50 protein-coding genes, 1 other RNA gene and 1 pseudogene (1 of these 52 running past the window's edge) are annotated in these 57,671 nt (G+C 35.7%); 20 read left to right on the top strand and 32 right to left on the bottom strand.

Annotated features, from left to right (window positions below; translation table 11 throughout):
* From FVQ77_04745 to FVQ77_04735, 3 genes are all read right to left on the bottom strand, one after another.
* On the bottom strand, positions 1–668 hold the 5' portion of the coding sequence (locus tag FVQ77_04745; protein MBW8049641.1) for a capsular biosynthesis protein. Its footprint begins 4 nt before the window's first position; the window shows 668 of its 672 coding nt (coding positions 1–668); its start codon is at positions 666–668; its stop codon lies beyond the left edge, outside the window.
* Positions 669–737: 69 nt separating this feature from the next.
* The gene (locus tag FVQ77_04740) at positions 738–3,248 is read right to left on the bottom strand and encodes a polysaccharide biosynthesis tyrosine autokinase (GenBank protein MBW8049640.1); all 2,511 of its coding nucleotides are present in this window, start codon (positions 3,246–3,248) and stop codon (positions 738–740) included.
* Between the two features lie 39 nt (positions 3,249–3,287).
* On the bottom strand, positions 3,288–4,076 hold the full coding sequence (locus FVQ77_04735) for a polysaccharide export protein EpsE (protein ID MBW8049639.1): 789 nt from the start codon (positions 4,074–4,076) through the stop codon (positions 3,288–3,290).
* A gap of 139 nt (positions 4,077–4,215) precedes the next feature.
* Between FVQ77_04735 and FVQ77_04730 the strand changes: the two genes are divergently transcribed.
* From FVQ77_04730 to FVQ77_04700, 7 genes are all read left to right on the top strand, one after another.
* The gene (locus tag FVQ77_04730; protein MBW8049638.1) at positions 4,216–5,004 is read left to right on the top strand and encodes a hypothetical protein; all 789 of its coding nucleotides are present in this window, start codon (positions 4,216–4,218) and stop codon (positions 5,002–5,004) included.
* A 139-nt stretch (positions 5,005–5,143) separates the two neighbouring features.
* On the top strand, positions 5,144–7,312 hold the full coding sequence (locus tag FVQ77_04725) for a S9 family peptidase (protein MBW8049637.1): 2,169 nt from the start codon (positions 5,144–5,146) through the stop codon (positions 7,310–7,312).
* 38 nt (positions 7,313–7,350) lie between these two features.
* Positions 7,351–7,605: a GIY-YIG nuclease family protein gene (locus FVQ77_04720; protein ID MBW8049636.1), complete on the top strand. Its 255-nt coding sequence runs from the start codon at positions 7,351–7,353 to the stop codon at positions 7,603–7,605.
* Between the two features lie 84 nt (positions 7,606–7,689).
* Positions 7,690–8,052 carry a hypothetical protein gene (locus FVQ77_04715; protein ID MBW8049635.1) on the top strand — a complete coding sequence of 121 codons (363 nt, stop codon included), beginning with the start codon at positions 7,690–7,692 and terminating at the stop codon, positions 8,050–8,052.
* Positions 8,049–10,226: a T9SS type A sorting domain-containing protein gene (locus FVQ77_04710; GenBank protein MBW8049634.1), complete on the top strand. Its 2,178-nt coding sequence runs from the start codon at positions 8,049–8,051 to the stop codon at positions 10,224–10,226. Before FVQ77_04715 ends, FVQ77_04710 begins: the two co-directional genes overlap by 4 nt.
* Positions 10,227–10,513: 287 nt before the next feature.
* Complete coding sequence (locus FVQ77_04705) at positions 10,514–10,732, top strand: DUF433 domain-containing protein (GenBank protein MBW8049633.1); 219 nt, start codon at positions 10,514–10,516, stop codon at positions 10,730–10,732.
* 3 nt (positions 10,733–10,735) lie between these two features.
* Positions 10,736–11,068: a hypothetical protein gene (locus FVQ77_04700; GenBank protein ID MBW8049632.1), complete on the top strand. Its 333-nt coding sequence runs from the start codon at positions 10,736–10,738 to the stop codon at positions 11,066–11,068.
* Positions 11,069–11,112: 44 nt separating this feature from the next.
* Here FVQ77_04700 and FVQ77_04695 read toward each other — a convergent pair whose 3' ends face one another.
* The 4 genes from FVQ77_04695 to FVQ77_04680 all read right to left on the bottom strand — a co-directional run bounded on the left by FVQ77_04695 (position 11,113) and on the right by FVQ77_04680 (position 14,200).
* On the bottom strand, positions 11,113–13,026 hold the full coding sequence (locus FVQ77_04695; GenBank protein ID MBW8049631.1) for a T9SS type A sorting domain-containing protein: 1,914 nt from the start codon (positions 13,024–13,026) through the stop codon (positions 11,113–11,115).
* A gap of 4 nt (positions 13,027–13,030) precedes the next feature.
* Positions 13,031–13,618 carry a hypothetical protein gene (locus FVQ77_04690; protein MBW8049630.1) on the bottom strand — a complete coding sequence of 196 codons (588 nt, stop codon included), beginning with the start codon at positions 13,616–13,618 and terminating at the stop codon, positions 13,031–13,033.
* Positions 13,615–13,836: a hypothetical protein gene (locus FVQ77_04685; protein ID MBW8049629.1), complete on the bottom strand. Its 222-nt coding sequence runs from the start codon at positions 13,834–13,836 to the stop codon at positions 13,615–13,617. The genes FVQ77_04690 and FVQ77_04685 overlap by 4 nt, the downstream gene beginning before the upstream one ends.
* A 127-nt stretch (positions 13,837–13,963) precedes the next feature.
* Positions 13,964–14,200: a hypothetical protein gene (locus tag FVQ77_04680; protein ID MBW8049628.1), complete on the bottom strand. Its 237-nt coding sequence runs from the start codon at positions 14,198–14,200 to the stop codon at positions 13,964–13,966.
* Between the two features lie 234 nt (positions 14,201–14,434).
* On the opposite strand from FVQ77_04680, the pseudogene FVQ77_04675 reads away from it, so the two are divergent.
* Both FVQ77_04675 and FVQ77_04670 read left to right on the top strand, forming a co-directional pair.
* Positions 14,435–14,575, top strand: a pseudogene (locus FVQ77_04675) (enoyl-ACP reductase).
* Positions 14,576–14,740: 165 nt separating this feature from the next.
* On the top strand, positions 14,741–14,923 hold the full coding sequence (locus tag FVQ77_04670; protein MBW8049627.1) for a hypothetical protein: 183 nt from the start codon (positions 14,741–14,743) through the stop codon (positions 14,921–14,923).
* Positions 14,924–15,153: 230 nt separating this feature from the next.
* Here the strand turns inward: FVQ77_04670 and FVQ77_04665 are convergent, their stop codons facing one another.
* Positions 15,154–15,378 (bottom strand): hypothetical protein, encoded by a 225-nt coding sequence (locus FVQ77_04665; GenBank protein MBW8049626.1) that lies wholly within the window; start codon positions 15,376–15,378, stop codon positions 15,154–15,156.
* A 162-nt stretch (positions 15,379–15,540) separates the two neighbouring features.
* Here FVQ77_04665 and FVQ77_04660 point away from each other — a divergent pair, with 162 nt between their 5' ends.
* A complete protein-coding gene (locus FVQ77_04660; protein MBW8049625.1) occupies positions 15,541–16,350 on the top strand; it encodes an SDR family oxidoreductase in 810 nt (269 codons plus the stop codon).
* 211 nt (positions 16,351–16,561) lie between these two features.
* Here the strand turns inward: FVQ77_04660 and FVQ77_04655 are convergent, their stop codons facing one another.
* The 6 genes from FVQ77_04655 to FVQ77_04630 all read right to left on the bottom strand — a co-directional run bounded on the left by FVQ77_04655 (position 16,562) and on the right by FVQ77_04630 (position 22,189).
* Positions 16,562–17,776: an aminotransferase class I/II-fold pyridoxal phosphate-dependent enzyme gene (locus tag FVQ77_04655; protein ID MBW8049624.1), complete on the bottom strand. Its 1,215-nt coding sequence runs from the start codon at positions 17,774–17,776 to the stop codon at positions 16,562–16,564.
* A gap of 83 nt (positions 17,777–17,859) precedes the next feature.
* On the bottom strand, positions 17,860–18,069 hold the full coding sequence (yidD, locus tag FVQ77_04650; GenBank protein MBW8049623.1) for a membrane protein insertion efficiency factor YidD: 210 nt from the start codon (positions 18,067–18,069) through the stop codon (positions 17,860–17,862).
* Positions 18,070–18,306: 237 nt separating this feature from the next.
* On the bottom strand, positions 18,307–19,062 hold the full coding sequence (locus FVQ77_04645) for a hypothetical protein (GenBank protein ID MBW8049622.1): 756 nt from the start codon (positions 19,060–19,062) through the stop codon (positions 18,307–18,309).
* A 185-nt stretch (positions 19,063–19,247) separates the two neighbouring features.
* A complete protein-coding gene (locus tag FVQ77_04640; GenBank protein MBW8049621.1) occupies positions 19,248–19,451 on the bottom strand; it encodes a hypothetical protein in 204 nt (67 codons plus the stop codon).
* A 232-nt stretch (positions 19,452–19,683) separates the two neighbouring features.
* A complete protein-coding gene (gene acs / locus FVQ77_04635) occupies positions 19,684–21,591 on the bottom strand; it encodes an acetate--CoA ligase (GenBank protein MBW8049620.1) in 1,908 nt (635 codons plus the stop codon).
* 145 nt (positions 21,592–21,736) lie between these two features.
* A complete protein-coding gene (locus FVQ77_04630; GenBank protein MBW8049619.1) occupies positions 21,737–22,189 on the bottom strand; it encodes a hypothetical protein in 453 nt (150 codons plus the stop codon).
* A 614-nt stretch (positions 22,190–22,803) separates the two neighbouring features.
* On the opposite strand from FVQ77_04630, the gene rnpB reads away from it, so the two are divergent.
* Positions 22,804–23,165: RNase P RNA component class A (gene rnpB / locus FVQ77_04625), an RNA gene on the top strand.
* 113 nt (positions 23,166–23,278) lie between these two features.
* A complete protein-coding gene (locus FVQ77_04620; protein MBW8049618.1) occupies positions 23,279–24,448 on the top strand; it encodes a sigma-54-dependent Fis family transcriptional regulator in 1,170 nt (389 codons plus the stop codon).
* Positions 24,449–25,027: 579 nt separating this feature from the next.
* Here FVQ77_04620 and FVQ77_04615 read toward each other — a convergent pair.
* Positions 25,028–26,050 (bottom strand): acyl transferase, encoded by a 1,023-nt coding sequence (locus FVQ77_04615; GenBank protein ID MBW8049617.1) that lies wholly within the window; start codon positions 26,048–26,050, stop codon positions 25,028–25,030.
* 76 nt (positions 26,051–26,126) lie between these two features.
* Here FVQ77_04615 and FVQ77_04610 point away from each other — a divergent pair, with 76 nt between their 5' ends.
* Positions 26,127–26,699: a hypothetical protein gene (locus tag FVQ77_04610; GenBank protein MBW8049616.1), complete on the top strand. Its 573-nt coding sequence runs from the start codon at positions 26,127–26,129 to the stop codon at positions 26,697–26,699.
* Between the two features lie 613 nt (positions 26,700–27,312).
* On the opposite strand, the gene FVQ77_04605 is transcribed toward FVQ77_04610, so the two are convergent.
* Positions 27,313–29,718, bottom strand: coding sequence for a transketolase (locus tag FVQ77_04605; protein MBW8049615.1), 2,406 nt, complete (start codon positions 29,716–29,718; stop codon positions 27,313–27,315).
* A gap of 247 nt (positions 29,719–29,965) precedes the next feature.
* Here FVQ77_04605 and FVQ77_04600 point away from each other — a divergent pair, with 247 nt between their 5' ends.
* Entirely contained in the window at positions 29,966–30,901 is a 936-nt protein-coding gene (locus FVQ77_04600) for a T9SS type A sorting domain-containing protein (GenBank protein MBW8049614.1), read from the top strand.
* 278 nt (positions 30,902–31,179) lie between these two features.
* Positions 31,180–33,465, top strand: coding sequence for a caspase family protein (locus FVQ77_04595; protein MBW8049613.1), 2,286 nt, complete (start codon positions 31,180–31,182; stop codon positions 33,463–33,465).
* 88 nt (positions 33,466–33,553) lie between these two features.
* On the opposite strand, the gene FVQ77_04590 is transcribed toward FVQ77_04595, so the two are convergent.
* From FVQ77_04590 to FVQ77_04580, 3 genes are all read right to left on the bottom strand, one after another.
* Positions 33,554–33,934, bottom strand: a complete 381-nt coding sequence (locus FVQ77_04590; GenBank protein ID MBW8049612.1) for a hypothetical protein — start codon at positions 33,932–33,934, stop codon at positions 33,554–33,556.
* 200 nt (positions 33,935–34,134) lie between these two features.
* Positions 34,135–34,899: a PorT family protein gene (locus tag FVQ77_04585; protein MBW8049611.1), complete on the bottom strand. Its 765-nt coding sequence runs from the start codon at positions 34,897–34,899 to the stop codon at positions 34,135–34,137.
* A 14-nt stretch (positions 34,900–34,913) separates the two neighbouring features.
* Positions 34,914–35,336: a DUF29 family protein gene (locus FVQ77_04580; GenBank protein MBW8049610.1), complete on the bottom strand. Its 423-nt coding sequence runs from the start codon at positions 35,334–35,336 to the stop codon at positions 34,914–34,916.
* Between the two features lie 384 nt (positions 35,337–35,720).
* Here FVQ77_04580 and FVQ77_04575 point away from each other — a divergent pair, with 384 nt between their 5' ends.
* Positions 35,721–36,800 (top strand): gliding motility lipoprotein GldB, encoded by a 1,080-nt coding sequence (locus FVQ77_04575; protein MBW8049609.1) that lies wholly within the window; start codon positions 35,721–35,723, stop codon positions 36,798–36,800.
* Between the two features lie 104 nt (positions 36,801–36,904).
* Here the strand turns inward: FVQ77_04575 and FVQ77_04570 are convergent, their stop codons facing one another.
* The 9 genes from FVQ77_04570 to FVQ77_04530 all read right to left on the bottom strand — a co-directional run bounded on the left by FVQ77_04570 (position 36,905) and on the right by FVQ77_04530 (position 47,975).
* Positions 36,905–38,188 (bottom strand): glycosyltransferase family 4 protein, encoded by a 1,284-nt coding sequence (locus FVQ77_04570; GenBank protein ID MBW8049608.1) that lies wholly within the window; start codon positions 38,186–38,188, stop codon positions 36,905–36,907.
* 3 nt (positions 38,189–38,191) lie between these two features.
* Positions 38,192–40,228, bottom strand: coding sequence for an asparagine synthase (glutamine-hydrolyzing) (gene asnB, locus FVQ77_04565; GenBank protein MBW8049607.1), 2,037 nt, complete (start codon positions 40,226–40,228; stop codon positions 38,192–38,194).
* A 124-nt stretch (positions 40,229–40,352) separates the two neighbouring features.
* On the bottom strand, positions 40,353–41,774 hold the full coding sequence (gene dnaA / locus FVQ77_04560; protein ID MBW8049606.1) for a chromosomal replication initiator protein DnaA: 1,422 nt from the start codon (positions 41,772–41,774) through the stop codon (positions 40,353–40,355).
* A gap of 273 nt (positions 41,775–42,047) precedes the next feature.
* Positions 42,048–43,049 carry a twin-arginine translocation signal domain-containing protein gene (locus FVQ77_04555; GenBank protein MBW8049605.1) on the bottom strand — a complete coding sequence of 334 codons (1,002 nt, stop codon included), beginning with the start codon at positions 43,047–43,049 and terminating at the stop codon, positions 42,048–42,050.
* Positions 43,050–43,068: 19 nt separating this feature from the next.
* Entirely contained in the window at positions 43,069–44,052 is a 984-nt protein-coding gene (locus FVQ77_04550; protein ID MBW8049604.1) for a UPF0365 family protein, read from the bottom strand.
* Between the two features lie 141 nt (positions 44,053–44,193).
* The gene (locus tag FVQ77_04545) at positions 44,194–44,667 is read right to left on the bottom strand and encodes a hypothetical protein (protein MBW8049603.1); all 474 of its coding nucleotides are present in this window, start codon (positions 44,665–44,667) and stop codon (positions 44,194–44,196) included.
* Between the two features lie 90 nt (positions 44,668–44,757).
* Positions 44,758–46,233 carry a proline--tRNA ligase gene (locus tag FVQ77_04540; protein ID MBW8049602.1) on the bottom strand — a complete coding sequence of 492 codons (1,476 nt, stop codon included), beginning with the start codon at positions 46,231–46,233 and terminating at the stop codon, positions 44,758–44,760.
* A 21-nt stretch (positions 46,234–46,254) separates the two neighbouring features.
* Positions 46,255–46,842, bottom strand: a complete 588-nt coding sequence (locus FVQ77_04535; GenBank protein ID MBW8049601.1) for an N-6 DNA methylase — start codon at positions 46,840–46,842, stop codon at positions 46,255–46,257.
* Positions 46,839–47,975, bottom strand: a complete 1,137-nt coding sequence (locus tag FVQ77_04530; GenBank protein ID MBW8049600.1) for a hypothetical protein — start codon at positions 47,973–47,975, stop codon at positions 46,839–46,841. The genes FVQ77_04535 and FVQ77_04530 overlap by 4 nt, the downstream gene beginning before the upstream one ends.
* A gap of 301 nt (positions 47,976–48,276) precedes the next feature.
* Between FVQ77_04530 and FVQ77_04525 the strand changes: the two genes are divergently transcribed.
* The 4 genes from FVQ77_04525 (at position 48,277) to FVQ77_04510 (ending at position 51,947) form a co-directional block, all read left to right on the top strand.
* Positions 48,277–49,626, top strand: a complete 1,350-nt coding sequence (locus FVQ77_04525; GenBank protein MBW8049599.1) for a hypothetical protein — start codon at positions 48,277–48,279, stop codon at positions 49,624–49,626.
* Positions 49,627–49,684: 58 nt separating this feature from the next.
* On the top strand, positions 49,685–49,891 hold the full coding sequence (locus FVQ77_04520; GenBank protein MBW8049598.1) for a type II toxin-antitoxin system HicB family antitoxin: 207 nt from the start codon (positions 49,685–49,687) through the stop codon (positions 49,889–49,891).
* A gap of 82 nt (positions 49,892–49,973) precedes the next feature.
* The gene (locus FVQ77_04515; protein ID MBW8049597.1) at positions 49,974–51,620 is read left to right on the top strand and encodes a hypothetical protein; all 1,647 of its coding nucleotides are present in this window, start codon (positions 49,974–49,976) and stop codon (positions 51,618–51,620) included.
* A 99-nt stretch (positions 51,621–51,719) separates the two neighbouring features.
* On the top strand, positions 51,720–51,947 hold the full coding sequence (locus tag FVQ77_04510; protein ID MBW8049596.1) for a hypothetical protein: 228 nt from the start codon (positions 51,720–51,722) through the stop codon (positions 51,945–51,947).
* Between the two features lie 265 nt (positions 51,948–52,212).
* Here FVQ77_04510 and FVQ77_04505 read toward each other — a convergent pair whose 3' ends face one another.
* Genes FVQ77_04505 through FVQ77_04490 form a run of 4 tightly spaced genes read right to left on the bottom strand, consistent with a single transcriptional unit; the run spans position 52,213 to position 57,582 of the window.
* On the bottom strand, positions 52,213–53,142 hold the full coding sequence (locus FVQ77_04505; GenBank protein MBW8049595.1) for a hypothetical protein: 930 nt from the start codon (positions 53,140–53,142) through the stop codon (positions 52,213–52,215).
* Between the two features lie 6 nt (positions 53,143–53,148).
* Positions 53,149–55,209 (bottom strand): hypothetical protein, encoded by a 2,061-nt coding sequence (locus FVQ77_04500; protein ID MBW8049594.1) that lies wholly within the window; start codon positions 55,207–55,209, stop codon positions 53,149–53,151.
* 4 nt (positions 55,210–55,213) lie between these two features.
* Entirely contained in the window at positions 55,214–56,209 is a 996-nt protein-coding gene (locus tag FVQ77_04495; GenBank protein ID MBW8049593.1) for a hypothetical protein, read from the bottom strand.
* A gap of 14 nt (positions 56,210–56,223) precedes the next feature.
* Positions 56,224–57,582 carry a site-specific DNA-methyltransferase gene (locus FVQ77_04490; GenBank protein ID MBW8049592.1) on the bottom strand — a complete coding sequence of 453 codons (1,359 nt, stop codon included), beginning with the start codon at positions 57,580–57,582 and terminating at the stop codon, positions 56,224–56,226.
* Between the last annotated feature and the right edge of the window lie 89 nt (positions 57,583–57,671).

Below are 57,671 nucleotides of genomic sequence, written 5' to 3'. Positions count from 1 at the left end.
AGTCTATTATTCATTAAATCAAGTCCCAACACCTTTCTGTAATACTTCGTTTTCATAGCATTTTTGAGCAGCGCTGCTTGTTTAGTAGAATGAAGATCAGAGCCCACAAAGCGTATCATATTGTTATCGATCAATTTATGAGCGATCTTTTTTGCCATCTTTGAATAATATCCCGATAAAGAAATGGTATTTAACTGGAACAATACTTCCTGCTCATAAAGGTTTTTATATTTTTGAAAGTCAGAATAAAGGTAGGTATATCTTTCGGGGTGGCCTATTATGGGTTTATATCCGGCAGATCTCATAAGGAAAATGGCTTCGTTAAGCATGACGGGTTCATTCAGGTAAGACGTTTCAAAAAGCAGGTAATTATCACCAAAAGTCAGCAGTTTTTCTTCATTTTTTAATTTTTGGATAAACCATTCATCCAGGTAATATTCTGCTGCTTTTTCCAGTACAATGTCTATTTTTCTTTCTTTAATGATCTCTTTCAACTCATTAAGCTTTGATAATATTATTTCAGGGGTATTTTTGTAATAATCACCCATAATGTGAGGGGTGGTTATCAGCTTTTTGAAGCCCAAACCTATCAGCACTTTGATCATTTCAATAGATTCATCGGGATTACCGGAGCCGTCATCCAGGCCCGGCAAAATGTGTGAATGCATGTCAACTGATATGGGGGGGAGTGCGGGAGGAGGTTTCTTTAAAAAGTTAAATATATTAGGCATTTTTGGTTATTGGTTTGTTTTTGCAAACACTCTTTTTATCCACGGCAATTGTACATCGTTTTCATCTTCATAATATCCGTAGCCATAGCCATAACCATATCCGGCACCGTCATGATGTTCAAATGCATTTAAAATAATAGAGAGTTTTACGAACTCATTCCGGGTGACGAGCTTGCTAATAATTTTTTCAAAACCTTTTTTGGAATAGCCAGCCCTGACAATATAAATCGGAATATCTGCATTTTTCATAACCAATACGGCATCAGTGACCAATCCAACAGGGGGAGTATCAATAATAATTACATCGTATTGCTTAAATAAACTATTGATCATTTTATCGAACTGCGGCATCAATATTAATTCAGATGGATTGGGGGGTATCGGGCCAGCCGAAATGTAATCAAGTGATTTAACAGGGGTTCTTTGGATACAATCTTCAATGCTGTTTTTACCTATCAGAAAAGTGCTGATCCCGATTTTGTTTTCTCCCCCAAAGGTTTGATGGATTCTCGGTTTTCGCAAATCCAGGTCCAATATTAAAACCTTCGTATTTGATAGTGAAATTATTCCACCCAAATTGATTGCAATAAAAGTCTTCCCTTCCCCACTAATACTGGAAGTAATTGTAATCAATTTTTTCTTTTTATTTGGACATATAAACTCAAGATTGGTTCTGATGGATCGTAATGCTTCACTTATTGCTGATTTAGGATGGTCACTCACAAGCAGCGGGGATACAGAGATTTTTTTCTTGTCAAAAACAGGGACTATACCCAGTATAGGTGTTGGGGTTATCTTTTCTAATTCTTCGACCCCCGTAATGGTATTGTGCAGCATGTATTTGCCCGCGATAAGCGCTATGCATAAAAACATACCTATAGATATGCCTATCATGTATGCCATCATTACATTGGGTGAAATAGGAGTGTCAGAGATATTGGCAGGTGATAATATTACAAATTCAGGTATCGTCCCTGCCTTAGCTATTCCAAATTCCGCTCTTTTTTCCATTAAAAGGAGATAAAATTTCTCATACAGATCATAAAATCTTTTAATACGGGTATATGCAGTTTCTTTAGATGGAAGACTCAAAATTACTTTCTCCGTTGAACTGATCTTATTGTTATATTCTTCTATTTGTTCTTCCAGCATTTCTTTATTCAAGCCAATCTGCCTTATTAGATTTTTTTTAAGATTTTCGATCCGGATATCTTTTTTCTTAACAACGAAGGTATTTTCTTTATTTGAAGACAATAGCAGGTTTCTTTCTTCCTGCAGCTTGTTTAGTTCTTCTGTTAATTGTATTAACTTTGACCCTGAAGGCAGCGAAAGGGAAGGTATAAATTGGCTTAGGTCCTGATTTGATTTTATAATGTTTATCAAATCATGCAGCAACAAAGCCCGTATTTTTAACGCTAATCTTTGTTTTTCCAACTCTTCAATTTTCTCTACGAACTTTGAAAAAACCGTTTGGACATTTGCTGTTTTATTTTCTCTGAGAAACCGCTCTAATTCAAGTTCATATTTTTGCAGCTTTACTTCGGTTAAGACCAATTGATCATCTACAAAAGCAATGGTTTGCTCGCTTGCCTTATTCTTGTTTTCTATTGTTTGCTTTAAATAAACCGAATCAATAGCATTGACAAAATCCTGTGCTTTGACCCTGTTATAATCTTTCAATGATATTTTAATCGTATTGGCATTTACATTCAAAATTTGTACGGACAGGTTGTTTGCCATGTAATTCGTTAAAGCCGCTTTGCTGTTTACTCTAAAAAAATAACCACTATTATTACCATTTGTACCAATACCGATCCAGGTCAGAATATTTTTAATAAAAGAAGACACCAGACTTTTTCCCTTTTCCGCATCTCCTTCTGATAAAAAATCGGTTTTATATAATGTGAGAACAAAATCTTTGTTCTCAATTTTTTGAGCAAACTTATAGGTATTACTTACCGGTTTTTCACCAATGTAATATGTCAACCTAAATTCATCGTTATCTAAAATATCCACATCAAATTTTGTGCTGTAAAATGCCTGATTTTTTATTTCATGTTCTACTTTAAATGGAGCGTTTTTATATCTTTCATCATAGAGAAACCTGCCATAAGCATAATAGCTTACGTCATAATTGATATTATCAATTACCTGGTCATATATCAGTTTAGATTTAATAAGCTCAATCTCGCCTGACAGATTATTAAGTATTAAATTCCCCCAGGTTGATCCTTCAACTCCTTGTAAGCCTAAAACCCCTGCATCGTTTTTGATATTTAACTTCAAAATTGAAGATGATTCGTATAAAGGTTTTGTGTAACGAATGTACAGAAATGCAATAGTTAAGGGTAGAATAAGGATAATTGCTATCCAAACAATATTTTTTCGCAATATCAATAAGAGCTTATCAATATCTAAATCTCCTAAACGGTCACTACCATCGGCTTGCTGAACAAAGCCTGTTTGAGGCAAATTGTTGCCACCAGAAGGTGCATTATATTTGTAACTCTCTTCCATTTTTTAATGCGCAAGTTTATAATTTTAAGTATTATCTTACTATGGTTGTGATAAGGTTATAATAATTAATATCAGCGTAATAATATTTGTAACAACGGCTAATATAGGACTTATATCTCTAACAGATTCTATCAATACTTTACGCACAGGTTCTATATAAATGATATCATTGGGCTGTACATTCAGATTGGCTTGTTTCATGCCTTCAATCGTAGATAAGTCTATAAGATAAATATCAGGATCTTTTAAGTCTCCCCTTATTATACGGATATTCTGTACTTTGGATAAGTTATCGATACCTCCCGCTAAAGCTAATATCTCCAATAAATTCATGTTTTCATTTTCTAACGGGACAACCTGCCCTCCAATTGCTCCAAGTACGACCACTCGTCTATTTAACAATTTGGTAACACAAAATACATCTTCATAAAACTCCGAATATCTTCGCTCTAACAAACTATCTGCCTGGTTCAATGTCAGGCCATCTAACTTTATCTTACCAACCATTGGCAATTTCACAAATCCGTCATACTTTACCAAATACTTTTGTCTGTCTTCATAACTTTGAACGTTGCGGTTACCATCCCTGAATAATTCCATGTTGGGGTCTATGAGACTTTCGCCATAATTTGTGTAAACCCTTATACCCAGATAATCATCTTTTCTGATCACATAATTTCTTTCAGCTTTTTTTACAGCTCCTTTTAATTCAACAGCAAAAACGCTCTTTTCTGTTTTGAACATTATATTTTGTTTGTATCCCCGGCAGGAAATTAAACATAAGATAAACAAGGCATATATTGTATAGTAGTAAATTGTTTTGGGCATTATTTACGAATTAGAATTGATAATTAATGTTAGTTAATACCAATTAAAAGTTAAAGGTGATTTTAAAAAGGTTTTTATTTTTCTGCAAAGTTACAGATTTAGTTAATATTTTTTATAACTTTACTCAATGAATAAATTAATGACACCCCCCTCAAAAGCCTTGCTATTACTGACCATTTTCTGTATCGCCATGGGATTTTTTGAAGCCGCAGTGGTTGTCTACCTGCGAGAATTGTATTATCCCGAAGGCTTTCAGTTCCCTATAAAAATTATGACTCCCAATGTATTTGTTGTTGAACTGATAAGAGAGATCTCCACCATTGTAATGCTATGTATTATCGGTATCATTTGTGGGAAAAATTTTTATGAAAGATTAGCTTACTTTATTTATTGCTTCGCTGTGTGGGATATTTTATATTACGTGGGTTTAAAAGTTTTCCTGGATTGGCCACCATCGCTTCTGACCTGGGACATATTATTTCTCATTCCAATAGTATGGGTTGGTCCCGTTTTAGCACCCGTGATCTGTTCTGTAACAATGATTTTGTTAGCTGGATGCATAATTAGCGCAGAGCCCCACCATTTGGCAAGGCAGAACGCGGAGAATAAAACACAAAAAGATTATACAGTAAAAATTAATTTAACAGAGTGGGTATTGTTATTTTCAGGTTCGTTGATAATACTTTTTACTTTTATGTGGGATTATACTAAACTGCTTATAAAAGAAGGATTTACAACAAATTTCCAACAGGCAGTTGCACAATATGTTCCGACTGATTATAATTGGTATTTATTTGCTGTTGGGGAAATATTATTGCTTTTTGCTATTGCTTTATTTTGGAGAAGGACAATATTTTTAAAAAACAAGATTGAGTCCACTCTAATAAGTCCAAAAAATAAAAATGCCACCAAAACACCAAAGCACTAAATCCCACAAAACCCTGAAAATCAATTAGTTAATTTTTAGTGGGATTTTGTGTTTTTGTGCTTTTGTGGCAAAAAAGACTTTTTAGAGTGGACTCCTTAATAATATTGGAATACTGAAAAAATAATACTACTTTTGCGATATGAAAACTAAAAATCTCCTTTTCCTCGTTCTTATCTCATTTTCAACGACCTTTTGTACAATCAAAGAGTCAAGAGAAAATGTAAAACCGGTATATACCAAAACAGCAAAGATAGACCATGTAGACGATTACTTTGGTACAAAAGTAGCTGACCCTTACCGCTGGCTTGAAGTTTCAGACTCTTCGGCTGTAGCTGACTGGGTGAAAGCGCAAAATGAAGTAACCTTCAGCTATCTTGAAAAAATCCCTTACCGGCAAAAAATCAAAAATCGCCTCAAAGAATTGTGGAATTACCCCAGGTATTCTCCGCCCGTAAAAGCCGGAAACCATTATTTCTTTTTCAAAAATGATGGGCTTCAAAATCAATCCGTATTTTATATGCAGAAAGACCTGGATTCAGAGCCTGAAATGTTATTAGACCCCAACCTGTTATCGGAGGATGGCACGGTTTCGCTTACCAACACAAGCATTTCCAATGACGGGAAACTTTTAGGATACGGTATTGCAAAAGGCGGCTCAGACTGGAATGAGTTTTTTGTAATAGACATTGACTCTAAAAAACCGCTGGATGATCATTTAAAGTGGATCAAATTTTCAGATATCGCCTGGTACAAAGATGGATTCTTTTACAGCCGTTACGATGCTCCTAAAAAAGGAAAAGAGCTTGAATCTAAAAATGAATTTCATAAACTCTATTATCATAAAATTGGCACTTCCCAGGATAAAGACCTGTTAATTTATGAAGATAAGGAGCATCCTTTGCGTAATGTATATGCAAATACTACAGAAGACGAACGCTTCTTAATATTGTATATCTCCAAAGGCGCTTCTGAAAAAAATGCACTATATTTTATGGACTTGTTAAAAGATCCAAACCTCTCTGATCCGAGTAAGGGTATAACGCCCATTGTAGATAATTTTGAAAATCATTATTCTGTAATTGGAAATATTGATCAAAAGCTTATTGTAAAAACAAACTTGAATGCACCAAAATACCGTGTAATATTAATCAATACAAATCCTCCAAAACAGGAAAACTGGAAAGAATTAATTCCTGAGAATGAACTGGTTATACATAAGATCTCTTATGCAGGACAAAAGCTTTTTGTCAATTATATGATGAATGCCTGCAGCAGGGTTATGGTTTATGAACGTAAAAGATACATTGCCTTTTATAAAGTTGATGAAATACTGTTTCCCGCATTGGGGTCTGCAAATGGCTTCAAGGGGAAAAAAGATGACCGGTTCGTATTTTATTCGTTCACCTCTTTTGTTATTCCTACAACTATTTACAGGTATGATTTAAAAACAAAACAAACTACTTTATTCAAAAGGCCAAAAATAGAATTTGTTGAATCTGATTATCAAACTACACAAAACTTTTATAAAAGCAAAGATGGCACTGAAATTCCCATATTTATAGTGCACAAAAAGGGACTTGAATTAAATGGCAATAATCCAACCTATCTTTACGGTTACGGGGGCTTTAATATCAGCATTACCCCCAGATTTCAGCTTCATTTATTGCCTTTTCTGGAAAATGGTGGCGTTTACGCTGTGCCAAACTTGAGAGGGGGCGGAGAATATGGCGAAGAGTGGCATAAAGGGGGTATGTTGTTAAATAAACAAAACGTATTTGATGACTTCATTGCTGCTGCTGAATATCTTATTGAACAGAAATATACTTCTCCCGATAAATTAGCCATTTCAGGCCGTTCAAACGGTGGCTTATTGGTGGGCGCCTGCATGACCCAGCGGCCTGATCTTTATAAAGTAGCTTTGCCCGGAGTAGGTGTTATGGACATGTTGCGTTTCCATAAATTTACTATCGGTTGGGCATGGGTTTCTGAATACGGCTCCAGTGAAGATTCCACACAATTTTTTAACCTGTACAGTTTCTCGCCTCTACATAACGTAGCAGGAAACGTTAACTATCCTGCCACATTAGTCACCACTGCCGACCATGATGACCGGGTAGTGCCGGCACACTCATTTAAATTTATCTCCACGTTACAGGAAAAACAAGCAGGAACTGCCCCTGTATTGATTCGCATTGATACAAAAGCAGGTCATGGTGCAGGAAAACCAACTTCAAAACGGATAGACGAATGGACCGATGTGTTGTCGTTTGTGTTTTATAATTTGGGAATGGAGCCGGATATTCAGTAGCCCCGCCCTTTTGATTATTAGTTTAAGACAGATATATTATGTATTATGTTTATCTATTAAAAAGTAAAAAAAAGGATTTTATATATATTGGAAGTACTCCTGACGTGAAAAGAAGACTGTTAGAACATGATGAAGGTAAAGTAAAATCTACTAAATATTATACCCCTTTACAATTGGTTTATTATGAAGCTTTTTTAGATAAAAATGACGCATTAGACCGCGAACATAAGCTAAAGCATCATGGTAGTGTAATAGGTCATTTAAAAAAACGATTAAAAAACTCATTACATTAATAATCAAAAGGGCGGGGTAAGCAGTTTGGAACTTCGATTAGAAATTGGTAACTTTGACTTAAATTAAACAAAAATCTTTTTACCATGGAACCAATAATTACCTTCATAACATTAGTAGCAACCTTTATGACATTAGTAGCTGGAATCGTTACTATTGCATGGTTTATCAGGGACGTTAGAAAACAAAACAGCAAGGAATTGAAAAATCATAGTGAATTACTAAAAAACCAAAGTGGAATACTGTTGCAAATACAAAAAAGTGGTGAAAGGCAAGAAAAAAGCTTTGTAGAGATACAAAAGAGCGGTGAAAGACAAGCAAAAATTCTTGAAAGAATCAATGAGAGTATCAACGAAAGTTCTGAAAGACAAATCAAAAGCCTGGAAAGGATCAACGAAAGTTCTGAAAGACAAATTAAAATCCTTGAAAAAATAGAAGCAAAACCATGAAAAAGATCTATTTATTTATTCTAATAATATTAATCTTAGCTAACGGAGTGATATTAAAAGCCCAGGATTATCTGAACACTGCCAAACGCATTGACCTTGACCCTAACTATGCACCTTTCTATCACGGTGTAGCATCAGGCGACCCCCTTACTGACAAAGTGATCATCTGGACAAGGGTTACCCCGGATACCATTTCCACAGACAGTATTATCAAGGTGTGCTGGAGAATGGCTGTTGATACCAATTTTACGCAAATTGTCAACGCTGGCATCACATATACCAGCGATTCTGTTGATTATACCGTGAAAGTGGATGTTGACGGTTTACAGCCAAACACATACTATTACTATGAATTTAGGGCCCTTGGTAAAAACTCATTGATAGGCAGAACAAAGACTACACCGTTGGGAGACGTTGACAGCATTCGCTTTGCAGTGGTATCATGTGCTCACTTTGAGCATGGCTATTACAATGCGTACGAAAGAATTGTTAACCGAAATGATATAGATGCCATTCTGCACTTAGGCGATTATATTTACGAGTATGCTGCCGGAGGGGGATACTCACTTGACACTGTTACCGGCAGGGTACATGAACCAGATAGTGAGATCATAGTTTTAAACGATTACAGGATCCGCTACTCACAATACCATCTTGACCCCCAGCTAAGGGCATTACACCAGCAATACCCCTTCATCGTGATCTGGGATGATCACGAAACAGCAAACAATTCATGGACAGGAGGGGCAGAGAACCACGATACCACTACAGAAGGAAGCTGGGAAGACCGCAAAGCAGCAGGCGTGCAGGCACATCACGAGTGGCTGCCCATCCGGCTGCCGGATCCTAATACCTACCAGCGCATATACAGGAAATTCACCTTCGGTGATTTGGCAGACCTTATCATGCTTGACACGCGGTTAGAAGCACGTGTTGAACAGGTAGGAGCAACTTCTTCCAGCCTAAATGATACCACAAGGACATTATTAGGCCCCCAGCAATACAACTGGCTTATCAACAAACTTGACAGCTCCACCGCGCAATGGAAGATCGTTGGGCAGCAGGTGATGGTAGCTCCTTTAACTCTTGGCTGGCCTACCTATACCCCGGTTAACACCGATCAATGGGATGGTTATCCTGTGGAAAGAGATAAATTGTTTAATGATATTATGAACAAAAACATCAATAATATAGTAGTTTTGACAGGTGATATTCATACTTCCTGGGCAAACGATCTGCCGTTTGGCAATTATGACCCTCCTAACTCAGGGTCAGTTGGTGTTGAGTTTGTAACAACAAGCGTTACCTCTGCTGCACTTCCCATTACTTTACCTGGGGGCGCATCTTTAATTAAATTACTCAATCCTCATATGAAATATGTCAACCTGGAGGAAAAGGGATACCTCATTGTTGATATTAACAAAACACGCACACAAGCCGACTGGTATTTCGTAACTACCGTTGATAGTTTATTATTTGAAGATAACTATGCTGAATCCTGGTATGTCAATGACCAGGAAAGGTTTTTGAACGGAACCACCACTGCCTCACAGCAACTCTCTCCCCTTCAACCCCAGGCTCCCACTACGCCAAATAAACAGTATATCCCCGAAGCAAATGATGATGTTGTTTCTACCGATACAGGAACCACCGTTGTAATAGACGTACAGAACAACGATAACTACCTCAATTGTGCCGCCCTGATGACTTCTATTGTTTCAGGTCCGGCCAACGGTATCGCAAATGTGCTGAATGGCGATAGCATAGAATACACGCCAAATCCAGGTTTCACCGGAACCGATACCATCATCTACGCTATTTGTGACAGCGCTGCCCCATCTGTTTGTGATACGGCAATGGTGATCATCGCAGTAAATTCATCTGTAGCAATTGATGATTTTTTTGCCAAATATAACGACATCGTGTTATTCGGCATCTATCCCAACCCTTTCACAGGCAATATATTATTACAGTATTATATATTCCAGCCAACAGATGTACATATCCGGTTAACAGATGCTGCAGGAAAGACTGTGTATATCAAAAATTCCGGCAAGATGCAGGAAGGGTTGTATGAAACGGAAATAAACTGTGAAAGCATCAGTGCCGGTTCATACATAATGACGCTTGAAACAAAGAACCAGGTGCGAAAGAGAAAGGTAGTTAAGTACTGATTAGTACAATAAGCAGATCTGTAGCGCGGCATTTATGTCTTAGTATCTTTAAAATGAAACAATAACTGTAAAAATAATAAGTTAGTTACTGGGTACTGGGCACTGGGTACTGGGTGATGGTAGTGAATAATGTCAGAAAGAATTACCAACCTGCCTACCGAAAGCAAATAAACCAGAACCCAGTAACCAGAGCCCAGTAACTGTTCATTAAGAGTACAAAGGATAGATTTAAATATCAGTTTATTTAAAACATTGTAATTCCAATACGTTAAATTAAAGTCATTACGATGGATTATAAGAAAATAATAACCATAGAACCAGGGAAGAGAGGAGGTAAGCCCTGCATCAGAGGAATGCGTATTACAGTTTATGATGTCTTAGAATATTTAGCATCTGGTATGTCATTAGATGAAATTTTGAATGACTTTCCCTATTTAACAAGAGAAGATATACTAGCCTGCCTCAGCTATGCAGCAGACAGGGAACGCTCCCAATTAGTTGCTTAATCTATGAAACTGCTTTTTGATCAGAACTTATCTCCTAAATTAATTTTAAGCCTGGAAGATCTTTTTGAAAACAGTTTACACGTTCAAACAATCGGATTAGATAAAGAAAGTGATGATAAAGTGTGGTCTTTTGCAAAAAAGGAAAATTATATCATCATTACTAAAGATGCGGATTTTAGTGAGCGTGTGTTCTTTCATGGATATCCACCAAAGGTCATTTGGATAAAAAGAGGTAATTGCTCCACAAAAATAATTGAATCATTGTTAAGAGATCATTATAAGGAAATTCTAAATCTCTCTCAACATGAAGAAACAGGAATTTTGATACTTAGGTGAAAGTATAAAAAAAAATAAACAAAAGAAAATTATAAGAAGCGCTGCTATTCAATAATTATCTTCTTATTGATCACCCCTTCGTTGCTTGTAATTGTTAAAGTGTATATGCCCTTTGCATAGCCGCTCAGGTCAATTTTGGTTTGATAAGTTCCTTTGATTTTGTTTAGCTTTTCTTCGTATATTACCTGACCAATTGTATTGAGCAATTTAATTTCCAAACCCACGAGGTTTTGAAAACCTCGTGGGTTTTTGATCTCAATAATAAATTCACCTGTATTGGGATTGGGATATATCTTTAAACCTGTAAGGTTTTGTAAACCTTGCAGGTTTGGAATGTCAGAAATGGTCAAACTAAAGGGATCTGAAATTGACGAACAGCCATTTGCATCTGTAACCCTTACCGAATAAAATCCGCTCTGGGTTGCAGTATAGAATTGTGATACTGCGCCTCCAATAAGTGTATCAAAATAATACCACTGATAAGCAACAGCAGGGCTTGATGCTAAAATATTGCCGTTTTGCGAAATAACAGGTTTAGCCGGCAGCGGGTTTAAGGTTAAAGCTGTTTCAATAATGCTGTCACAATTATTACCGGTTGATAAGGTATCGTAATAAGTTCCTGCTGCAGTCTGATATGTACCGTCCAAAAGGATGCTGTCTCCGTTACAGATCTCTGCTGTATTACTGATGATGTAAGATGAATTTACCGTTAAAGAGGTTGCTATTACACTGTCGCAGCCGCTTAATGTGCTAACAGTATCATAGTATATTCCAGCGCTGTTTTGCCATGCGCCTTGTAGTAAGATGCTGTCGTTGGAGCAGATCGTTGCTGTTGCTGGAGTAGAATATGTTGGATTTACGGTTAAAGTGGTGGCAATAACACTATCACAGCTATTCACAGATAATACAGTATCAAAATATGTTCCTGAAGTGTTTTGCCAGGCTCCTTGTAGTAAGATGCTGTCGTCATCACATATTGTTTTGGTTGCTGGGGTTGAATATGATTTGTTTGCAGTTACACTATCACACATAGTATCTGAACCACATGCGTTTATGGCAGTTAAACATACATAATATGTTCCGCAATTTGTATAAGTATGAGTAGGATTTTGAACGGTATCCGTATTCCCATCCCCAAAATCCCAGTACCAGGACGTAGCATAAGATGAAGAGTCTGAAAAATAAACAATCAATGTACTATCAACAAAGCTGAAATTTGAATTGGGCTGTGATGTAACGTTTGGTACATCAGTACTCCACAATGCTCCATAGATTGTTCCATTATTTCCATTTCCGGTAATATCTGAAATAGTTGTTCCTGTGCCTTGTTCAAAATTCCAAAATCCTACTAATCCATTTTCATTACCAGACGGTGGACAGTTCATGTATTGTTGTATTTCAGTGGAATCAAGAGCATAATTCCACAAGGAAACATCATCAATACTATGAATACCTACAACAGTATCACCTTGTGTATTACCTATCTTAATAGGACCAATATTATCAGGATTTACATTTGCTGGCATGGTAAATGAACCTTCTAAAACACCATTTATGTAAATGTGGATTGTATCAGCATTTCTTACGCCTGCTAAAAAATGCCAACTACTATCATCTACTTCTGTTATTGCAGGTGCTAAATAATCACCAGGAGTGTCAAAGTTTCCATTATTAATATGAAAAGCAGGTTTAAAATTGTTAGGTGATTGTGCAATACTTATATCCCAATATTGATTATTAAAACTACTAATTTTTACTACACCACCTCCAATATGACCATTAGTTGGTCCTGATTTCCACCAATGCATTATTGTAAAATCACCAGAACCAAAATTAAAAGTATCAGCATGTGCAATTTCAATATAATCATCTATCCCATCAAATTGAGCAGAATAGTTGCTTTGACCATAGCTAAAAACAGCTACGGATAACCCTAAAATTGTAAATAGTTTTTTCATTTTGTTAGATTTTGGTGATTTTATTTTTTTGTTTTTGGTTTCTGTTTCTCCAAAATTCTAAGTCCAAGTGAACTCGTGCAATATCTTTTTCTTTCGCTAATTCTTTTGCTTTTATTTGATACTTGTCATTTTCTGGAAGTTTCAAATGTTTTATGCCTTTCCATTTACTTAGTTGTCCTTTAAAGTATTTACACAACTCTTTTGCAACATAATTGTCTAATGGCACTTCAAGATTTTTAAGTTTATTGTTGTTCAGGTGAAAGTCGGTCGGCAAATTAAATTTGTCTGCGAAGTATTTGTTGTAAGTTAAGTCACGCAGAAATAAATTCAGTCCTTTGCGTGCCGCACCCCAGCTTTTGGCTGTTTTCGGAAAAAGTTTAACAATTGCATTTGTATGTCGATTGAGAAACTTTCTGTATTCAGTACTATCCGAAAGTGAATTAAAAAACTCTGTCAAATCAATTTTATGTTCCAAATAGTCGCGGCAAATTTTAATTAGTCCTTTGTCACCTTGATTGCGAATTGTAGATGCTCCTATTGCATTTTGTGCAAGTCGTCTGTGAAGCAGTTTATAAAAATCCGACTTATTCATTGAGCAATATTGTCCAAAGATATAAAATGTCTTTTTTTTCTATTATTGTCATTCCAGGCGGAGCGTTGGCCAGTGAGAATAGCTGAGCGAGGAATCTCCTTTTTTGAAGTACCTGCTCTTTTATCAGGAGATTCCTCGTTCGCCCCATCACTTTTACCCTTCCCTGCACTCGGAATGACAATAAAAATTGAAATGAAAAAAGCGACACCATCCCGCAATTTATTTAAGTACTGTCGCAGGCCTGGATTTTATTTTTTATCTGATAAGGTTTCTTTAAGTTCAATTATTAAAATTAAACCAAAAAAAGTAATTAACAGACCCCCTATAATAAATACAAATAACATATTAATTATTTTTGGTTAATTTTTTAATTTTAAAAAATGAATGAAAAGCTAATGTCAATATAAAAACAAAAATAATTACACCGAAAATTAATAAATTTAATATTAGCTCATAATAATCGTTAATATAATTTAACAATAAATTTATATCTCCGGTAACTACACCCATCAATAATATCACATACATTTGAAAAAGCACCAGCTCTGCTTTTAATTTTCTTTCAATTGTATCTTTATCCATCAATATTTATTAAATATCATTAGCTCTTATTAGCAAGCCACTCCTTAATTAGTGTCTGTCCATAAAGTCAGCTTTTTGAAAATTAAAAGACCTAAATTTCGTAAGTTAAAAATATTGAGGTAAAATTACAATATTAATTTTATAATCCAACAAAAGTTCCAATAAATCAAAACATTGAAATTCCAACATAACATTCGTATATTTGCATCGGATACTTAACGAATAAACGTAATTATGTCATACAATCTCTTAAAAGGCAAAAAAGGCATCATCTTTGGCGCTTTGGACGAAAAGTCAATCGCCTGGAAAGTGGCCGATAGAGCCTATGAAGAAGGCGCTACATTTACCCTTACAAACGCGCCTGTTGCTCTCAGATGATTGCTGTTAAACTTCCGTAGAGACGCCCAATTTGGACGTCTCTTAGGAAGTTTCTTTTCGCAAGGTTAAGTTTTGTTTTCATAATTGTTTACCTCCTTTTTAATTGTTAATTGTGATTGTTATTTATTATGTTTGTTAAATAAATAATTGTAATTTTGCGATATGAATAAAACACAACGGGAAAATCTTGCAAAATATTCATACGACATAAGTAAGTTATTACTTGCTGCCTTTGTTCTGGCTAATATTATTTCTGATAAGTTTTCTATGTATCTTGTTATTATCGGCATTTTTGGAACTATTTTTTTTATTATTTTAGGATATATACTTAACAAAAAAGAATAAATTTATGACACCTATTGAAATCACATTCACTGTTATTGCCGGTATAGGGCTAATTAGTATCCTTTTAGTGTTACTTTATGATCGTAAGGTCGATAAAAAAGAACATTCAAAACCGTACTAAACTATAATCATTTGTCATTAGTTATTGAGACATTGCCCCGACACTTTGTGTACTGGATTTACGTTGCGCTCCAACATGCCTCGTCCGTACATTCCTTTTTTTGATTGTTTCATTGTTTCATTGTTTTAATTGCCCCGACAAAATCGGGGCAGGGTTGATTAATTGTACCTGCTCTTTTATCAGGAGATTCCTCGTTCGCCCCATCACTTTTACCCTTCCCTGCACTCGGAATGACAATAAAAATTGAAATAAAAAAAGCGACACCATCCCGCACTTTATTTAAGTACAGCATAGTATCGCTCAGCTTTAAATATGAAGCAGCTTTCTTATCCACCGGTTGACGGATAAGAAAGTTTCCATTTATCAAAAATAGTAAAGAAAATATGTTTATAATGGTAATTCATGATCGGGGCGAATGTACATCTTTTTTTTAACAAACAAGAAAAAGTAAAAAAAATGTATATTTGCATCGGATACTTAACGAATAAACGTAATTATGTCATACAATCTCTTAAAAGGCAAAAAAGGCGTCATCTTTGGCGCTTTGGACGAAAAGTCAATCGCCTGGAAAGTGGCCGCTAAAGCCTATGAAGAAGGCGCTACATTTACCCTTACAAACGCGCCTGTTGCTCTCAGATTGGGAGCGATCAACAAATTAGCTGAAACCTGTAAAACCGAAGTCATTCCTGCGGATGCTACCTTAATAGAAGACCTTGAAAGTCTTTTCAAAAGATCAATGGAAGTATTGGGCGGAAAAATAGATTTCGTTCTACATTCCATAGGCATGTCGCCCAACGTGAGAAAAGGAAAGGAATACACTGACCTGAACCACGACTTTTTCCTGAAAACGCTGGATATTTCTGCCCTTTCACTGCATAAGCTGCTGCAAACCGCCCAGAAATTAGATGCCATAAATGAATGGGGTTCAGTGGTAGCGCTATCCTATATAGCTGCACAAAGAACCTTACCCGGCTACAAAGATATGACAGAGGCCAAAGCAATGCTTGAATCAATCGTCAGGAACTATGGATATTATTACGGCAAAGCAAAGAACGTAAGGATCAACTCTGTCTCACAATCTCCAACTATGACCACAGCCGGATCAGGAATAAAAGGCTTTGATTCTTTCTATAACTATGCTCAGGATGTGGCTCCATTAGGAAATGCAAGCGCTGAAAGTTGTGCTGAATACTGTGTTACGCTTTTCTCTGACCTCACCAGGATGGTCACTATGCAAAATCTCTTTCACGATGGTGGATTTTCGTTTACACTGGCCAGTGAATCGATTTTGGAGAAATACCAATAAATTGAAAAGAAATCGTTTCTCGCAAAGACGCAAAGTTCGCAAAGGATTGAATATCAATTAGTTAAGTATATAACTTTGCGCTCTTTGCGCCTTTGCGAGAACCAAAAACACTTTTTAGAGTGGACTCACTATTACAATACCCAATAACAGTATGCATGGAATCTAATTCATAATATCCTGTTAATGATTCTTAATAAATCTTTGCTTCTACTTAAAAGATAGATTTGATTATCCCAATAACCCTATCCAGATCTTTTTTATTCAAATTAGAACCTGAAGGAAGGCATAACCCTCTATTAAACAGCTTTTCAGCTACATTACCACCATAATAGGGATAATTTTCAAATACCGGCTGTAAATGCATAGGCTTCCACAAGGGGCGGGCTTCTATGTTTTCTTTCTCCAGTGCGAGACGAATATCTTCAGGCGTAACACTCCCGGATAATTTTTTATCTATCAAAATGCAGGTGAGCCAGCGGGTAGAAAAGGTACCGTCCATTTCAGGTAAAAATGAAATGGCATCAACATTCTTTAATGCGTTGTAATAATATTGATAATTTGCCCTTCTTTGTTTGATCCTTTCGGGCAATGCTTCCATTTGCCCTCTGCCTATGCCCGCACAAATATTGCTCATACGATAGTTATACCCTATTTCCAGGTGTTGATAATGAGGTACATCTTCACAAGCCTGCGTAGCTAAATATCTTGCTTTTTCTACCAATGCTTTGTCCTCCGAAACCAATGCTCCACCCCCTGATGTTGTAATGATTTTATTGCCGTTAAATGAGAAAATTCCGATTTTCCCGAATATACCAACCTTCATATATTTGGTGATTTGGCTGCTACCGCTGCCAGGGAGGGTTGATGAGTGAAGGGGGATGGTGGACGAACTGCTATTGCTACTGCCACTTCCATACTCCGCTCCCAATGCCTCAGCCGCATCTTCAATAATTGGAATTCCATACTTGCCGGAAATAGTCATTACCTCATCTAATTTTGCAGGCTGGCCGTAAAGATGCACCAATATTATGGCTTTGGGTTTCTTGCCTTTTGCAATCCTGTCTTTGATCGCTTCTTCAAGCGTTTCAGGACACATATTCCATGTGTCTGATTCACTATCTATTAAAACAGGTACAGCATGTTGATATACAACAGGATTGACACTTGCGGAAAAAGTTAATGATTGGCATAGTACTTCATCCTCACGTTCAACACCCAATAGGATCAGGGCAAGATGTATGGCTGCTGTGCCTGAGCTCAAAGCCGCAGCATATTTAGCCCCGGAAAATCCACAAATGTCTTTCTCAAAATTGTCAACGTTGGGACCTAACGGAGCAATCCAGTTTTCATCAAAAGCCTGCCGGATGAATTTTAATTCACCACCTCCCATATGGGGAGGGGATAAGTAGATTCTCTTTTCATTCATTATTCAATACAAAAAATGCCTAAAATACTTAAAATGCCTAAAATTTTAGCTCATTTTAATCATTTTTAATTTCAAGCATTTTTTCAGGGGACAGGATCATATCCAAACCCACCCCAGGGATGACATCTTGATAATCTTTTGACAGTCAGCCATATCCCTTTAATAGGACCATGTTTTATAATCACCTCAATTGCATATTGTGAACAGGAAGGTGAAAAACGGCAGGAATTTGGGAGTAAAGATGAAATGAGCTTCTGGTATAGCCAAAAGGGGATAACAAGCAAATATTTCATATTAACCCTATTTTATATATAAAATTAAAATATTAACAAAAAATAACATTACTTAAGAGTTACTTCTTTAGTATGAATATGGCCTTCATCACATTTATATCTTACAATTAATATTTTGCCTTTTGTTTTGTTTGGCGGGTAAAGTTCAGCAATTTTACCGCACTCGGGGCATTTTGAAGTATCAGAATATAAAGATTTCTGTTCCATAGCTTATAGAAGAAGAAAACTTCTATTTCATCATTTTCTGCTTGCATAAAACCTATAGCTTTGCCCATAGCGATTAACTACAATTTCTACGCTTATATCATCATCATTACTTGCATAAAAGTCAACATAACCAATTTTATTAGCACCATAATACAAGTCTACACTTTTTCCACTTTTAATTTTATATGTGCCTATGATACGGGTTGTGGGGTTGGTAAACTCTAATTTTGCAGCCTCAAGATTTGTTTGAAACGAACCATTACCAAATTTTATTTGGTCAACATATAAACCCCCTCTAACTTTCTCATAAAGTCCATCTATTTTTGATTCAAGCTCTGCTTTTTCCTCTTCTATTCTATTAAGTCTTCTTGCCTCAATTCTTTTTAGCAATTCATTTAGACCTGATGTAAGTTCTTCTTTAGTAGTCTTAACTAATCTAAATTTATATTGTCCATCTTTAGATGTATAAACTAATGAATTATCATTTAACTCTTGTATATACATATTGTTATAGTGCTCACGGTATAAAGTATCATTATTAATATACCATTTCCTTTTACCTTTTTCTTTGAAATCCCACATCTTTTTATCTATTTCTTTGAAAACCTTTGAATACTCTTTGTATTCATATCTAACAAAGCTACTATCAATTTTATATTCATAATAAGTTATTTTCTCTGATTCGGGGTCATCATTTAACCATTTACCAATAATTTTTTCTCTTTTTGATTGGCAATTAGCAAAGATAAAAATCAATGCTATAAATAATAATTTTTGTGTTTTCATAATTGTAAAATTTTGTGTTTATTTATATCCTTAATTTCGCAACAAATATAAAAAAAATCACTGTTGTCCGATAAAAACAATTAATATTCATCATAATAACGTATGTTATCAATGATAAACCAAACCGTCAATTTACCATGATTAAATTTTTCAGTAACAAATTTTTCCATATACACCTCCATTTTTTATTTTATTTGATTTAACAATTTGGTTACACGTAATTTTTCTTTTTGCATCTCTTGTTTAAATTCCTCTTTTAAACGTTCAAAAAACTGATTCCATTCAATAAGTTCAGGATGTTCCTTTTGATACTTGTCAAAAGTATCAATTTGTTCCTTTTCGGTTTTTTCTAGCTCTTCAAGCCATTTTAAAAATACTTCTTTTTCCATGATTATTAATTTATTAGGTTATTAAAAATGTTAGGTAGAGCAGATTTGGCTCTTTGGCTTTTGCGAAGCGTTGGCTCGGGTGTCGGGCAAAAGGCAATGTGCCAAATGTGGGACGGCTTTCCGCTTTTCTTTCTTGTGGGTCGGCAAAAAAACCAAACAGCTATTGTACCTATTCCTAACCATTTTCCAACACACAGTCCCACTCGTAGTGGTCTGACGATGTCTTGCCTTTTCAATCCGCAATTGCCATAGCTCCATCCTTAATTTCCTCAACAACCGATGGATCCAGCAGCGTGGAAATATCCCCAAGATTGGCGGTATTTCCTTCTGCTACTTTTCTCAATATCCTGCGCATGATCTTGCCCGACCTGGTTTTTGGTAGTCCGCCTACAACCTGAATTTTGTCAGGTTTGGCAATGGGGCCGATCACTTTTGTTACAGCTTCTAAAACTTCTTTTTTCAACCTTTCCACATTTTCAGGCTTTCTTTCGCAGATCACGTAAGCATAAATTCCCTGCCCCTTAATATCATGAGGAAAGCCAACCACAGCAGACTCCACTACTGAATGATGGGTGTTTATGGCGTCTTCAATTTCTGCAGTCCCAAGCCTGTGCCCTGAAACATTGATTACATCATCCACCCTGCCTGTGATCCTGTAATATCCTTCTTTATCTCTGAGGCAGCCGTCACCTGTAAAATACAGTTCTTTATAGGTAGCAAAATAATTTTGCTTGCATCTTTCGTGGTCGCCATAAGTAGTTCTGATCATTGCCGGCCAGGGAAATTTGATGCATAAATTTCCTGAAACGTCATTGCCTTCAAGCTCCTTTCCATTTTCATCAACAATAATTGGCTGAACACCAGGTAATGGCAGGGTTGCAAAGCTTGGTTTGAGTTTTGTAATTCCGGCAAGCGGAGAAATTAATATCCCACCCGTTTCTGTCTGCCACCAGGTATCTACGATCGGGCATTTGCCTTTGCCGATGTTGTTATGATACCAGTTCCATGCCTCTTCATTGATAGGCTCGCCCACTGTGCCAAGAACCCGGAGAGAGCTCAAATTTTTTGATCCTACATACTCCAGTCCACAGGCTTCCAGGGCACGGATAGCTGTTGGTGCCGTATAAAATATATTGACCTTGTATTTATCTACCACATCCCAGAACCGGCCTGCATCAGGATAAGTCGGTATTCCTTCAAACATCAGTGTAGTGGCGCCTGCCAATAGCGGCCCGTAGATAATATAAGTATGGCCTGTTACCCAGCCAACATCTGCTGTACACCAATAGATGTCTCCATCATTGTACTGAAAAACATTGAGGAATGAATATTGGGCAAAAACCATATAGCCGCCAATGGTATGCACCACACCTTTGGGCTTGCCTGTTGATCCTGATGTGTAAAGAACAAAAAGCATATCTTCCGCATCCATCACTTCCGGATCATTGTCGCTTTCTACCTTGTCAATTTCATCATGCCACCACCTATCCCTGCCTTCTTGCATGTTGATGCCGGTGTTGGTTCTTTTAAGAACAATACACCTGGCTATTGAGGGGCATGATTCCAAAGCTTCATCTGCTATTTCTTTTAAAGAGATACTTTTAGCGCCCCGAAAGCCTCCATCTGAAGTAAGCAGAATGTTGCAGCTTGAATCGTTAATTCTGTCAGATAAAGATGCTGCCGAAAACCCGGCAAATACGACCGAATGCATAGCTCCGATACGTGCACAGGCGAGCACGGCAATAGCTAATTCAGGAACCATGGGCATATAAATACAAATACGGTCCCCTTTTTTAGCGCCATTATTTTTCAAAACATTGGCAAACCGGCAAACCTTTTCATGCAGCTCTTTATAAGTGAGCGTAATTCCCTTTTCATTCGGGTCATTGGGTTCCCAGATGATGGCAGCCTGGTTACCACGGGACTGAAGATGCCTGTCAAGGCAGTTTTCAGTGATATTAAGCTTGCCGCCAATGAACCATTTTACATCAGGTTCCTGAAAGTTCCACTCAAGGACTTTATCCCACTTTTTTCTCCACGTAAATTTTCCAGCCTTTTCAGCCCAGAATTCCTCCGGGTCCGAAATACTTTTTTGATATTCGCTATGATACTCTTCTATTGTGCTTATTTTTTCTGACATAATTTATACATTCTTAAATACCTCTTTCTTTGATAGTAATTTCACTCTTTTCATTTTCACATCGTTAAACCTCTTTAAAATCGTTTTACTCTCTCCACTAATCTCCATTTCCAATAATTTTAAAGTTTTTATGATAATTTTTTATTCATGATCTATCATACTTTTTTTCAAGAGTTTCAATAACTACTGAATAGTACTCTGATCCATCTTTGATTTTCTTTGCTAATACCTCCACTACTTGTGCATCATCATATAAAATAAGTGGTTTAGAGGGATGAATTTCGTCATTTCCGTTGAATATGTCATTTGGAATAACTTTTGAATCTGCAGGTTGCAATGATTCAAAAACTCCTGCTATAAATGTATCTAAATCACCAAGATATGTTTGAGAATTACTTCTGTCTGTAATGTTTGGAGAAAATATGGTTAACTTAATCCTTACAGGAGTGGTGATTGGTTCCAGTAAATTTTCATTATGTTTTGCTTCTAAAGCCTTTAATCTTAATTCTAAAACATAGTTTGCTTCATCACTTGCCCAACATGATTTTGCAACACTTTTTCTAGATGGTCTACCAGCAACCTCGAATTGCAATCTCATTTTTTTGTAAAAGAGGTAGGGAATATTTTCCTTTATATGATTACTTTATCAAACCTCTTTTTTTAAGCTCCTTATCACTCTGCCATTCTATCCAAACTAAACATATAGGAAGCCCAATAACAGAAAGTGCAAAGAGGCCCATTACAATATATGTAAAAGTTATCATTACTTTAATTTGTTTATATGCTGATTTATTCTTTTATATACGTTCAAAATTAGTAAAAAAATTATAATCTCAAAAATCCCCCCTGAAATCATTATATTATTATCGAAACTATTTGTTAAAAAAGTTTTTCTCACAAATAAAGTTGCAGCGCCTGAACCAATTAATATAAATAAAGCATACAGTCCTCTCAACAATTCTGTAAGTAACTTTATTTTTTCTCTTAGAAAGTCCTTATCCATATTATACTACAAGGGTATTACTGTTCATGATTTCTTAAATTAAATAGAAGATGATCGCAAATATAAGAAATTATTTAATGTATAAGTAAAAGTCACATATCTTTGTAAACCCTCACACCAAATTTATTTAACAGGATTTTGGTGTGTGGATAAAAAGCAATATTCATTTTTTTTTGTTGATTTAGTAAAATTTTTTACTTTAGAGCAAAAATGCAAGCCGTCTTATCGCTTTCTCCCGATTGCTTGGGAGGGGGAGGAAAGTCCGGACAACACAGAGCACCGTACTCCGGGAAACGGGAGGTATTGTGGGGGAGACCCTGCAATAACAGCCAGTGCCGCAGAAAATAACAGCCCCTGATTTATCAGGAGTAATGGTGAAAAGGTGGGGTAAGAGCCCACCAGTGCCCCGGGTGACCGGGACAGCTGGGTAAACCTTACGGGTTGAAAGGCCAAATAAGCTGGCATCCCCCGATTTATCGGGGGAAAGAGTTGCTCGCTCAATGTCAGCGGGTAGGCCGATCAGATAAATGATAAGACACGACAGAATCCGGCTTACAGGCTTGCGTTTTTTTAATTTTTGATTATTATTATATTTACGCTCATAAATATATTTGTGCTTTTCCTGCTATATATTTTTTGCAGGAAAAGTCAAAGTAAATATCCGGTACCCAAAACCCATCACCCATGTCAAAAATCCTGATCATAGACGATGAAAAGAGCGTAAGGGATACGCTCAAAGAAATTTTAGAATATGAAAAATACCAGGTTGATGAAGCAGAAGATGGGGAAAAGGGCCTTGAATCGATCAAAAAAAATAATTATGACATCGTATTATGCGACATCAAAATGCCCAAAATGGACGGGATGGAAGTGCTTACAAAAACCGCAGAATCAGGTATTGACACAGTATTTATTATGATCTCGGCACACGGCACCATAGAAACTGCAGTAGAAGCAACCAAAATGGGCGCTTTTGATTTTATTCAAAAACCACCTGACCTTAACCGTCTGCTTATTAGTGTAAGAAACGCACATGAAAAATCCAGCTTAGTAACTGAAACCAAAACACTTAAAAAGAAAATTTCAAAAGCATATGATATTGTCGGTGAATCCCAAGCCATCAAGCAAGTTAAAGAAACTATTGAAAAAGCAGCGCCCACCGAAGCCAGGGTACTCATTACCGGGCCTAATGGTTCGGGCAAAGAACTGGTAGCCAAATGGCTGCATTTTAAGAGCAACCGCGCTGACGGGCCTTTGGTTGAAGTAAATTGTGCTGCCATACCTACGGAACTCATTGAAAGTGAACTTTTCGGACACGAAAAAGGCGCCTTTACTTCAGCGATGAAACAAAGAATTGGAAAATTTGAACAAGCAAACGGAGGCACTATCTTCCTTGATGAGGTTGGAGATATGAGCCTTGCTGCGCAGGCTAAAGTATTGAGAGTGCTTCAGGAAAATAAAATCGCACGTGTAGGAGGGGATAAGGATATCAATGTCAATGTAAGGGTCATTGCTGCTACCAACAAAGACCTGTTCAACGAAATAAAAGAAAAGAAATTCAGGGAAGACTTGTACCACCGCCTCAGCGTAATCATCATAAGCATACCGCCATTAAATCAAAGAATAGGGGATATTCCGCTACTTATAGAGAGATTCTTAACAGAAATAGCAGAAGAATATGGCACAACTCCTAAAAAGATCCACACCAAAGCCATTGATTATCTTAAAAGCCTTGAATGGAGAGGTAATATCCGCGAACTTAGAAATGTTGTAGAAAGATTAGTGATTATGAGTCAGGAGGAGATCACGGAAAAAGATGCTAAACTTTATGCAATACCCAATAAAACATCCTAAGCAACAATTTTATTTTGCAACTTATTTTTTGTTAATGTTGGTCTTTGGTTTTTTAGGGCTAGTTCCCTTATAAGTATTACATTGGTGAAGACAGGAAGTCAATCCTAAAATTGAAACAGCCAATAATATAATCAAAGCCTTTTTCATAATATTTTAGTTTTAAAATCTATTTATAGCTTTTACTTTAACATATAAGTTATACATTATTTATGACATACTCCAACCATTGCTCTCAGTACTTCCCATCCAATGCTAACCTGAACAGGTTTTTCACCCCGGAGCAAAAATTTTGATGCAAGGAAAAGTTAAACTTTTACCTGAGTTGTCTCCGCTTTTTTAATTTTATTGTCAACTTTATAAGTATTACAAAGGTGCCCTTTACAGGCAGTAATACCTAAAATTGAAACAACAAATAATAAAATTACTAACTTTTTCATAACTTCCATAAATTTATAATACGTTATTATTAACAAAGGTAACCTTTTATATTTGATAAAACAAATATAATATAAAAATAGTTTATATCCAAATTATTATATATGTTTTTTTAATAAAAAAATTATCATAATACATTTTACATCATCCATCATACATCAAACTGCATCCCCTAATGTCAGCATTATCAATCCTGCCCAATGCTTCAAAACTTCCATCACTATTTAAACGTCCCAAATCCTGTGTTTCTATAAAAGCGCACGAATCTACGTTGGCAAGGTCTATGATGTTGATCCCACCGGTTTTAATTTTACTATTTACATTGAGAGGATCGTTAAAATCTCTTAATATAACGCTCATCCAGGGGGGTGTCATAAATTTACCGCAACCCTTTGAATAAGCCTGAGACATTAATTCAGTCATTCCATATTCAGAATGAATATACTGAACACCAAATCCATTTTTAAATTTATTGTGCAGGTCTTCTCTTAAAAGCTCTTTTCTTCTTCCTTTCATACCACCTGTTTCCATAATTATGATGTCTGCCCCGCCTGCCTTATTTTGCCTTTGTGAAAGAAGGGCAGGAAGATTACAGCCATATTTTTCTGTCAGATCAAGCAAAGCAAAAGTTACGCCAAATAAAACCACTCTACTCCCGTCCACTACAAATTTATTAATTAAATCAGGTTTTTTATCTATAATAAAACCCGAATTATCAGAATTACTCTTACCAATAAAATGATCTACCATACAGATCAATGAAGAATCTTTTTGATCTAAGTACGTAGGCAGTAATGCCAGGAAAATATATTGAGAAATATCACCGTAAAATACCTTAAAAGAGGCTTCACATACTTTTAAATAAAATTCCGGATCAGCGATGTAATGTTTACTTTTTTTTTGTTTGGTAGTTCCGCTGCTTATAAAAACCTTTTCAATCCCAAGTTCTCCTGTAACTACTTTTTGGGTTTTGAAAAAGTTGATGGGTAAAAATGGTATTTCATAAATATTGTTTATGCTTTCTTTCTCAATACCGAGATAAGAAATATATTTATTGTAAATCTTATTGTTTTTTGCCTGGTATTTGAACAGCTTTATGGCAGAGGCTTCAAAGCTGTTATTATCAACTTCAAATAGTTTTTTTTTGAATGTTTCGCTAAAGCTCATTATTTTTTATATTGATCTATGAATTTATACGTTAATATCCTACCTTTGAACAATAAAATAATCAATAATCAATAAAATGGCCCGGCAATTAATATATTTTATAACCTTTATAACGCTAACCTTATCCTTTTCCGGCTGCAAAAAAGTACCCGAATGGGATAAAATGCCTCGTATTGAATTTAGAGAGATTAAAAAGAAAAATTGTATTTTATACCCTTCCTGTTGTAATTCTATTTGTAATGGTGACTCAATATTTATTAATATTTATTTTAAAGATGGGGATGGAGATATAGGTTTAACAAGTGATGATCCTACTCCTGAATTTAACTTTTATGTAAATCTATTGATCGAAAAAGATACTATTTTCAAACCATTTGAATATTGCGACTCTAATGCATGTGCTGTCTTTTTATGGTCACAAAATGAAAAAAGTCGTATTCCACCGTTGTACCCGGAAGGGTATTCAGGCCCTCTTGATGGAACAATAGATTATAGTATTTTTCTACTCACTAATGAATTACTTGATCCATGCTGCAGACCGTTCGAACACTTAGATAGCGCTATGATCAAGTTTACCATTCAACTCGTTGACAGGGCTCTTAATAAAAGCAATAAAGTAGAAACTTCCCCGATTACTATCTCAAAGTAAATTTTGCAAAGCCTGCTAATGCTAGTGTTAAATTGCATAAATAATCTATATAATTGAATTTAAGTCCAAAGTCCCAAACTCCAAGTAAAAAGTAAAAAGTAAAAAGTAAAAAGTAAAAATATGGAGGCAGTTTTTTTCATTTTAAATTTTCATTTCACAACCTTCGGAAATTTCAGATGGAATATGGGAGGGAATTTCCGAAGTTTTCTTGTCAGAAGGTTTCTTGCTCTTGGTCATATTTGCGTTTATTCTTATTTGCATTCATTCTACATTCATTATTTAACATTCTGCTCATAATATTTTTTTAGCTCATCAGCAATATCAAACTAACTGTAGCGCGATATTTATATCGCGGGATATATAATTTTACCACGAAATAAATTTCGTGCTACAATAATTTCGTATAGTTTATCAGCAATTTCTATTGCCAATTCTCATATCCTCCTGTCCGTTGCTTTTAAGTAAAAAGTAAAAAGTAAAAATATGGAGGCAGTTTTTTTCATTTTACTTTTTACTTTTTACTTTTTACTTTTTACTTGGAATTTGGGACTTGGGGCTTTTTCCCGCCTCAAAACCTGTTTGCAAATCTATAGAAAACTTACGCAACTAAACACTAATATATAGCCGGAAACTTACGCGTCTCTGCTTCATGCATCATTTCATACACCAGGTCAAAAACATCCTCAACATTTGGTTTAGAGAAATAATCCCCATCAGATCCATAGGCAGGCCTGTGCGGCATTGCGGGTAAAGTGCGGGGCTGTGAATCTAACCAGTAATAAGCATCCTGTTTTTCTAAAACTTCCTGCATCATGTATGCGGATGCTCCTCCCGGTACGTCTTCATCAGCGAAGATCACACGGTTGGTTTTTTTCACAGACTCCACGATCTTATGATGAATATCAAACGGTAAAAGCGTCTGCACATCCATCACTTCACAGGAAATACCTGTTTCTTCAAGCTGATCAGCAGCTTCCATTACGATCCTGCACATGGAGCCATAGGTGACAACGGTAATATCGGTTCCCTCTTTCAAAACTTCAGGCACACCAAGAGGCACAGTAAGCTCACCAATATTTGATGGGAGTTTTTCCTTTAGTCTGTAACCATTCAAACACTCAATGATAAGAGCAGGATCATCTGATCTCAGCATGGTATTATAAAATCCAGCCGCACGGGTCATGTTTCTGGGCACCAATACATAGATTCCCCTGCAGCTATGTAAAACCGTGCCAATGGGTGAACCCGAATGCCATATACCTTCCAGCCTGTGCCCTCTTGTACGAATGATCAAAGGCGCTTTTTGGCCGCCCCTGGTACGGTATTGGACCGTAGCAAGGTCATCAGACATGATCTGGAGCGCATACAATAGATAATCCAGGTATTGTATTTCAGCGATAGGCCTTAATCCCCTCATGGCCAGCCCGATACCCTGGCCAATGATCGTACATTCACGGATACCGGTATCGGTCACTCTTATTTCCCCGTATTTTTCCTGCAAACCTGCAAATCCCTGGTTTACATCACCTATCTTTCCCAGGTCTTCACCAAATGCAAGTACCCTGGGATCCCTGCTTAAAGCGGCATCAAAGCAAGCAAGTAATACTTCCCTGCCATCCACTACCGGGCAGTCATCTTTATAGGTAGCTTTTACTTCCTGCACATTCAGTGCAGCCTCAGCAGACTGGCTGTAAAGATGCGAGCTAAACCGGTCGTAGTTCTCTTTCTTCACTTTCTCACACCAGGCTAATAATTTTTGTTTTGCCAGGGTATCTTCAGACCTTACAATTCTCAAAACCTTTTTGACTGCTGCAATTGCATCCCCCCTGGCCGGGTTTAATGTTTTTTCAAGGTTATCCTTTACAGATAAGATTTTTTCTTTTTCAGCGCTTTCATTAGCCAACTGCCAGAGTAAGTCAACAGCTTCATCCTGATCACCTTTCATGGAGTTAACAAAAGCATTCCACGCATCTACCTTTGCTTGTTTTGCATTGTCTTTTGCCTGCTGCTCAATATTATCAAGCTCTTCCGCACCGGCATATTCATTGTCTAATATCCATTCCCGCATTTTCCGGATCGGGTCAAAATCATCTTCCCATTGAAGCCTTTCTTTAGATTTATACCGCTCATGTGAACCGGATGTTGAATGTCCCAGCGGCTGGGTCATTTCCTGTACGTGTATCAAAACAGGCACATGTTCCTTACGGCAGATTTTTTCAGCTTTCCGGTAAGTTTTACATAATTCTTCATAATCCCAGCCCAATACAGTTAAGATTTCGTAACCATCTTTATCTTTTGTCCTTTGAAAGCCCTGCAGCAATTCAGAAATACTATCTTTTGTTGTTTGATATTTACGGGGAACAGAAATGCCATAACCATCATCCCATACAGAGACCAGCATCGGGACCTGCAAAACACCGGCAGCATTCATTGTTTCAAAGAACATGCCTTCTGAAGTTGCAGAATCGCCTATGGTGCCAAAGGCAATCTCATTTCCGTTATCTGAAAAACCTGCAAGCTCTTTGAGGCCAGGATTTTGGCGGTAGAGCTTAGAGGCATAAGCTAATCCTAAAAGACGGGGCATTTGTGCACAGTTGGGCGAGAGGTCAGGGCTTGAATTCTTTAATTGTGTGAGGTCTTTCCATGAGCCATCTTCATCCAGGCTTCGCGTAGCAAAATGGTTGTTCATCATTCTGCCGGCAGAGGCGGGATCAGCATCTATATCTGCATGGCTATATAATTGGGCAAAATACTGTTCAAGCGTTAATTCACCTATGGCAAGCATAAAGGTTTGATCACGGTAATAACCCGAACGAAAATCATTTTTGCGGAATACCTTTGCCATAGCCAGTTGGGCTGCTTCTTTGCCATCACCGAAAATGCCGAATTTAGCTTTGCCCATAAACACTTCCTTGCGCCCTATATAGCTCGCCTGCCGGCTCTCACAGGCAATGAGGTAATCGGTTAAGAGTTCTTTTTTGGTGAAAGTTTGCTTTTTTGTTAATTCTTGTGTTGCCATCCTTGTTAAATAAATTATATCACATATAAATTCAATTAAAAGAAAAAAGTTAAACCCTTGATTTGATCGCAATAGCTACATTACGGGTAAAAAAGCTAAAGAACCATACAAGCGTTTTAAACCAGACAGTTAACTATATACAATTTTACACAAAATAAATAAAAATTCAGGTAATATCATAGAAGCTTGTGTTTTTATAATTATCTTCGCATCTGCAATTTTGCCACATAACTAACTATTTATTAAAATGAAAAATTTATTACTCTCATTAACCATCGCTTTGCTGATAAGCAACTCATTTGCCCAATCCTACCAATGGGCGAAGAGCATCGGCAGCACAACAACCGATCACGGCAACAGCATCGCCACGGACGCCTCCGGCAATGCATACATAACAGGATATTTTCAAGACACAGCCGACTTTGACCCGGGCGCGGGAGTACAGAATTTAACTTCTGTTGGCGCTCGTGACATCTTCTTCGCCAAATATGACACAAACGGCAATTACCTCTGGGCGAAGAGCATCGGCAGCACATCACCCGATTACGGCTACAGCATCGCCACGGACGCCTCCGGCAATGCATACATAACAGGATCTTTTGAAGACACAGCCGACTTTGACCCGGGCGCGGGAGTACAGAATTTAATTTCTGTTGGTCAAGTTGACATCTTCTTCGCCAAATATGACGCAAACGGCAATTACCTCTGGGCGAAGAGCATCGGCAGCACATGGGATAGGGGCAACAGCATCGCCACGGACGCCTCCGGCAATGCATACATAACAGGATATTTTCAAGGCACAGCCGACTTTGACCCGGGCGCGGGAGTACAGAATTTAACTTCTGTTGGTAATACTGACATCTTCTTCGCCAAGTACCAGGGTTCCGGAAGTACAGGCATTGATGAGCTTAAAGCTCAAAGTTCAAAGCTCAAAGTTTATCCAAACCCCTACACCGGCAAAACCAACATCAGCTACACGCTGCCGGAAAAAACCAATGTATCTTTGGAAATATACAACATTACCGGTAAAAAAATACATACATTGGTAAATAAAAACCAAAATGCAGGCAGACACCAATACGGGTTTTCTGCAAAAGACCTGGGTTATGGCAAGGGAATATATTTATTAAAGTTCAGGGTAAATGAAATCAATATCACGCAGTTGTTGTTAGAATTAAGGTAATTGTAAAAGCAGTCGGAAGTCGGCAGTCCATCCCGAGTACTCGGGAGCAAAAAAGAAAATAACAATCAAACCATTATAACAATATGGCAACTGGATTTAGAAACTTGACTAAAAATATTTGATACTCAATGAATTAAAGGTGTCCGACACCTAATCAAAAAATAATAACAGCAAATATAACTAAAATTGATTTTTTCTTGCATATTAAATATTTTCTTTACTTATGTTCAATCCTTTTCTGTTCTATTTTAATTTTTGTATTTCATTTTAAAAAAATCATGACCTCAACTAAATTCGTCTTAATTTTAGTATTAAGCCTTACATTTCTCCCGGCCTTTTCTCAAAAAGTCTATTTCTGCAGCAATTATACTGAAGAGGGGGAACCTATAGGAAAATCAAATACCTGGACTATCAAACCTACGGGCGGATACGTGTATATTCTCTACAACAATGGCAGCGATAACATTATCACATCAAAATTAAGCTTATCAATAAATAAACTTTCAGGTACTAAATACGATCAATATGATACCCGTTCAATTACTTTAGAGAGTAAGAAAAACTGGGCTTTGTATGATTATCAATTTACAGAAGCTGGGGAGTATAGGATAACTTTCCTTGATGCAAATGAAAAGGAACTGGATAGAGATTATGTAACCATAAAATTATCCGAAGGATCACAAGCAGATTTTCAATACGAATATGCTGATACCAATGATCAAAGCGAAGTTGTTTCCACCGATTATTATGTTTCATCTGCATTAACTTTTTGTGAAGGGGTAGATAAAAAAGGTAAATGCTTTAAACCTGCCAAAAAGTGGAATTTGGGTAAAAATGGCTGCTCCGTATTTTGTAAGGTAGATAATAAAGCCCCGCTAAAAACCAGTCAATTGATCGTAGATGTTTTTAAAAAAGAAGGTACTGATTATTCAAAATTTGTAGATACCAAATATATAGATATTGAACCTGATAAAAATTCTGTTTTTTTCAAATATACCTTTGATGAGTCAGGGGAATACAAATTTAATGTATATAATAAAGGTGAAGCTTGGATCAATACAGAATATGTTACCATTAACTCCAAAGATGGCGTTGGCAAAAAGTTAGATTATTCTAATACCGGCAAATTAACATCTGATCACTATGTCTCATCAGTGTTAACTTTTTGCGAGGATATTGATAAAAATGGGTTGCCCATCAAGCCCGCTAAAGTGTGGGAGATCAGTAAAGATGGCAATATTTATTGTTTGATAGATAATAAAGTTGAATTTAAGACAAAGCAACTCATTATTGATATTTATAAGAAAAAAGATTCCTACTATTCAGAATTTGTTGAAACCAGGCGTTTTGACATAGAAACACATTGGGTATATACTTACTTTAAGTATAGCTTTGAGGAATCCGGTGATTACAAATTTTTCGTTTACAACAAAGATGAGGTGTGGATAAACAGCGCCCATGTAAGGGTTGATCTAGTGGAAGGCAAGACCGGTTACGTTTCCAAAGAACAGAATATCCATACAACTTCTGTAGTCATAAAACCTCAAATAAGTATCATAGAACCAAAGATCAGGAGAGGCAATAAGCTGATACATACCGATAAATTGATCACCGTGAAAGGAAAAGTTACATCAGCAAAAGGTATATTTGAATTAACTGTTAATGGGCTTGAGGTTGAAATGAAAAGCGATGGGAGCTTTACCGGGCAGATTCGCCTGGCTTATGGCGACAACACAGTAGTAGTGAAAGCAGTGGATATGAAGGATAATATAGCAGAAGAAAAGTTTACGGTTGAGAGAAAAGTAAAGGGTGTCATCATTGAAGAGGAGCCCGGTAATCTGCGTGGTACAGATTATGCCTTGTTGTTTGCTACCAATGAATATGAAAACATCCAGAATCTGACAAATCCGGTTTTTGACGCCAATGCAGTTTCTAAAGAATTGGAGCAAAGTTATGGTTTTCGGATCTCTACGGTTCTTAATCCTACGCGTGCCGGTATACTCGGCAAGCTCAGAGAATATGCTACGATGTCATATAATGATAATGACCAGTTATTTATCTTTGTAGCCGGGCATGGTGTATATGACGATATTTTTAGTGAAGGCTATCTTGTAAATAAAGATTCTAAGGCAAATGATGAAATTAAGGAAAGCTATCTTTCTCATTCAAATTTGCGAACCATAGTCAACAACATTCCCTGCAAACATATTTTCCTCATGCTGGACGTTTGCTTTGGAGGCACCTTTGACCCATTAATTGCCACCAGGGGAATTGATCTGTACAGTGATATTGACAAGCAAAAATTCATTAAACGTAAACTGCAATATAAAACACGAAGATATATTACCTCCGGTGGCAAAGAATACGTGCCCGATGGCAGGCCGGGGCATCACTCACCATTTGTACGCAGGTTTCTGGAGGCTTTGCGAAGTTATGGAGGTGTAGATGGGATATTAACTTTAGGAGAAATTATTACTTACATTGAGAAGGTTACTCCTGAACCACGGGCGGGGGAATTTGGAAGCAATGAACCGGGAAGTGATTTTTTGTTTATTGCTAAATAATATCTTAAAACTTCAACCCCACATCAATAAAAACAAATGAATCGTCAAGTCGGAAGAATTGACAACACTAAAAAATACGGAGTCCGCCTTAGGCGGATTTAGCCCCCGTTCTACAACGGTGAATAAATTTTTTGACATCAGAAAATGCTTCAAAAAGAAATGTGTAATTTATTATTCCTTCATAATAAGCTCTCTGATGAATATCTCCCACAATACGCCCATACAATTGTCGCATTTTTTCATTACCGTATCGGGCTAATAAATTCTGGCGACTGCGTTCACTCTTTGGAAAGTCTTTCTCTTTAACACTGTTTGTCAGCAAAAATCCGAGAAAGCCATCGGTAGTTGCAATCCATGCTTTACCGGCAGCATCGCGGGCAATCTCATCATCGTTGGAATGTTTTGCATTGTTCAGTTCCTTTTTTGATAAAGCGTATAACTTCTGCGCCTTTGTGAGATAGTGGTTCATGTTGAAAGTTTTTTGCAATTGCTAAATAACATCTTGTTTCTTGGATGTTTTTCTATCTTCCATGTCGTATATAATAGTAATTATAAACAGTGCACTAATATAACCAATTAGAAGAACACCCAAAATAATTGCATAGATCATAACGTTATTTTTTTAAGATTTTATCTGTTATTTCTTTGTTCATTTATACAAATAATATCTTAAAACTTCAACCCCACATCAATACCAAAATAACTATTTTTCAACACAAAACCATCAATATCATGTCCACCATATCCATCCTCATCTGGTGATTTCTTAAAAAATCTATCTATACTGGTCAAGCCGTGATTAAACGTAAAACCGGTAAAAAAATAGGTATTTTCTCCCATTTGCAGCTCAATACCAGTTGAAAAAACAAGAGAGGCTTCTATTGGAAAAAAATTCTTTGTTAATTTGAATGAACTGGTGGAATCTGTACCGGTTTTTAATGAATCATACCTCAAAATAGATTTTTCATTATCAACTCTAGCCGATATAAGAATATTGCCTGATATCCCAACCTGGAAATAAAGTTTCATATCTGTACTAATTTCATTTGTATAAAGCTTAACTGAAACAGGGATCTCAATATATTGTAATACAAATCTAGTAATTTTTATACCTCCTTCTTTTATATTTTTATCTTCCACCATAAATCGTTTATTTTTATCTACCCAAAGATATTCAATATTACCCCCTTTAATAGCATAAGTCACTCCCGTGCTGAAAGCATAATTTTGCCCAATAAAAAAGTAATCAAAAAAAACGCCTGCTCCGAATCTTGGATGTAGGCCTTTTTGTTTTTTGGGTTCTTCACTTGGATCAACCACCCTGTTCCAGGCAAACATTAAAGGAGTTGCCTTCAGCCCGATTTTGTATTTTTGCTGGCTAAATGCTGTAGCGGATATTAATCCTAATACGATAAATAATAATAACTTTTTCATAGTTTATTCAATTTTTAATTTGTAATGAGCGTTAAGGCTTTCTGAATGATCTGATTTTTATCTATCAAATCTTCCAATTCATTTTCTAAGTATTTACCTTCAAAAACTTCTAATGCTGCTTCTTTTACAGCCAAAGGAAACGCGTCTTTCAAAATATTCCTGAGCACTACCTTACTTACATAAAAGCCTTTTGCTTTATAACGTTTGTTCGTCCTTTTTATCTGAAAGACTGAAAAGTCAATTGATGCTTCCCATGAACGTGTTGTTTTTTTTTCAGCTTGTTGTTTGATCAAATGGTTCAGTAAATTAATTGAAAAACTGCAGATTTTATTTATTTTGTCGCTCAAACTCATTTCTTCTAATTCTTCAATTAGTAATAATGCACCGTTATAATTTCCTGATTTGACGTAATTTCTCAATTTTATTAATTCTTCCATTGTATAATTATGTTATCAATTTTGGATTTTGAAGCTCTAATTTTTTTTTCAAGACTCCGCTCTTTGTTTATTATTCTATAGAGGGTATAATGCTAATATACGAATTTATACTAATGATACGAATATTTTTATTCTGCTTCTTAGTATACATTTCTTTTCTATTAGTATCATTAGTATTCATTAGTATATTAGCATTTTTTATTGGTATTCCCCGAAAGGCTTTTTTTCAAGTGAAGTCTTGAAAAAAATTTAGCATCTTTGCAATTTGTCGCTAACCTGTTATACCTGCTTCCAGCAACGGGACAAAGTTATAGAATATAAATTATAAATTAACACATTTAATTAAAAAATTTATGTGCGGGGTAACCCTTAAACGCTAAAGAAATGAAGCGATCACTATTTTTTTTATTACGCGCTATTCGCAATATGCTCCCGGGTTACCCGGGGAGCTTTGTGCTTTTGGTTTCAACCCTATATGCATGCAGCAGCGAATGTGACAAGGGGCCTGATGTATCAGGTATTGGCATTGAAGTTCATGTTAATCGGCTTGAGCAGGAGATGTTTAACCTCAAATCGAACGATGAGATCGTATCTTTTTTGGATGAAAATTCCTGGTTTTCAGAAAAATACCTAAAAAGATCATCCTATCCCCATGATTCTATATTGATCAATAATATTGAAATACTCATCACTAACGAATATCTTGACACCTTATACCAGGAATGCCAGGAAGTTTTCGGTGATTTTTCAGAACTGAAAAAAGATTTTGAAAGCGTTTTTAAAAATGTAAAATATTATTACCCTGATTTTTTTACACCTGAAATATACACGGTTGTTACCGGTTTCGGATTAGCAGGGTTACAGATCAATATTCCCACCAATGATCTCTTTGTTTCTGATAGCGTAATAATTATCGGGATAGATTATTTCCTTGGGGAACAGGCGAGATGGAGGCCACCGACCGAACAAGGATTCTATGAATATATTGTAAGAAGGTTTACCAAAGAATATATTGTACCTTATAGCGTGATGTCAATCTCAAAAAGCTACAATAAAACAGACTTTTTAAATTCAACGCTGTTAGCAGCAATGATATATTATGGTAAATTATATTATTTTACAAAACAAATACTTCCCTGTATTGAAGATAGTATTATCATTGGTTATACCAGCCGGGAGTTAAGTGATTGTTATGAAATCCAGGATATTATCTGGACACATTTTATCAAAAGAGAATTATTATACCAAACCAATCCGATGATAATTACAAAATATACAGGTGAAAGGCCATATACGGCTGAAATCGGAAAGGTATGCCCTGGCAGAATTGGCAGGTGGCTGGGTTGGGAAATTATAAAAAAATATATGATCCAAAATACAGATGTGACTTTGCAGGATTTAATGGAAGATACAGATGCACAAAAAATCTTTACGTTGTCAAAGTATAAGCCGGGCAGAATGTAGTAATTCAATGGTAATTCAGTGGTAATTCAATGGTTATGCAATAATTGACAACCGTATAACGATTTGAATAAAAGGCGTTTTAATGTTTTTTATTTTTTGTTGTATTACAGCGAAGCATCTGCTTGCAATACCAAATCAGGAGCTATAAGCTTATTAATCCCGCCATAGGCGGGATTAGCAACCATCGGTATTTTGGTATCGGTAATAAATAATCTTAAAAATCGTTTCGTTAACATTTCTCTCGAAAATTTTGACTCAGCTAATTTCCTTGCATTATTTCTGCCTTGTAACAACAATTCACTATTCTGTAGAAAAGGAGTTATTTTCTTGATAAATTCTTCTGGTTTTTCCGGGTCACAATAAAATCCACAGTGATTATTTTCGATCAACTCTTTTATCCAGCCCTGGAAATTTACTATACACAAACTGCCTGAGGCAATTGCATCAAAAAATTTATTGGGGCTGCTGCTTTTTATTACAGGTATTTTAACAAAAGATATAAAGACAGCATCAGATATATTTAATAGCTCTTTCAGATTTTCTCTATTGAGAAATTCTAAAAATTTTAGGTTGTTAAGCGCTGATTTTTGAGCGGATCTTTGGATATTTTGCATTTCTGCACCCTTCCCCGCGATAATAAAAAGAATATCATTTAATCCTTTTTCTTTGCAGACTCTGACAACATCCAGCATATAAGATAGCTGATTGACCCTGCCAACAGCCCCAAAATAGGTGATGACAAATTTTCCTGAAACATTGTATTTATCAACCAATCCTTCATCTTTTTGCCCCCTGCCTGTGGCGGGATTAAAAAAATTGCAATCACTCATGTTTGGGATCACTATTACGGATTTTTCAGGCACTACCTTTAATATGCTGTCTTTAATACCTGGTGAAAGGGCAATTATACTTTCAGCATTAGAATAAATATATTTTTCTAAGCTGAACAATAACTTTTTAATAATATTATTTTTGATAACGCCTATTTGTATGGGAGCTTCGGGCCATAAGTCCCTGACTTCAAAATAATAGGGCATTCTCCTGTATTTTTTCAGCAGCAATCCGATCACACCTACCGTTAAGGGCGTAGAGGTGATATAGCAATAGTTGATATTTTGGATAGATTTAGAAACATTGTATGCTTTATAAATAAATTTAATAAAGGCAAGCATCCTGCTGAAAAAACCTAACCCGTTATCATAATAAACCGGCAGATAATGAACATTTATACCATCAATATTTTCACATACGTAACCTTTCCCGTTATATGCAGTGACCATTTCAACTTCACATCCGTTATTAACCAGCGTTTTCGCCAGGAAATAAGAACGCAGAGGACCGCCTTGAGAAGGTGTTCGAAAATATTGATGTATGTATAGGATCTTCATAAATTAATTAAATTCTTTTTCCAACCATTTTGTCAGTACAAATAAAGACCAGAGTTCGGTTGAATAATCTCTTTTATTTTTTAAATGAGTGTTGATCATTTCACACGTTTTATTATAATCAACGTACTGGTAAATAAGATGTTTTTTTTTCAACATAGTATCACTGACCCACCTACATTTTTTTTCTTTTAACCAGCTTCCAAAAGGCATACCAAAACCTTCTTTACGTCTTTTTACATATTGTCTTCCATTTTTATTATTTAATATCTTTTTCAATATCCATTTCCTACCATGTTTAAATAATTTTTCAGGCTCAATAGTATTAATAAAACCTGTAAGTTCCATATCTAAATATGGCATTCTCACCTCCAGGGAATGACGCATTGCCATCTTATCTGTTAATGCCAAAACGTCTGATATTAAATACCTTGATCTGTCAAGCTGTAACCCTTTATTGAGATAATAATTAATCTCAAGCAGCCCCCCTAAATCCCCCCAAAGGGGGGACTTACCCACCCCACTTCCCAAAGGGAAAGGGAATGGCAAAGTCCCCCCTTTGGGGGGATTTAGGGGGGCTGTTAGGGGGGCTGTATCAAACCCTTCTGCTGAGGTAAAATTAACAAATGTTTTACCAGGGTCTTTATCTATTTGGTGGATAAATTTACTGATCAACCTGAAAGGCTCTCTCAATGGATGATCAAAACCCGTAGGTAAACACCGTGACAATTTACATAAAGCAGGTTTTAACCCCGAGTTGATCAGGGACAATTTATTTCGATTTCGAAGATAGAAATACCAGGCAGCGTGCCGGTTGTATCCGGCAAACATTTCATCAGCTCCGGCTCCTGATAACACAGTAGTTATAAAGTTTTTTGTTTCTTCCGATAAGATATATGTGAGCAGAGCAGCCCCGTCAGCAATTGGTTGGTCCAGCGAAACGATCAATTTATCAATATAGTCCATAATAGAACTGTCTATATTTATATGGTGATGATCGCTTTTGTATTGTTGGGCAGCAATTCCGGCAAAGTAGTGGTCTTTGGTGCCAAACGAGTCTTTATCGTTTGTGTTTCCAATAGTAAAAGAGGGAAAGTTTTTAATTCCTAATTCATTGATAATGGCAAGCAGTAAAGTAGAATCTACGCCTCCACTGAGAAAAATACCTGCAGGCACGTCAGCTCTCAGGTGCTTTTCTACTGAATTGATGAGTAAAGTTTCTGTTTTATTTATGATCTCTTTTGATGACAGCCCCCCTGCCTCCCGCAGTGCTGGCTCGATGTCCACTGGACATCGTCCTCTCCCGAGTACTCGGGAGGACTTCCCGACCCCACTGCCCAAAGGGAAAGGGGATGGCAAAGTCCCCCCTTTGGGGGGATTTAGGGGGGCTTGTTTTATGTAATGCCCCTCTTCCAATTCATAGATATTTTGGTAGAATGTTTCGGGTTTACAGGCAAATTTGAAGCTTAAGTAATGTGGGATTTGTTTTGAGTTAAGTTTTTTTTTTACCAGATTGGTAGACAAAATACTTTGTATTTCTGATGAGCAGATAAAATAATTTTCATCTTCATAATAATATACCGGCTTCATACCAAAGCGGTCTCTGGCGATAGTTACTTCATTTTTCAACCCATCATAGAAAATAACTCCAAACATTCCATTGAGCATTTGCAATGCATCAATATTGTATTTTATTAACAGGTGTAATAAAACCTCCGTATCAGATGTGGTCTTTAATTGTACATCTAAATTCTTTTTTAATTCCAAATAATTGTAGATCTCTCCGTTAAAAGAAATAATATATTTGCCGCAAGGCGAGATAAAAGGCTGGTTGGCCAGATCGCTTTTGTCAATTATTTTGAGGCGGTTATTACCAATATAGATGGTCTGTTGAAGTGAATCAGCAAAGCGTGATTTAATAAAGTTTGTCGCATCAGGACCTCTGTGGCAGGTTACTGAATTCATTCTAATGATATAACGCTCATCAATATTCGATCTTTTGTCAATAATAAGGTTGATCCCACACATTAGCGCATAGAGCATGGCGCATAGCGTATTGCGTTCTGCTCCTCAAAGAGTTTTTTGAAATCAGTTATTGTTGTGCGTAGCACAAAGAGCAAAAGCCAAAACGTGGAACGCTATGCGCTTTGCTCTATTCGCTTTGCGCTCAAATAGATTTTAATTGAAGTTTTTTCTGAAGTTCGTTAAAAGCTACTTTAAAATGCCTGTCTGTAGTAAGCATATCATTAACACATTGGATAGCATGGAGAACAGTGCTGTGGTCTCTTCCGCCAAAATGCTCGCCTATTGATTTAAGTGAAAGATTGGTGTATTCTTTAGCGAAATACATGGCCGTTTGTCTTGCTATTACGATTTCTTTTTTCCTGGTTTTAGCAGACAGATCGTCAACATCTATATTGGAAAATCTGGCAACAGATTTCTGGATAAAATCAATGCTGACATCTTTTACGATATCTGTAACGATGTTTTGCAGTATTCGTTTGGTAATTTCAAGGTCAATTTCCTTTTTATTCAGAGATGATTGAGCCATCAATGAAATGATCGCACCTTCCAGGTCCCTGATACTTGTATCTACACTATGGGCGAGGTATTCTACCACATTATCAGGGAAATTGATACCGTCATATTGAATTTTTCTTTTTATGATCGCAAACTTGGTTTCAAAATCAGGTTGCTCCAGATCTGCAATCAATCCCCATTTAAACCTTGAGATCAACCGTTCCTTAATTCCTACCAGATCTTTAGGAGGAGCATCGCTTGTAAGAATGATCTGTTTACGTGCATTATGCAAATCGTTAAATATATGAAAAAATATTTCTTGTGTCCCTTCTCTTCCTGACAGGTTATGTATATCATCTAAAATCAGCACATCTATCTGCAAATAAAAATTAATAAAATCCTGTGAATTGTTGCTTTTTACTGAAGTTATATATTGATTGAAAAAATTGTCAGAAGACAGGTAAAGTACAAGTTTTTCAGCATCATTCTGTTTTATTTGATTACCGATAGCCTGGATAAGATGCGTCTTCCCCAGCCCGGGAGCGCTATGGATCATTAATGGATTAAAGGCGGTAGTGCCGGGTTTTTCAGAAATACGTTCACCGGCAACACGTGCAAGGCGGTTGCAATCACCTTCTAAAAATGATTCGAAATTTTTATGGGGGTTAAGATTCGAATCAAACTTACTTTTATTAATATTTTTATACGCAAAAGGATTACTAACCACCTTTTGTTTCACCTTGACGTTTGAATAATTTTGGAAAGAATCTCCGGCAGGTAAATTAATTGTATAAGGCTTGTGGGTGGTATCTCCTTTATCTACTACAACAGAATATTCGAGCCGCCCTTCCTGTCCTAACTCCTGATGAATTGCTTTTTTCAGAATGTGGACATAGTGCTCTTCAATCCATTCATAGAAAAATCTGCTGGGAACCTGGATCGTGAGCACATTATTATCCAATTTGACAGGCACAATAGGTTCAAACCAGGTTTTGAAATTTTGTTCATTGACATTCTCCTTTATCATTTGGAGACAATTATTCCACACTGTTTTACGCTGCTTGTGCATGATTCATAATAGGTTTCTAAACGGAGTAAATAATGCTTAAAAAGAGCAACAATTTTAATAAAAAACAAATTTTAATAAAAGTTTTTTTAAAAATAATTTTTAATGAGTATCCGTTTGTTTATACCTAACTGTTTTCTTGACTGCATGGCTGCATGATTGCATGACTGCATGCATCCATGCAACCATGCAATCATGCTAATTAAAATTATTAGGTACCTGCCTGCTATGTTAAAGCCAGTGGGTGGCGGGCAGGTAAAAAAGCGAACAGTCATTTTATTTTTTTATAACATTCAAAACCGAGCCTTTGGGAGTCTTATTTTTTGATCTTTTTTGAAAAACATAATCAATTCTTCCAATCTTAATACCGGCCCAACCAGCTTGGTTTATCAGTACATTTTTACCAGAAGGTGATTGCATTACTGTGGGTTTATCAAGAAATGTGTGCGTATGCCCGCCAATGATCAGGTCTATCCCTTCGACTTTTTGGGCAATTACCTGGTCAGATATTTTGTCAGATCCATATTTGTAGCCCAAATGTGACAGGCATATTATCAAGTCGCATCTTTTGCGTTTTAATTCCTGAACCATTTCTTTTGCTGCATCAATTGGATCGAGGTAGATAGTTTTACCGTAGAGTTTTTCATTAACCAAACCCTTTAATTCAATTCCTAAACCAAAAACGCCAACTCTGACATCTCTTTTTTCAAAGATCCTGTAAGGATGAAACTTATCTTTCAATATTGTTTTTGAAAAGTCGTAATTGGCAATTAGAAAAGGGAAGGCGGCATGAGGTAATTGTTTTGCCAAACCTTCCAGCCCATTGTCAAATTCGTGATTGCCCGGAACAGCGGCATCATAACCCATTTCACTCATCAACCTGAACTCCAGTTCGCCTCCGAAATAGTTGAAATAGGGAGTCCCCTGGAAAATGTCTCCTGCATCAAACAAGAGCACATTCGGTTGCTGTTCCCTGATCTTTTTGATTATGGCTGCCCTTCTTGCCATACCGCCCATGCCGCCATACTTTGGGGTATCTTCAGGAAAGGGTTCAATGCGGGAATGCAGGTCATTGGTATGGAGGATGGTTAGTTTTACTATATCCTTTCCCGATAAAAATGGGATTGACTCACCCGGAAGATCACCTGCCTGCGCCCAGGCTCCCACCTGCCATAGGCCTTGGGCGGGCAGGTTGGCAGGTAGGTAAGGTATATAAGATAGGCCAACTGCTGCTGTCCCAACTAAAGTTTTTTTGACAAATGATCTTCTGGTGAGCATTTTGCAACTTCATAGCCTTTTATTTATCAGACTCCTTAGGCCCTTTCTTCGTACCGCCAATGGAATCTCTCATGCCCGTATCTGCTTCTATATTTTTCATTCTGTAATAGTCCATGATCCCGAGGTTACCTTTTCTGAATGCTTCTGCCATAGCTTTAGGTACCTCTGCTTCAGCTTCAATTACTCTAGCGCGCATATCCGCTGCTTTTGCTGTCATTTCCTGTTCAACAGCAACAGCCATTGCTCTTCTTCCTTCTGCTTTTGCCTGGGCAATTTTCTTATCTGCCTCTGCCTGGTCAGTTTGTAATATGGCGCCTATATTTTTCCCTACATCCACATCAGCAATATCAATGGATAGTATGGCAAAAGCAGTGCCTGCATCCAGCCCTTTGTTCAGAACCAGCTTTGATATCTTATCAGGATTTTCAAGTACTGCCTTATGGCTTGCAGAAGAGCCAATGGAGGTAACAATTCCTTCACCAACTCTTGCCAGAATGGTATCCTCACCCGCTCCGCCTACCAATTGGGCAAGGTTTGCCCTTACCGTTACTCTTGCTTTTGCGATCAATTGAATTCCGTCTTGCGCTACGGCTGATACATCAGGTGTATTGATCACCCGGGGATTAACAGAGGTTTGCACCGCTTCAAAAACATCCCTTCCTGCAAGGTCTATGGCTGTTGCTTGTTTGAAATCCAACTCCAAATTTGCTTTGTCAGCCGATATTAATGCCTTAACAACAGAAGGTACATGACCTCCTGCTAAATAGTGTGTTTCCAGGTCTGTGGAGGTAACATTTAAACCTGCTTTTACGGCAGTGATCAAAGAGTTAACAATTACACCCGGAGGCACTTTACGTATCCTCATAAATACCAGTTCAAACAAACCGACACGGACACCGGAAAAAATAGCCGTGATCCAGAGACCTATTGGAACAAAATAAAGGAATATAAAAAAGCCAATTATTCCAGCTATTATTACGAGTATTAATATTTGTATAGGCATTTTTAGATTATTTTAAAGGTTTATTTTTATAAAATTTGATCCATGATTATTTTTACGCCCGCAATTAAAACAAATTCTTCATCAAAATTATAAAGTTCTACCTTTTTATTTTTATGATGATAAATGGATACAGATTTATTATTATATTAATGGTTCAACAATAATTTTATTTCTTTCGATTTTGATTATCCTGATCTTTTTATCTGCTACAAGATAAGCGCTTAAAGTCGTAACTTCAAAAATTTTTTCATTGAATTCTGCTTTTCCTATTGGTCTTAAGGCAGAAGTTGTTTTACCAACATCCCCAATTGATAGCTCCGCTTTTTTACCTTCATTGACCTTACTTTTAATAGACCCTTTTAATGCAAACCTGTTCCATGTCCCTGATTTGAAACTTATTATCAATATAACGACTGTAACGATAAATGTTACTGCTAATAATATATGCCCCGTTTGATTCCCGAAGTTATCATAAGCTAAATAAATACCGCCAACGGCACACAAAAATCCTACGATCCCTACTACTGTGGTTCCCGGAACAAAGATCACTTCAATAATAATGAGCACAACCCCTATAAGAACCAGTACTATTACACTTATCAGTTCTATTGTCATTGGAATGGGCAAAGTTAATAAAAAGTTGACAGTTAACAGTAGACAATTGTCAATAGTTACCAATTGTCAATTGTCTACTGTTAACTGATTTCAATACGCTTTTGCAAAAATAACCCTTTTCTCAGATGTCATTCCCGAATAAATACATTTCCCTTTTTCATTCTGTCCATCCATCAAAATACACCGGATGGTTGCTTTTGTTTCCTCCTGTATTTTCTGTTCTGTTTCAGTTGTGCCGTCCCAGTGTGCTAATATAAAACCTCCTTTATTCTGTATAACTTCTTTAAATTCTTTGTAGGAATCAACGCTTGTGGTCTGTTCTTCGCGAAAGGCAAGCGCTTTATCATAGATATTTTGTTGAATTTCCAGCAGCAGTTTATCAATTTTTTCAGCCAAATTATCAGCATTATAATTTTCTTTTTCCATGGTATCCCGTCTTGCAACTTCTGCTGTATTGTTTTTAAGGTCTCTGGGTCCGATAGCAATCCTTACAGGCACCCCTTTAAGCTCATATTCAGCAAATTTCCAACCTGGTTTATGGGTATCTCTGTCATCATATTTCACTGATATACCTTTATCCCGGAGCGATTTTATGATCTTACTTGCTTTTTCACCAATAGCTGCCAGTTCCTCCGCACTTTTATATATAGGAATTACCACTACCTGAAAAGGTGCAAGTAAAGGCGGCAATACCAAACCATGGTCATCGCCATGAGCCATGATCAGCGCACCCATAAGCCGGGTACTTACCCCCCAGGAAGTGCCCCAAACATAATCAGTACCGCCTTGCTGTGTGGCAAACTTTACATCAAAAGCCTTGGCAAAGTTTTGTCCAAGAAAATGGGATGTGCCCACCTGCAATGCTTTGCCGTCCTGCATCAATGCTTCTATGCAATAAGTATCAACAGCGCCAGCGAATTTTTCATTTTCAGTTTGTTTGCCTTTAAGCACGGGCATTGCCATGTACTTTTCTGCAAATTCAGCATATAAGCTCAATATTTTTAGTGTTTCTTCAACGGCTTCATTTTCAGTAGCATGTGCTGTATGCCCTTCCTGCCATAAAAATTCGGTAGTGCGCAAAAAAAAGCGGGTTCGCATTTCCCAACGCACTATATTAGCCCATTGGTTTATCAATATAGGCAGATCCCTGTATGATTGTATCCAGTTTTTGTAGGAATTCCAGATAACGGTCTCTGAAGTAGGCCTTATGACCAATTCTTCTTCTAACTTTGCTTCGGGGTCAACAACCAGGCCGCTGCCATCTTCAGCATTTTTCAGCCGGTAATGCGTTACTACAGCACATTCTTTTGCAAAACCTGCTACATGTTCTGCTTCTTTGCTCAGATAAGATTTAGGGATAAGCAATGGAAAATATGCATTGGAATGTCCTGTATCTTTAAACATTTTATCCAGGATAGATTGCATTTTTTCCCAGATAGCAAAACCATAAGGCTTGATAACCATACACCCCCGCACCACAGAATTTTCAGCCAGGTCAGCTTTTTTTATCAGTTCGTTATACCATGCGGAAAAGTCTTTATTTTTATCTGGTAACGCTTTGCTCATTTTATGTATATTAGCATTTTATTATTCGTATTCTAATTTCATGTACTTTCTTGTTGCTCCGATTCCTTCTCCTTGGAGGTTTGATAGGTCAACGACAGCTCCGTACTCAATAAATATGTCGTAGAATTTTTCGTAGTTCTGTCCCCAGTAAATCATTGCACATGCCATAGGTGCACCTTTGCCGGCACCTGAACCATTTTCAAGGAATTTAAGTCTTGTGTCATAGAGAAAACAAATGGCTCTTGCTTGTCCAAAAACGCTTTGTTTCCAATGACCTGTATTTGTCGCTACTGGAACTAAAGCCAATATTTCAGAACCATATTTCTGATGAGTCAAAGCACACTTAGCTAACCAATTCTTTATTGTTGTTCTTTTTTCTCTGTCAGCGCCATATGGTGGATTCATATAAATTGTCGGGTAGTTCCAATCTTCTCGAAGTCCGTCAATTTGAGGCAGCATGAATTCTGTTTCAGCCTGAACTATAGAGTACTCATTTGAGCAAGGGTCTAATGTAATTGAGCCACCAAACAAACGCTTAATAGCATTTACATATTTAAGGGGAGTTCCCCATGTTTGACTTTGAGAATTTACTGTTCTTCCTGCGCTCATAGTATTTCTTTCCAGTTTTTGGAACGTAACTCTTTCAGTTCGTCCTTTAGTTCTGTTATTGATTTCCTCTCTGGTGCTATGATATTAAACCAACCTTCAATTTCATTCAATTTGTCAGAGAAGTATTTGAGCAACACAGTGTCTGCTTCAAAATCCATTTTGACTTTTGTAAAAACATTCCGCTTTTTATTAGCAGAATAGCTGTTTTTGAATGCTTCTTGTACTTTGATGTATTCTTGAGTTGGATTAAGTAATAGCTCATCAATGAATTGAGCCAATCCATTATCTGTCAAGAAAATAAGCCAATCGTAGGACTGAGCTAAAACTTTCAATTCTTTGTTGTGATTGTCTGCCGTAAACCAATTTCCATGATTGCTAACCACTCCAACGGTTAGGATGAATTTTTGTAGTAATTCGGTGTCGTCAGAGTAAATGATTTCCTCAATCAACTCAATGTAAGGCTTAATGTATGGTTCGTTGTCAGAGCGGTAAATTATCCCATATTTTTCTCCCGTGTCCGTCCTGATTTTTTGTAGTGAGGATGCAGTTCTTGCAACGTATGCTCCCTGTTTTGCTTTTTCAATAGTTTGGGGTCCTTTTTTGTTGCCTTCCTCAACCCCTACCCTTTTGCATTCAAAAAATGCATAAGGTTTTTGCATTTGCTCATATACTAATAGTTCATGCTCTTGTTGTCCAACGGTTTTAAAACTGGTCAGTAAAAATGAGTCGTTTGATTCGCCAATTGTACAAGCGTTACGAAGAATGTTATGCTTGTCGAGAAGGTTGTTGTTCTTTTTCTCAAACTTTGAAATATTGGCTTCTTGTTCTAAAGCCTTTAAAATCTTAGTTGCTGTAATCGAGTTACCATCATTGGTAACAGTAATTTCATGCTCCTTGGTTATCGGATGTAACGAGTACTCAACATTATGTGCTATATCTTCGTTTCCATACTCAACAAGTCCTCTTTCTATAGAAGTCGAGTTATTAAAGCCCCAGGTCTTTAGGAGATAATAGTTAATGATTTCAACCATTGTTCCAAGTGCTCTGCCTGCTGCTTTTTTCTTGTCCTGCGTGTAGTGGAACACTTTTTCTCCAAGAGCGTTCTGTAATTTATCTACTGAATCGTATGCCATTTGTTTTACAAAGTTATCTGTTCTGTTGTTATTTTTTGCATGTTGTCTAACTTTATAATTTAAAACTCGTAACTTTATTAACACTTGATTCAGTTGTAACTCAATTGTAATTCTATCGGATTACCCTCGAATTACCATTGAATTACCATCGAATTACTATTGAATTATATTTTTGGTACGGGTTTTGTTTAACATTATTTTATGATGATAATTTGAACTTCCAAAGATAAGTTATTTAATTTGTATATTAAACTTAATTTGTTGTATTTTGTCAAATATTTAATACTAAACTTATATAATTATGAAAACTACAAATTTACTTCGTTCGCTGGTAGTCATATTTGGCTTTTCCCTTTGGGGTTGTGCCGGCAGTCAAAACACACAAACAACTGAAAATGACGACCTTTACTATTCTTCAAAAGACAGAACAGTAAAAATAGAAAATAAAACCAGCCAGGATGCTTCTGCAAACTCAAAAAGCAGTGATCCTGATAATTATACTTCTAAAACCGCCAACCCTGATTATTCAGATGGCGGTGATTATGGAAGCGATTATTATTATGATGATCATGATTATTATTATGCTTCCAGGATAAGAAGATTTAACAGTTCTTATTGCGGCTCTAACTATTATTCCCCTTACTATACAGATTACTACTGGTATAATTCTGACCCCTATTATTATGGCTCAAGCATTTATGCTCCTACTTATACCTATTATCCCGGTTATTACAGCTACCATCATCACCCATCTATAACATTTGGTATAGGCTATTCGTGGGGCTGGGGAAGTGTATGGTATTCAAACCCCTATTATTATCCCGGAAATTATTATTCTCCCTACGGATATAACAGCTATTATTCCGGCTACAACAATGGATATTATGACGGGTATTATAGTGGATCTTATAGCGGATATTCAGGTGGTAAACAATCCAATGTGTACTACGGGCCACGAAAGGGGAGAAGTAATGTAATCGTTAGCAGCAATAACAGCCCTGGCCGCCCTGGTGTAGGGAATAACTCCGGAGGAAAGATCAAGAACGATGATGGAATAATTATTAGTAAAGATGATGATATGAAACGTCCCAAAGGCCTTAATAACACCGGAGTAAATACAAATGCTAATTCATACAGCATCAAACCGAAAGAACCATCAATTGATGTTAAGCCGAAAGAATATACTCTTAGTGATAAGCCAAGAGAATATAATAAGCCCAAAGGCAATATATCGAATGACAGACCTAAAGAATATGATTATTATAAACCAAAAGAAAACACCTCTAACAACAACCCGAAAAACTACAATTTTACTACAAAACCCAGGGATATTAACAGTGGTAATGCTAATTACACCAAAGATCACAATACCAACTATAGCAAGCCAAAGACCGATATGAATAATAATTACAGTAAACCTAAAACACATACTGTTGCACCTTCTAACTACAATAAACCGAGGAATTATGATCATTCTAACTATTCAAAACCAAAAAATAATTTCTCTACACAGCCGAAAAATACTAATACTTCAAGTCCCAGGTCTTATGGGAATACCGGTAATAATACCAGGCCTTCAAACTCGGGCAGCTCTAACAGCTCTAAAAGTGGTACAAAAAATACAAATAAAACTCCAGTGAGGAGGAGATAATTATCTGTATTATTTTATAAATTCAAGTTGACGAGTGAAAGTCAGGGAAATAATTAAATTGAGATATACTGTTATTTACGAACAATGCCCAAAAAGTTGGGGCGCTTATGTTCCTGACCTTCCAGGTTGTGTGGCTGTAGGTGATTCAAAAAATGAGGTTGCAAAATTAATTAAGGATGCAATTGAATTCCATCTTGAAGGGATGAGAAAAGACAATGAGCCTATTCCTGAACCCTCATCTTTTGCTGATGTTGTGTCTGTTTAAAAACTACCTTGAAGTGTATAATAAATTTCATCTAAAAATAGTGTTCAAATGTTCATGTTTTCAAGTGTTCACATAAATTCCCATGAGCACAAGAACACGTAAGCACATGAACGCATTAATGTTAAAAAGATTCCCCATACATTTAACCCCGTTAGATATTTTTTTCAAATACTATAGTAGGTTAAAATGTTATTACTATCTAACGGGGTTAATATCTTTCTTATTCCTGATTTCTGCTTGCCCTGCCCAAAACAGCTCCTCCCAGATTGACCCCGGTGCTTTTGGCTATTACATTGACGCTTTAAGGTATTCCCAGACAAGGTTTGGCGGTACCGCAAGGATACAGGGGATGGCTGGCGCTCAGACTGCACTCGGAGCCGATATGAGCACTCTTGCCGGCAATCCTGCGGGATTAGGCGCTTTTAGACATTCGATCTTTAGCATCACCCCTTCATTAGGATTTGGAAATACAGAATCTGATTTTTGCACTTCAGCCAATTCTTGTACAACAAGTACCGATACAAAATCTAACTTTAATATCAGCAACATTGGAATTGTATTTACAAATTTATCCGATGATGACAGTCCCGGAACCTGGCGCGCAGCTACTTATGGGATCAGTTTTACCAGGTTAAATAATTTTCATAACAGGTTTATTTATGAGGGGGTTAATAAAAACAATTCCATGACCGATTATTTTGTGGAAATTACTAACGGTATTCCTGTGACTGAATTAGACCAGGAATTTGAACAAATTACTTCATTCCAAGGATTAGCATATTGGACGTTTCTTACTAATCCTGACGATTTGGTAAATAATACCTATTATTCATTTATTACCGGAGATACAGTAAGTCAGCAGGAAATTGTTGAAACGACAGGTGCACAAAATCAATGGGATTTGGCTTATGGCGCTAATTATGATGACCAGCTCTTTGTAGGAGCATCTTTGGGTATAGCTTCGATCAGATATATAGAAAAGAAAGAATTCCGTGAAGATGTTATTGCTGATACGATTGAAAATCTAAGATATTTTGTATTAAATGATTACTATAAAACTATTGGTACAGGCATAAATTTAAAGTTTGGTTTGATATATCGCCCATCAGATTTGGTAAGAGCGGGTATATTTATTCAGACTCCTACTTATTATTCAATGACAGATGATTATCAAACTGATATTACTGCCTATTTTGATAATGTATCAATAACGAGTGGTTATGCTTCGATAGAACAACGTTCTCTTGAAGAAGGCACCTTCAGCTACAAACTCACAACACCCTACAGATTATCAGGAGGAGTTGCTCTTTTTGCAGGCAAAAAAGGTTTTCTTTCTACTGATGTAGAATATGTAGCATATAATTCAGCCGATTTAAATGGTGGTGGTTTAACCTTTCAAGGTGATAATAAAACCATCAAAAAACTTTATAAGCCTGCTGTCAACTTAAAAGTTGGCGGTGAACTTAGGTTTGAAATTTTCAGAGTAAGAGCAGGATTTGCACTCTATGGCGACCCTTACAATAATATCGATAATGTTAACCGTAAAAGAACGTACATAACCGGTGGTGTAGGGATGCGTGAAAAAGACTATTTTTTAGATATTGCTTTCGTTACTTCTAAATATAACAGCGCTTATACTCCTTATACGCTAAATGACGGCAGTGAGCCTTTCGCAACAGTAAAAAACAGCTTTACCAGTCTTTTGTTTACGTTTGGGACAGTGTTTTAGAAGGGAAATGGTTATTGTTGGCGGAAGATGGAAAATCGAATAGAAAAAGTTATATTTCATTTACATTTGAAGTTTAAAACTTAATAAACTATTACTAAAATGAAGCTGAAAGAAAAAACGATGGAAATTGCGGTTGCTATGGTGGGAATAGGCCTTACCGTTATTTGGGATTGTATTAGCTTATATGTGGAAAAGCAACGGAGAACTTCAGGAAAATATGCTTGTGAATCAGAAACAAATAATAGAGATTCAGGCAAAAATGATGGAGAGTCAGGCAAAAATGATGGAGAGTCAGGCAAAAATGGGGGAGAATCAGGCAAAATTTAATGAAAGCCAGGAAAACATTATCAAAATCCTTGAACGAATGGATGCAAGAGATGAGAAACAAACAAAGATCCTGGAAGCGATAGAAGGGAAATTATAAAAACGCTAACGGTCTGTGCTATGTTTAGTGCGGGATTAAATTGCACTTCATTTTCAAACCACTACGTTGTTTATTTATATTTATTCACTTTCAAATTCACACTAAAACCCGCATTAAATATAGCCTTTGTTGTGTGCTGGGCATTATTGCTTAATAACAAATTTCCTTTTATGGAAACTCAAAAGTATATTTCCAAGTTCTTTTTACTCCTATAGCATGTTTTGTTGCATAGGTATTACTATAAGGGAAAATTATATTAAGAGGCTTTGTTTTATAGTTCCATAGAAAATATAGAGCCATCCCAATTGTTTGCGGTTTTGTTGACAAAGGACTTAAGTATATGTTGGTTGAATTTGGATTTTCATTAATTATTTCACTTATAATTTGAGCTGTAATAAAAGGATCATTTGCTGGTGAAAATTTAAATATTTTATTTTCACCTATGGACTCCTTTACGTTTTCAATTTTAAGAATGCTTTCTTGATACATATCTGGTTGTAATGAGGGAAAACCTAAAATGAAATACCTTTTTTTACATTTACTTTTATTTTGAGCGATTTTTGCTATTAAATTATCATCGTATCCTGCTGCGATTATTAAAACATCGTTATCAGTATTAGGATTAATAATTTCAGAACTATATCCTTCAATAGTTCGAATCTCATCTATAAAACCTGAAAAAGTTGTTTCATCAGCATCCTTATATTGTTTTGGCTCAGTATATATGAAATCTACCTTCTTAAAGCCTTTATATGATAAAAATCTAATCAAGAATAATAGGTGAGGTCTTATAAAGCCGGTAATATCAATACAGAGTCTAATATTTGTGGAATAGTTCCAATTCTTGAAAAAATCAATAAAAAAATCATCTTCTTTAAATTCATTTTTAAAATAAGTATTTGAAGTTGGTAATTCCTGTTTTTCTATATTTTTATGTTGAGGAAAAACTATCCATTTTTTTTCTGACGCATTGATTTTTTCAAATATTTGTTTTGTCCTATCACAATTATCAAAAGCAGAAATATAAAGGTCATATCCAGCAATAGATTCTATATTCCCATCTGGAAAACTTTCTTTATATAGAATTGAAAAATCCATAATTTTTTATTCATCAAAAAGATTTGATTGGGTACTATGAACTTTAATATTGCAAAAAGGTGCATTTAGAGTTTGTTTCTTCTTCTTTAGTAAACTGTTAAAATTTCCATGAAAACCAGGATTAAATATTGCGTTTAACATTTCTTTGTTTAAAGATGCTACACCTCTTCTAATTGTTGGCAAATTCCATAATGGTGCAATAGTTTTATTTAATTGATAAACTTTTTCCTTTCTGCCAGAATTCTTTTCTTTTCTTCCATTATCTATTTCTATTATTAAAGAATGGAGGTTTGCCTTATCAATATATTCTTTTGCTAAATCAGATAGAATCTCAAATTTAAAATTGAAACAAGAAACGGAAGTTTCAGAAGGTTTATCTGAAAAACGATATACTCTAAATAAATCAGCTAAGTTGTTTATTGATTTATAAATATTCTTACCCATTTCGCCAATAATCTCAGCATCTTCATAAAACCATTTAGCTGTTTCAAATACACCTTGAAACTGTGATTCTAGGGATATCTTTGAACCTTCATTAAGTGGTTTCTCCCCCCTAAGCCACGATTTTTCTATTATTATCTTTAAAATTAATAGAAGAACTCTTGGATTCCCCCATGAAATATCTATAAAATTATCAATTCCAGAATAACAGGTATTTTTTATATTGTTTTCAGAAGCTAATTGAGCTAACAAATCTAATCTATATTTTTGCTGTATGTTATCAAAATCACTCGGAATTTTTTTTAAAAATAGTTCAAATTGAGAATTAATTTCATTTGCACAATCAAGAAGATTTGAATTAACCTTTGCTTTACTCCATTTTTGATAGAAAAAAAATAATTTATACTTTTGATATAAAGGGTTATTATCAGTTTTGTGTAATAGTAAATCAATAATTTCTTGCAATTGTTCTTTTTTTGAAATCCCATAAACACATTTATTGTTAAAACCATCATTTAATCTTTGATTCAGATTTTTGATATGTCTATAATTACCTTCGGGGTATTTTGCTCTTAATTCATTAATTAGTATTTCATCAGTGTATTTCACAAATTTTTCTTTAAAAGCATTTTCAATGTCATTTTTTTCTATATTTTGCTTTTTATCACTATAAAATTTTGACAGTCTGTTTACAAATAAATTCTTGGCAAAATTTTTATAGTGTGCTTCATTTTGTCTGAAAAAAACATCTAATTCAACTGGTTGGAATTCAGAGCCAGGTCTTATAGGTTCATTTGATTTTGTCTTTCTTGTTGTATACCCATACTTACGGGCACCTATCCAAAAAGTACATGGTGTTTTCTTGTCAAAAACTAATGAGTTGACAAATATCTTTTGTGATTCAAAAAGCGTTTCATATTGATCTAAAATATAAATGAATTTAATATATTTAAACTTACTTATAGTTTCACCTATTATTTTAGGAATACCAAATAATAAATCTCCTGGTGAAAATAGAATTTTCACCAATTTATAATCTAACTCACGTTTAAATGAGGCATTCACTACTTCAGAATCTATGTTTTTTCTTAACTTTTTTAAATAATTTTTAATAGAAGAAAAATCGGTTATATCATTAATCTTTGTATGAAAAATGTCCTTGATTTTTTCAGCTAATTCCTCTTTTTTTGAAATAGAAACTTTTATATCCAAAAATATATCTTCGATTGTATTTAATAAATTATCACAAATGTATAATTCAAAATAATATTCAAAAAGATTGTCCCAAATACTATCCACTATCCCTTTTCCTTTAAATCTACTTGCATCTATACCACCGGCACCTGAATATATCCCAATATATTTATCTTCAGCAAGTATCCTGCTTGTATTATTTTCATATCTTATTTTCTGTAATGGAAATGAAAAATACCTTAGCAGATGTGTTTTTCCACATCCTTTATTCCCCAGTATATACTTAGGCATATATTCATTAGGATTCAGCATATTAAATACAGCGTTATCATTACCGAAACTAAAATCAATCCAATAATCATTTATTTCAATATCTGTAAATTCTGTAGCTTTAGTAATTCCAAAAGGATTCTGTAAAATTTTATTTTCCATAATATTAATATATTTTATGGTATCTTTTAAATATCTGTTTCCAATTATTAACATCACTCCAAAATATAGGCAAGGTATTGTCTGGAGTATTGTGAAAAAGACCTAATAAGAGTTGGCCATCTTTATATCCCAAAGGGTGACTACTAAAAAGCCTTTTACCATATGAATGACAAAAACCTCTAGTAAAATCCTTTTCAATACCATTAATGATTTTTGAATAATATCTCGAATTATCAGAAAAACATTTAAACGACTCATCTAAAGTAAAAATAGTCTCTATATTATTGAATTTTGTGTGTTTTTTAACAGCATTAAGACCATGTTCGGTAGAAAAAAGCACTAAATAATTAACTTCAATATCCGGTTTAATTTTTTTTATTTTTTCAACAATGTCTCTTGAATAGTCAATAGCTTGTGTGCCGCTTCCACAAAAATCATCTAAAAAAATATACCGATTAACACCTTGATTTTTTATTTCTGTTTTTAAATATTCCCTTTGTTTACCATTCTCATCTTTATCCTTGATTAATTTTGAATTAAAAATTTCATGTGTATTAATGAAATTTTCTTTACTTAAATTATTTTCTTGTCTGAAATAATATAATAGATGAATCCCACTTTCAGAAGGATTACCCATTCCTAAAAATTTGGTTTTTTTTAATTCTGCTTTAAATTGATTATTGATAAAATCTGTATCTATAAGATCTTTATTGTTCTTTCTTATGGCTTCAACAATGGGATATTTAAATAAATCTCTGTACACGCTTTTTAATAATTCTCTTAATTCAATATTACCAAAATACATGAATTTAGATAATAAATATAAAGCATTTATTTGTTCTTTTTCTTGTATTACTTGTCTGTTATTATTAAAATTAGTTAACCATATTTCATGAATACTTTCTTCTAATTTATCTTTCCATATAGTAGAATAATAAATCATTATTTTGTCGCATAGTTTATCTTTTAATGGTATTTTTTCGTAATTTTTTATTGCCATCTTATTTTCGTTTATTATTTTTTAAATACTAAAATCCATTCCCTAGAGATAATATCTGCAGTTTTATTGCGCTTAGTCATCAGTCCGTATGATTTAATATCATCTATGAGCTTAAACTCTAAACTAAGTTTTCTTGAAATTAAATATTCAGTTAAATATTGTTGCGTGTTAAATTCAAAATTACTCACTTTATTGTTTCCAACAATTAATATAAGGTACGAATTTTTCTTTAGAACACGAATAGATTCATTTAAAGCAGGCATTAATTCTATTAAGTAGTTTCCAACAATATATGCTCTAAGTTTATTAATAGAATATACTTTTTCTAATAGCATATCTGCACTACTAATGCCTGTTTCGATTTTTTTTAGTTCATATTTATTGTAATTCTCTCTGCCAATATTTTTTTTATCTAAAAATTTCAATTCATTTGGCTTTACCATTCCTATCCACCCTAAATTTAAACTTGAAGAGCGAATATATTTTTGGGCACCAGCATAAGGCGGAGATGTAATAATTAAATCAACGGATTCATTCTCAATGCGTTCGCTCACTCCAATACCTTTTGTTAATTTTCTTGCATCATCTGAAATAACTTTAGCATTAACTTTATTATAAAACCTTTGAAGATTACTAATGCGATGAATATTATTTATGCAAATTGTTTCGAATAACGCAAAAACATCAATAGTTTCGATATCTTTAATTCTTTTTAAAGCCTTTTTGTTTTTGGCACTTCCTTCAGGATATCTTTTAGGGTTTAGTTTTACTGGCACAGCCACTCTAGGATCAGCATAACTAACCTTTTTAACACAATTGGAAAAACAAACTAAAAAGAAATCTTGTATTTCATCATTTGTAGTTTCTTTGATAGCTCTTTTAATTAGTCCTAGTTTTTTTTGATTTTCCAAAGGAAACCAAAAATCCCTATTTATTATATCAGGAATTTCCGGGTTTCTTAATCTTTTGTAGCTTTGAATAATTAGTCCTAAATAATATTGTAATATCTCAGCAGTAAGATAGGTGGTTTTAACTTTCGTAATTAATTGGGCTAAGGGATTCGCATCTGCACCTATTGCATTTCTACCAGAAATCAAAGCCTCTAATAATACTGTTCCTGTACCACAAAATGGGTCTAAAACAACATCTCCCTTTTTTGAAAAATAATTATTATTCAAAAAAAAGTTTGGTATATGTGCTATAAGTTTAGCAGGATAAGAATGAATTAAATGAGTATATTTACCAATATTATTTAGCTTAGGTATTAAGTCTCTAAAACTTATAGGAATAGGTTTATTATTTATAGAATACTCTTTCACAAAATATTCTGAAAGCTTTTCATTAGTATTAAATTTTATTAAATCAATATTCATTATATAAATTATGGTCTAATAGACAAAAGGTGGTTGGTAAAATCACTTCAAAAATAGTAATATTATAAGTAATGTACAAAAAATGTGGG

Source organism: Cytophagales bacterium (genome assembly GCA_019456305.1).
Lineage (GTDB): Bacteria > Bacteroidota > Bacteroidia > Cytophagales > VRUD01 > VRUD01.
Note: the sequence above shows the minus strand (reverse complement) of the source record. Positions and strands in the feature narration are given on the sequence as shown.

Bases quoted from the DNA above. Each gene is read 5' to 3' on its own strand.
- FVQ77_04740 (MBW8049640.1), bottom strand. From the start codon at position 3,248: ATGGAAGAGAGTTACAAATATAATGCACCTTCTGGTGGCAACAATTTG.
- FVQ77_04735 (MBW8049639.1), bottom strand. From the start codon at position 4,076: ATGCCCAAAACAATTTACTACTATACAATATATGCCTTGTTTATCTTA.
- FVQ77_04730 (MBW8049638.1), top strand. From the start codon at position 4,216: ATGACACCCCCCTCAAAAGCCTTGCTATTACTGACCATTTTCTGTATC.
- FVQ77_04725 (MBW8049637.1), top strand. From the start codon at position 5,144: ATGAAAACTAAAAATCTCCTTTTCCTCGTTCTTATCTCATTTTCAACG.
- FVQ77_04720 (MBW8049636.1), top strand. From the start codon at position 7,351: ATGTATTATGTTTATCTATTAAAAAGTAAAAAAAAGGATTTTATATAT.
- FVQ77_04715 (MBW8049635.1), top strand. From the start codon at position 7,690: ATGGAACCAATAATTACCTTCATAACATTAGTAGCAACCTTTATGACA.
- FVQ77_04710 (MBW8049634.1), top strand. From the start codon at position 8,049: ATGAAAAAGATCTATTTATTTATTCTAATAATATTAATCTTAGCTAAC.
- FVQ77_04705 (MBW8049633.1), top strand. From the start codon at position 10,514: ATGGATTATAAGAAAATAATAACCATAGAACCAGGGAAGAGAGGAGGT.
- FVQ77_04700 (MBW8049632.1), top strand. From the start codon at position 10,736: ATGAAACTGCTTTTTGATCAGAACTTATCTCCTAAATTAATTTTAAGC.
- FVQ77_04695 (MBW8049631.1), bottom strand. From the start codon at position 13,026: ATGAAAAAACTATTTACAATTTTAGGGTTATCCGTAGCTGTTTTTAGC.
- FVQ77_04690 (MBW8049630.1), bottom strand. From the start codon at position 13,618: ATGAATAAGTCGGATTTTTATAAACTGCTTCACAGACGACTTGCACAA.
- FVQ77_04680 (MBW8049628.1), bottom strand. From the start codon at position 14,200: ATGGATAAAGATACAATTGAAAGAAAATTAAAAGCAGAGCTGGTGCTT.
- FVQ77_04670 (MBW8049627.1), top strand. From the start codon at position 14,741: ATGAATAAAACACAACGGGAAAATCTTGCAAAATATTCATACGACATA.
- FVQ77_04660 (MBW8049625.1), top strand. From the start codon at position 15,541: ATGTCATACAATCTCTTAAAAGGCAAAAAAGGCGTCATCTTTGGCGCT.
- FVQ77_04655 (MBW8049624.1), bottom strand. From the start codon at position 17,776: ATGAATGAAAAGAGAATCTACTTATCCCCTCCCCATATGGGAGGTGGT.
- yidD (MBW8049623.1), bottom strand. From the start codon at position 18,069: ATGAAATATTTGCTTGTTATCCCCTTTTGGCTATACCAGAAGCTCATT.
- FVQ77_04645 (MBW8049622.1), bottom strand. From the start codon at position 19,062: ATGAAAACACAAAAATTATTATTTATAGCATTGATTTTTATCTTTGCT.
- FVQ77_04640 (MBW8049621.1), bottom strand. From the start codon at position 19,451: ATGGAAAAAGAAGTATTTTTAAAATGGCTTGAAGAGCTAGAAAAAACC.
- acs (MBW8049620.1), bottom strand. From the start codon at position 21,591: ATGTCAGAAAAAATAAGCACAATAGAAGAGTATCATAGCGAATATCAA.
- FVQ77_04630 (MBW8049619.1), bottom strand. From the start codon at position 22,189: ATGAGATTGCAATTCGAGGTTGCTGGTAGACCATCTAGAAAAAGTGTT.
- FVQ77_04620 (MBW8049618.1), top strand. From the start codon at position 23,279: ATGTCAAAAATCCTGATCATAGACGATGAAAAGAGCGTAAGGGATACG.
- FVQ77_04615 (MBW8049617.1), bottom strand. From the start codon at position 26,050: ATGAGCTTTAGCGAAACATTCAAAAAAAAACTATTTGAAGTTGATAAT.
- FVQ77_04610 (MBW8049616.1), top strand. From the start codon at position 26,127: ATGGCCCGGCAATTAATATATTTTATAACCTTTATAACGCTAACCTTA.
- FVQ77_04605 (MBW8049615.1), bottom strand. From the start codon at position 29,718: ATGGCAACACAAGAATTAACAAAAAAGCAAACTTTCACCAAAAAAGAA.
- FVQ77_04600 (MBW8049614.1), top strand. From the start codon at position 29,966: ATGAAAAATTTATTACTCTCATTAACCATCGCTTTGCTGATAAGCAAC.
- FVQ77_04595 (MBW8049613.1), top strand. From the start codon at position 31,180: ATGACCTCAACTAAATTCGTCTTAATTTTAGTATTAAGCCTTACATTT.
- FVQ77_04590 (MBW8049612.1), bottom strand. From the start codon at position 33,934: ATGAACCACTATCTCACAAAGGCGCAGAAGTTATACGCTTTATCAAAA.
- FVQ77_04585 (MBW8049611.1), bottom strand. From the start codon at position 34,899: ATGAAAAAGTTATTATTATTTATCGTATTAGGATTAATATCCGCTACA.
- FVQ77_04580 (MBW8049610.1), bottom strand. From the start codon at position 35,336: ATGGAAGAATTAATAAAATTGAGAAATTACGTCAAATCAGGAAATTAT.
- FVQ77_04575 (MBW8049609.1), top strand. From the start codon at position 35,721: ATGAAGCGATCACTATTTTTTTTATTACGCGCTATTCGCAATATGCTC.
- FVQ77_04570 (MBW8049608.1), bottom strand. From the start codon at position 38,188: ATGAAGATCCTATACATACATCAATATTTTCGAACACCTTCTCAAGGC.
- asnB (MBW8049607.1), bottom strand. From the start codon at position 40,228: ATGCTCTATGCGCTAATGTGTGGGATCAACCTTATTATTGACAAAAGA.
- dnaA (MBW8049606.1), bottom strand. From the start codon at position 41,774: ATGCACAAGCAGCGTAAAACAGTGTGGAATAATTGTCTCCAAATGATA.
- FVQ77_04555 (MBW8049605.1), bottom strand. From the start codon at position 43,049: ATGCTCACCAGAAGATCATTTGTCAAAAAAACTTTAGTTGGGACAGCA.
- FVQ77_04550 (MBW8049604.1), bottom strand. From the start codon at position 44,052: ATGCCTATACAAATATTAATACTCGTAATAATAGCTGGAATAATTGGC.
- FVQ77_04545 (MBW8049603.1), bottom strand. From the start codon at position 44,667: ATGACAATAGAACTGATAAGTGTAATAGTACTGGTTCTTATAGGGGTT.
- FVQ77_04540 (MBW8049602.1), bottom strand. From the start codon at position 46,233: ATGAGCAAAGCGTTACCAGATAAAAATAAAGACTTTTCCGCATGGTAT.
- FVQ77_04535 (MBW8049601.1), bottom strand. From the start codon at position 46,842: ATGAGCGCAGGAAGAACAGTAAATTCTCAAAGTCAAACATGGGGAACT.
- FVQ77_04530 (MBW8049600.1), bottom strand. From the start codon at position 47,975: ATGGCATACGATTCAGTAGATAAATTACAGAACGCTCTTGGAGAAAAA.
- FVQ77_04525 (MBW8049599.1), top strand. From the start codon at position 48,277: ATGAAAACTACAAATTTACTTCGTTCGCTGGTAGTCATATTTGGCTTT.
- FVQ77_04515 (MBW8049597.1), top strand. From the start codon at position 49,974: ATGAGCACAAGAACACGTAAGCACATGAACGCATTAATGTTAAAAAGA.
- FVQ77_04510 (MBW8049596.1), top strand. From the start codon at position 51,720: ATGAAGCTGAAAGAAAAAACGATGGAAATTGCGGTTGCTATGGTGGGA.
- FVQ77_04505 (MBW8049595.1), bottom strand. From the start codon at position 53,142: ATGGATTTTTCAATTCTATATAAAGAAAGTTTTCCAGATGGGAATATA.
- FVQ77_04500 (MBW8049594.1), bottom strand. From the start codon at position 55,209: ATGGAAAATAAAATTTTACAGAATCCTTTTGGAATTACTAAAGCTACA.
- FVQ77_04495 (MBW8049593.1), bottom strand. From the start codon at position 56,209: ATGGCAATAAAAAATTACGAAAAAATACCATTAAAAGATAAACTATGC.
- FVQ77_04490 (MBW8049592.1), bottom strand. From the start codon at position 57,582: ATGAATATTGATTTAATAAAATTTAATACTAATGAAAAGCTTTCAGAA.